The following is a 57,671-nucleotide window of genomic DNA, read 5'->3' as shown; positions in this document are numbered from 1 at the left end:
GCACGGCTGCCCGATCCAGTCGGCAACCCGGTCGGGGTGCTCGGTCTGCTGCCAGTGGCAGGTGTCGCAGCCGACCCCGGCCGTCACCGCGGATGCGTCGTCGAGCCGGGTCACCCTCAGGTGGCCGGGCATCAGCCCATACACCGTGTTGCCGTCCTCCGTGTCGCCCGCCGCGACCACGTCGGCGGCGGCGAGGGCCGGCAGCAGACGGCTGAGGAAGCCGGCGGCGTCACCGGGGTCGAGGCCGAGGCAGCGCGACGTCCAGTCTTGGTACCAGTTGCCCCGCGCGGTGATCACGTCGAACTCTGAGCGAGACTTCGGTGTCGCGAGCAGGAACGCGGGTGCGGACAGCCCTTTCGGGAACGCGGGCATCCCGGCGGGCCGGCCACCCCAGATCTGCCACCGGGTGCCCCCACGCTTCAGGTACGGCACCAGCCACTCGTGGAACACGGCGCCGCGGACCCGCAGCCGTTCCAGCAGGCCGCGCAGGAAGGCGAGGTAGCGGGCGTCGTCCGGCGGTGCTACCGCGAGATGGCCGGGGCCGGTGAGGTGCACGTCCCGGCAGATCGCGGCGGCTCGCGCAGGATCGTCGAGGGCCACCTCGACGGCGACGCTGCGGGTCAACTCCAGGGTGCGGCCCTGGCGGGAGCGCAGCCCGGTCTCCATCACGGTGGCGAAGACGAGTCGCTCGCTGATCAGCTCCCAGGTCTCCCGGCTGCCGCTGTGCTCACCGCCGAGCAGGCTGTCGACACCGGGCTGGTCGTGCAGGTCCGGTGGTACGACGGTGGAGAGGATCTCCGGCTTGGCCGCCTCTCCGATCATCCTGACGAAGAGGTCGTCGAGCCCGATCGACTCCCCAGCCTTCAAGCGACCGGCGAGCAGGGAGCGCAGAGAGAACGAGTAGGACCTGTTGGCAACGAAACCGGCGCGGTGCGCGGCGTCCTGGACCGAGTCGTTGAAGAGCAGCGTCTTCTTCTCAGCCTCGTCGAGTTCCCCACCGGTGAAGAGCTGCGTGATCGCCACCGAGGCGAGAGTGGCCAGGCCGGCGCCGAGGAAGCGGATGCCGTGGTCCAGCTCGCAGGACGGGCAGCGGTCCTTCTCGGCACCGTCGATGTCGAGGACGTCACCGAGCACGACGATCGCGTCGTCGGTGGGCTCGCGGTCGCGTTGCTCGTCGAAGGGTCGCACCCGACGGCCGTACTCCAGGACCAGCAGGCCACGGGTGCGCTGGCGTACCTCGTCTCCGGTCGCGGCGATCAGCGCGCGGACCCGGCGCTTGTCCCGGCCGACGCTGGCCCGGTAGATCTTGTCCGGGTCGGTTTCCAGCTCCTGCGGATCCCTCTCCGGCGACAACGCCATCCAGCCCGAACGACCGCAGTGCCGACAGTAGATGGCCGGTAACCGTGGGTAGCGGTTGTCGGCCACGACCACGTCTGCGTCAGTGGCGTACGGGTCCAGCTCGCGCGGCGCTTCGCCGTACCAGCCGAAGGCGGCCTGGTGGGAGGTGCCCCGCAGCAGGCGGGAGACGGCGCGTACCCAGAGGTGGGTTTCGATGTTGAGCAGCGGGCGGCCGGGAACATCCGGGTTCTGCGCGATGGAGAGCAGGCCGACGAACCGGGCGAGAGCCTTCGCCGTGATCTCGGGTGGGGTCTTCATCACGCTGCCCCAACCGGTCGCGTTCTTGCGGGGCAACACGTCGATGATCTCGTCGAGGGTGCACGGCCGCGCCTGGAGCGAGTCGAGCACCGCCTTCGTCAACGGATGCTGACGAAGCAGCCCACCCAGGCGCGTTGGGTTGTCGAGACAACGTTCGTCGACGACCAGCTCAGCGACCTCGGTCATCATCAGCTCGGGATCGCGGTCGTCGACGGCCGCGAGCTGCTCCGGGCTGGGCAGCGGCAGGCTGAAGTCTTGGCTCGCGACGAACTCGCCGGCCTCGTACCGGTCCTCCCCCACCAGCGACCCGGCGTCGAAGGCGACGCCGAAGACCTGCTCGGCGACCTCACGGATCGCGGTACGACCGTCCCGGCCGCCGCCTTCGCCGAGGGTCGCGGAGGTGGCCACAGGGCAGATCGGCCCGAGGGGCCGCTCCGGCTCGTCGAGGTCGAGCGCGACGGCGAGCCGGCGCAGCAGCATCGCCACGTCGGTGCCCTGCGCGCCGTCGTAGGTGTGGAACTCGTCCAGCACCACGTAGGCCGGTTCCGCGCCCTCCCAGAGCGGCAGATCGTCGGCGCGCTGGAGCAGCAGGTCGAGCATCTTGTAGTTGGTGATCAAGATGTCCGGCGGCGTGCGTCGCATCTCCGAGCGCTTGGTGAAGACGTGCGCGTACTCGATGGCCGCGACGTCGCCGATGTAGAGACCGGCAGTCACCTGGCTGAGCGCCGGGTCGGAGAGCACCTCGTTGATGCGCTGCGTCTGGTCCGTCGCGAGGGCGTTCATCGGGTAGAGCAGAATCGCCTTGACGCCAGCCCTGCCCAGCTGCTTCTGCCGTCGGCAGTGGTCGAGCACCGGGATAAGGAAAGACTCCGTCTTACCCGAGCCGGTGCCGGTGGTGATCAGCGTCGGCTCGGCCGCCTTGCCCTTCGTCGACAACCGGGCGAACGCATTCGCCTGGTGCAGGTAAGGGGTGAAATCGGCCGGCGCCCAGTCGAGGTACGCCCGCCAGTCACCTTCCGCCGGGCGGAAGGGAGTGCGGATCCGCAGGTACGGGCCACGGAAGATGCCCTGCTCCGGGTGGGAGAGAAAACCCTCCAGGCCCTGGCGTACGCCGTCCTCGGTCAGGCCGAAGGTGGTGGTCAGGTACTGGGTGAGGGTCCGACGCAGGGTGTCGGCGGCGATGGTCGGCCTCATGAGCGGATCACTGCCGCATGCTACTGCACCCCTTACCGGGGTTGACCTGCCCCGACAGCCCGATCAGTGAGCGAGTCGGATTCGCGACAAACACGCGCAGGGAACGCGGCCGACGACGCCCCACCATGACTGGGGCCATAGGTCAGACCGGTGAGATACGCGCACGAGTTCGGAGGCGGTAGGCAGGCACATGCCACCTGTCATGACGCTCGATGACCCCACGGTAATGGGTGCGCAGCCCGGGCCCGTGACGGCCGGCATCGACGGGCCCATCCCCGATCTGGTCGTGTGGAGCGAGGCGCAGGCAGAGACGCTGTGTAGCTGCCGGTCGCCGATGTACTCCTCGTCTTCGAGATCGTTTCCCCGGCTCCGAGGGTGTCGACACGGTGACCAGCGCAGCGAATACGCTGCCGCTGGCCTTCCCAGTGCTGGGTGGTCGATCAGGATTCGACGCAGGCCGTCACCATGCACCACCTCGACGGCGAGCACTACATCGCCCGCGCCACCACGCCCCTCGCGTGGTTGCTCAACGCCGGCTTGTATGAGCACGACCTCGGGTGAGGGCACGCAAAACATTCTCGGTCTTCTATGATTTACTGCCGGCCATGACTGCTGAGATCGCCACCGGCCTTTTCGGCTTGCTGGGTGCCGTCCTCGGGGGTGCAGCAACCTTCGGCGTCGGATACCTCAGCACTCGCACCCAGCGCGCAGAGGCCGAGCGAGCTCGTAGCCATGAGACGGCGGACGCTGAGCGCATCAGAAGCGACCAGCTCGCCGACGCACGGAGCGCGGCGTACGTGGTGTATCTGACCCGGGTGGACATGTTCCTCGATCAGGCCCGAGAGCTCAGCGACCTAATGGACCTGCATCCTGAGGGTGAACAACCGAGGGACCAGCACCAGCAATACGCTGCTGACTGGCACCAACTCGTCGCCGCGAACGCAACGGTGCAGGTGGCTGGACCTGACTTGCTAGCGCAACGCGCCCAGCGTCTGCGCGACACGATCGGCGCACTCGCAGAGATCATCGACAAGCGATACCGGAGTCGGCGATGGCCACCCGGGCTTGGGGCCGGCTGGGAACGTGTCTGGAGCGAACGGCTCGACTTTCTAGAGGCTGCTCGCCAGACGTACGCCGAGGGTTTTGTGAAAGCCGCGCCCACCTCAGTCCGCCCAAGCTGACCCCCAACTGGAGCCGGCGGCACCGTTACAGCCTGCCGTCTTTACGGTGGACGTCGAACAACACTTAGACGCCGGGCCTGCGGTATGCCCGGCGCAGCTAGTGCTGTGACCGGAAACGTTGGCCGGGTTGGGTGACACGCCGGTCAATGGTCGTGGTGGTGGCTGGTGGAGGGTTCAGGCTGTCGGGATGGCAGAACCTGTCCGGGCTCGTCGGCTCAGTGATGACGAGGGCCGGCGACTACAGCAGATCGTGCGGCGTGGGACCGGGTCTCCGATCCGGTTGCGTCGGGCGATGGTGATCATGGCTTCGGCCAGTGGGAACACCGTCGCGGCAATCGCCCGCCTGGTCCAGGGGGACGAGGACGCGGTCCGTGAGGTGATCCACCGGTTCAACGACATGGGCCTGGCCTGCCTGGACCCTCGGTGGGCGGGTGGCCGTCCCCGCCGAATCAGTGAAGACGACGAAGCGTTCATCGTCGCGACGGCCAAGACCAGACCGCAAGCGCTCAGTCAGCCGTTCACCCGGTGGAGCCTGCGCAAACTCGCGGACTACCTGGCTCACAACCACGGCCCGCGTCGGGTGCTCGTGGGCCGGGAACGGCTGCGGGAGTTCCTGCACCGCCACGACATCACCTTCCAGCGCACGAAGACGTGGAAGGAGACCAATGACCCGAACGCTGAGGCGAAACTCGCCCGGATCGAGGCGGTGACCACGGCGTTCCCGGACCGGGTCTTCGCCTTCGACGAGTTCGGGCCGCTGACGATCCGGCCACACGCTGGCGCGTCCTGGACTCGGGCCGGGCATCCGGACCGGCTCCCCGGCAACTACCACAAGCTGCACGGGGTCCGGCAGTTCCACGCCTGCTACAGCGTCGGCGACGACACCCTCTGGGGTGTCGTGCGCCGGCAAAGTCCGCGGCGAACACCCTGGCAGCGCTCAAGAGCATCCGAGCCGCCCGCCCTGACGGCGCGCCGGTCTACGTCATCCTGGACAACCTCTCCGCGCATCGCGGCGTCAAGATCCGGCAGTGGGCGGCCCGGAACCGTGTCGAGTTGTGCTTCACCCCGACGTACTCGTCGTGGGCGAACCCGATCGAGGCGCACTTCGGACCGCTGCGGATGTTCGTCGTGGCCGGGGCGAACCATCCCAACCATCCCGCCGCGACCCAAGCCCTGCACAACTACCTGCGCTGGCGCAACGCCAACGCCCGTCACCCCGATGTCCTCGCCGCCCAACGCCGCGAACGAGCCCGGATCCGCTCCGAACGACAACGACGCTGGGGTCAGACCTCCGCCAAAACGGCGGCCTGAAACCGGCCAACGTTTCCGGTCACAGCACTAGTACGGCAGCCGCCGTTCGGGATCAGGGTCTGTGGATCTAACGGTGTTTCCGGCCTGACCCATCGGGCGTTGTGCCTGGTGAGGAGGGTGCCGTGATGACCGCGACACTGAACGACCAGACCGAGACCGGGCGTAAGAAGCGGGCGGAGCCGTCGGCGGAGGCGAAGGCCGCTGCGGAGCTGGTCCGGGCCGCGAAGGAGCAAGGGCTGTCGTTGACCGGCCCGGACGGGTTGCTCAAGCAGTTGACCAAGACGGTCCTGGAGACCGCGTTGAACGAGGAGATGACCGAGCACCTCGGCTATGAGAAACATGAGTCGGCTGGGGTGGAGTCGGGCAACGTCCGCAACGGCACCAGGGCGAAGACGGTGTTGACCGACGCGTCGGGGCCGGTGCAGATCGACGTGCCGCGGGACCGGGCCGGCACGTTCGAGCCGCAGATCGTCCGGAAGAGGCAGCGGCGCCTGTCCGGGGTCGACGAAGTCGTGTTGTCGTTGTATGCCAAGGGTTTGACCACGGGGGAGATCTCGGCGCATTTCGCGGAGATCTACGGGGCTTCGGTGTCGAAGGAGACGATCTCGCGGATCACCGACAAGGTGATCGAGGAGATGACCGACTGGTCGCACCGGCCCCTGGATGAGATCTACGCCGCCGTGTTCATCGACGCGATCGTGGTCAAGGTCCGCGACGGGCAGGTCGCCAACCGGCCCTTCTACGCCGCGATCGGGGTCACGCTCGACGGGGAGAAGGACATCCTCGGGTTGTGGGCCGGCTCGGGTGGTGAGGGTGCGAAGTTCTGGATGAGTGTGCTGACCGACCTGCGTAACCGGGGCGTGAAGGACGTGTTCTTCCTCGTCTGCGACGGCCTGAAGGGCCTGCCGGAGGTGGTGACGAACGTGTGGCCGGCTACGATCGTGCAGACGTGCATCATCCATCTGATCCGTAACACGTTCCGGCTCACGTCCCGCAAGTACTGGGACGCGCTCAAGCACGACATCAAGCCGATCTACACCGCTGTCAACGCCACCGCGGCCCGGGCGGCGTTCGAGGACCTGGCCGAGAAGTGGGGCGGCCGGTATCCGGCGGTGATCCGCTTGTGGGACAACGCGTGGGCGGAGTTCATCCCGTTCCTCGACTACGACGTCGAAATCCGGCGGGTGATCTGCTCGACCAACGCGATCGAGTCGCTCAACGCCCGCTACCGCCGGGCCGTGAAAGCCCGCGGCCACTTCCCCAACGAACAGGCCGCGTTGAAGTGTCTGTACCTGGTGACCCGATCGTTGGACCCCACCGGAGCAGGCAGAACCCGATGGACGATGCGCTGGAAACCCGCCCTGAACGCCTTCGCCATCACCTTCAGCGACCGCTTCCCAGCCGCTGAAACCTACTAACCAAGATCGCCGGAAACACCCTTAGCGAGACAGGCCCCGGGATCATGGTTGAAGTTCGAGGTTGAGGCGGCGTGTGTAGTGGGCTTGTCGGGCTCGGGCTTGATGCCGGCGTCGCCAGGCTGACCAGTGCAAACGGTGGGCGAGGTCGGTGATCGGGCGGATGAGGCAGGCGTTGATCAGGCGGCGGATCTCGTTGACGGTCAGCTTGATCAGCCGGCTGTCGGTTGAATCGTCGGTGGCGTCGGCGGCGCTGATCGCCAAGACGGCAAGGGCGGCCAGGGCGAGGGTGGTGAAGCGATGCCAGGAGTCCCAGCGGCGGACCTGGTGCTGGTCTAGGCCGACCTGGCTCTTGGCGGCCTGGAAGGCTTCTTCGACGCTCCAACGGATGCCGGCGATTCGCACGAGTTGGGCGAGGGTGGCCGCCCTGGGAGCCCAGCAGCGGTAGAAGGCCAGCTCACCGGTGGCGGTGTTCTTCCTGATCAGTAGGCTGTGTCGGCCGCCATCGTCGGGGTCAGCATCGGTGCACACGTCATCGAGCCAGGCCCAGTCGTAGAAGCGTGGGCCCTTGGATCCGGCGCCAGCGCTGCGGCGCTGCCACACTGTAACCGGTAGGTCAGCGGCGATCCGGTCGGCGCGGACGCGGGTTTTACCGCCGTCGAGCGGGACCAAGTGGCTGCGGGACACCGCCAGGACGTAGCCGATCTCGTGTTCGCGCAGGCCAGCGCGAAAGACACTGCTGTTGCCGTAGGCCTCGTCCGCGGTGGCCCAGCCCGCCGGCACTCCGGCGTCCAAGGCGGCGGTGATCATCTCGGCGGCAAGCTCCGGTTTGGTGGCGAACTCGATATCGTCGGGCACGCCGGCGGCTCGGCAGCGGTCCCGGTCGTCGGTCCACGCCGCCGGCAGATACACCCGCCGGTCGATCAGCGTGTGCCCATCGACGCCGGCGTAGCCCAGGAACACCCCGACCTGGCTGTTCTCGATCCGCCCCGCTGTCCCGGTGTACTGGCGCTGCACCCCGACCGTATGGGTGCCCTTCTTCAGGTCACCGGTGTCGTCGACGATCAGGACCGCGTCCGGGGCCCCGATCCGGGCGGTGATCAGCTGCCGCAGGTCATCGCGGACAGCGTCGGCGTCCCACACCGCCCGGTACAACAGCCGCTGCATCGCATCCGGCCGGGCGTGTCCAGCCTGCTCGGCCAACTGCCAGCACGTCTTCACCTCGATGTCGGCCAACAGCCCCGTCACGAACTGCCCCGCCGCACGACGCGGCTCCACCCAAGCGAACCGACCCGCGAAGCAGCCCAGCACCTCGGCCAGCACCCGCTCCCACCGACCAACGGCTACGCTGTGGCACGCGGCCACCGCCAGATCTGATGATGTGTCCACAACGCACAGACGATCACGCGGTGGCCGTCTCGCGTCCACCCCAGTTCACCAGCAAGATCTCAAACGGCGGCTGCCGTACTAGACCCGCCAATTGAGCCATTTTCATCCTGCGTAGCGGTTGGCTTCGATGTGGTGCAGGACGAGGATGGCCTGCACGATCGCGGTGGCGCGGCGCGGGCAGCAGCGCAGCTTGGTCAGGATCTTCCAGGTCTTGAGCGTGGCGATGGCTCGTTCACCACGGGCACGGATTCTCGCGTTGGCGCGGTTGACCGTCTTCTGTCGGCGTGACAGCTTCGGCCGGAAGCGGCGCCGTTTGAACGGCGTGCGCACGCTGCCCCGGGCGCCTTGGTAGCCCTTGTCGGCGAAGGTCATCACGTCCGTGGTGGTCAGCGCGTCGATGATGCCGTGGACGCGGGCGGCGGTGAGGTCGTGCGTCGAGCCTGGCAGTGCCGGTGAGGCCCATACGAGCCGGCCGGCGGCGTCGGCTACGACCTGCACGTTCACGCCATGCTTCTTGTGCTTGCCGGAGTAGTACGGCTTCTGGTCTGCCACGCGGTCGATCGGGATCAGCGTGCCGTCCAGGATCGCGTAGGCCAGTTGCCGGATGCGCCGCATCGCCGTGGCCAGGTTCTCGGCGGCCGCGGCGAGCAGCACGATCGCTTCCTGCACGTAGCGCCAGGCGGTGGCGACACCGATCTCGAACCCGGCGGCGAGCCGGGTGTAGGTGTCGCCGTTGCGCAGGTGGGCCAGGGCGAGCAGTGCCTGTCGGCCCGGCGCGAGACGACGCCACCGGAATCGACGCTGGTTACGGTGCGCTCGGATGCGGTCGGCGAGGTGGTTCAGGGTTCGGCTGGACAGCGGGATCGTGGAGGGGTAAGACAGCACAGGCGAGGCTCCCGGTCGGGGCATCGGATCTTGGTCGACTGCTGTCTTACCTGGAGCCTCGCCCTCATCGATCTCCGGGCTCGCCGCACCCACCCTGAGCTGCAAGGTCAGCTTGGAAAAGGCTCATTGATTACCAGTCGTGGGCCCAGTCCGGTGGTAGGACGACAGCGAGTTGCGGCTCCCCGCTGATCGGCTCGAGAGCACGCACGAGCCGCAAGTCCCCGTCGGCCGCGGCACCCTCGCCGGTGAGGACCCGGCCACTACTGCCGTCGGCGCTGATCAGCAGGCACCGGTCGGGGCGAAGGTACGAGGTCGGACGAGTGTGGGATCGATTCGTCTTCCAGGCAATATCGACAACCACCGGGACGACTTTAGGCTTGGCTCTCTTCTTCCCTGTCGTCGCTAGTGTCCAGGCCGACCTCTCGCGCTAATTCGCTGGCCGTCATTCGTTGGTCCGCTGCCGCGCGCCCCGCATGGTCGAAGCGCACGCCTTCGGCCTCCAAGACGATTCGTGGATCGTCGCGGCGTTGGGGATCGGTCCAGCGGAAATCGACCGAGACGGCGCCGTCAATCTTCAGCACACGGTGAGCGTTCGGCACCTGGACGCTGGCAAGTCGACCGGCGACGGCGCGATGAAACACGCCCACGACCTCGGCAATGTCCGAGTAACTGGTCCAACGGCCCGCGGGAATGCTGGCGAGCGCCTGGTTCATCAGTGACCAGCGCGGGCTGGGCGGCGTGGCTGCGGCTGATTCGTCAGGCCCCGGCCAGATGACGAGGATCCGGTCGGCAAGGGCTCGGCCACGTGCGAGGATTTCTGCGCGACCCCAACGTGGAGCATCAGCGATCTCACGGTTCATCGCCAGCCCACTGTCACGAAGAATTTTCTTCTTTGCCTCGAAGTTGTCGTTGGCCAGCTTCGGGTTGTACGCGGTCAGGCTGAGATTCCCGAGAGTGTGCACCAGGGAGCTGTGCAGCTCGTCAACCGTCTCGTCGTTTTCCAGGTCGGGGTGAAGCATCTCCCGCCAGTCGTCCGTTAGGGACTGGGGCAGTACGTGCTCGATGGTGACCTTGGCGGTGTCGAAGTTGATGGGTTCCTTGTGTTCGAAGTCCTCCTCGATACAGCGCAGCACGTAGCTGCGCTGCGGGCCACGACCCGACCAGTAGAAGCTGTTAACCAACACCGCCTCCCGGATGTACTGATCGGTGGGGAACTTCTTCCTCACCCCGGAAAGCGCTCGGGTGATCGCCTTGGCCGAGGGGACCTGCTCGCCCAGATCCTTGACAAGTGACATCAGGATCCGGTTCGTGTTAGCGCTGGCGATGCCTGTGATCATCCGACGGACGAGGTAGCTCTCAACGACACGTAATGCATCAGCCGCCTCAGTGGAGCTGAGGCGACCGGCTTCATGTGCCAGGAGGACGTGGAGTGCGATGGGGTGGACTACTGCCGCGCCCCAGCGGTCAAGTCGGTCCAACGCTCGTCGCAGGATCGGGTCGGTCACCTCGCTCGGCGTCAGAATCTTGCGGAGCAGTCGAGCCTTGTGGTGGAGGTTGATGATCCACTCTTCGATGGCAGCCTCGCTGGACAGTTGGCTGAGTCGCTGCTGCTGAGACTGGTAGATCGCCTCCTGGGTGGCGCGGTCGTCGCCCAGGAGCACCAGATCCAACCAAACCAGGTCTTCAAGCTGCTTGTCCGTTAGGAGTTCCTGAAGCGGCAGCCAGTGCCGCTCGTAAACGTGATCGCCGCGAGCAGGCAGTCTCATGAATAGGTAGTTGCGCAGCAGGTCCGCCTGGGTGAGCGGCTGGCCGGTGTAGTTGAGAGACTCGAAAATACGGTGGACGTTGTCGTCTGGATGCGCGGCGATCTCCACCAGGCTCAGCCGTGCCGCTACCGCCTGCTCGATCCGGATAAGGTCATGGTCGTCGTCTGGATCATCGGCTTGAACAAGCGCGGCTCGGAAAAAGCGATACGCCTCTCCGATGCGGTCTTCGCCACCAGCACCAGGGTCCTGTTCCACAAGCGCCAGCCAGGCCGCCCGGTCGGCCTTGGTGGGCAGCAGTGTGTACCGTTCCATTCCCGACGCGTACTTGTTGAACAGATACATATCGTCGATCTTGGCGGCTAGCTGCGTATCGGACTCCTGGACGTGATCGCGAATCGCGCACAGCAGGATACTCAAGGTAGTTAGCCGCTGCTGGCCGTCCACGACAAGCCAACTTTGCACGCCGGTTGGTGTGTTGGCCGGACTGGGCGCCAGGACCACCGAGCCGAGGAAGTGCGTGGTGTTGTCGCCCACCTCCGTCACCCTCATCACATCAGCCCACACCTGCGCGAGGTCTCGGCGCTTCCAGCTGTAACGGCGTTGGTAGAGGGGAACGACGTACTGCTTCTCGCCCTGCAGCAAGTTACGGACGGTCGTCTCATTCGCCTTCAAGTAATCTCCCCAGGGACGGCGCGGCGATGCAGCTCAACCACGCGGGCGCGGAAGCCGTGTCCATACTGCTACCGGCCCATGGCGAACGAAGTCAACCGATCGAACAGACGTGTCCACACCTTCCGCTGTATGGGCTGTACGAGACCGAGCCTGCTATATCGGCCGGCGCTCGCGCCAGCGCTGGATGGTCAGCTTGTAGGGCTCGGGCATGTGCAGATGTGGCACCTCGTCGTACGTGAACACGCCGAGCTCCTTGTGCTCGGCTGAGTAGACGAGTTCTTCATCCCCGAGGTACGTCGCGCCGAAGCTCACGATGAACACGTGCCGGACCGGCGTGATCTCGTAGACCCAGGAGTCGATGATGTCGACCTCGGTGATGGTCAGGCCGAGCTCTTCGGCAACTTCCCGGCAGACGCCGTCCTCGGGCGTCTCACCCACTTCGAGCTTGCCGCCAGGCAACTCCCACTCGTCGCGTTCATTGCGCAACAGCGGCACCCGGCCATGGTGGTCGACTACCAGCTTGACCGAAATCGGCAACTGGTACTCGAAATACCCCGGGTTCCGCTCGACCAGGTACGGCGGTCGCTCCGTCACGCGAAAGGTCCTTCCGTGGTGCGGCATCAGCCAGCGGTCAGCAGGAGAGCGGCGATGTCGTCGGCCCGCTTGAACCGACCACCGCTACCACCGGGTTCGCTTTCCGCGTCTCGGATCAACTTCTCCAGGTAGTGCAGCCCTCGATCACGCGCATCGGGAATCACTTGAGCCCACGAGCGGTAGATTTCGTAGTCGGTGATCAGCCGGGCAAAACCGTCGGTGCACAGCAGTATGCAGTCGACGTGCGCCCATTCGCCGGCAGCGGTGTGGGGCCGAAGCTGGCGATTCGGGTGCCCGGAAAAGATCGATTCGACATCACCGGAGATCATCGTGTGCAGCCGGCGCTGGTGCATGGCCGCGATGACCCGGTCCGCCTCGGCCTCATTCGTCGCCACCGCCGCGGCTTCGCGTCGGTCGAAGTAGCCGGTCGACACCACCACAGGCCGAACGCCCTGGACCACGGCGGTGGCGTCGCCGATTCGGGCGAGGTCGTAGCCGATGCCCTGGTCGACACAGAGCGCGATTGAGCAGGCCGGTGGCACCCGGCTCACGGGGAACGACAGTGCTGCCTGCTCGCGGGCCACATCGTCGGCGAGCGACGTCAGGAGCGCGGCGGCCGCACCCTGATAGTTGTCCGCACCGGCCTGAGTCAACCGCTCGGCGAGGTGGTCGACAAGCCACTGCACATCGCTGTCGGCAGGCAGCGCGGTGTCGTCGTACAGATCGGTGGCGCCATCGATGACCCAGGCGAGGGTGCCGCGGTGGCCGACGCGGTCTTCATTCGCCCGCGTGCCACCGGCCGAGGTGATCGCTTCTCCTACCTTCATGGCCTGTCCAAACTCTCATGGCATCCACGAGGCTGGCACGAACATGCCGGCCCCGATCATGGCGCACCCGATGACGACCGCTGCGATCACCCGGAGAACGCGGCTGTTGTTGACGAGAGAGAACGTACCGAAAACGACAGCGATCGCGCCGGATGCCACGAGCATGAGACGGAGGCCCTCGACGCCTGTGCTCTGGCTGGCGATGTTGCTGGCTGTGGCGATGAAGGCCACCACGGCCGCCAGCAGGCCCAGGAGTTGCAGTTGCTGGCCCTTGAACTCGGTCAACTCAGTGCGGAAGCGGGCGTGGGCCTGGGCCCACCGGGCGCGCTCCTGCATCAGATCGACCCGGATCCGGCTCGACTGGTACTGGGTGAGCCGACGCAGGTGGTCCCGGGAATCGCGCGGCTCCAGTTCGATGGCCTGCGCGATGGCGGCCCTGGCCGCCTCGAACTCCCCGCGCAGTGCCAGCACCCGGCCTTTCGTCTCGTAGTAGTGGGCGACTCGCCCCTGGGTGAGGGTTATCGCCCGGTCGATGTGCCGCTCCACCTCGTCGAGGTCACGTGTCGGGCCTGGATCCTCCAGGCGTTCGAGGTACTCGACCCAGAACGCCGCCAGCTGATGGATCACCGCCGCGACGTCAGGCATGGAGGCGACGGCCTGCCGAGAGTATTCGACCGAGCTGCGAAGTGAGGCAAGGTCGCCCTTGGCGCGGGCCACGATCGCGCGGAAGGTGTGGAAGTAGGGCTCTGCCCCAAACTCGTCCTCGTGGTCTCGGACGACCGAGGCGTACTCAGCGTGGCGCTCCTCGCGCCGTAACCGCAGCAGGAGAGCGTAGAGCGCCGCGAACCGGGACCGGCTGCGAATGGCGTGATCGTCGAGAACGGCGCGCAGCAGCGGCTCGGGGTCGGGGTACGCCTCGACGACGGCCCGGATTGCCTGCGGGAAGGCCGCGTCGGACGGTGGCGGCACCTTCGACAGCGCGGCGACGAGGCGCGCGCGGTTTTGCGGTGAGGCCACTGCAACGCGAGGTCTAGGAACTCGCAATCGAAAACCCCCGGTTCAACCAGGTGTACGGATGGTCGCTGTTGACTCTCGCCAGGAAACGCACCAGGCTCCGGTCGCCGGTGAAGGCCGTGCGCCCGTGCAGGAAGCGGTGGTTGTGTACGAGGTAACCGTCGCCCTCGCCCAGGTGCAAGGATCGGACCGTCTCGGTTATCAGCCGACGAAGATCGGCCACGAGATCTGTGTGACGGTCGGTGCTGTGGGGGTGGGCGATCCGGTCGTCGCGGTACCGGATGCGGGCGTGGCCGGACGTGAATTCGACGACCGGGGGGCCGAGTTGGCCGGCTGTCGTCTTCAGCCGTAGACGAGCGATCGCAGCGTCCTCGGCCCGACGGCGGAGGATCATCAACACTTGAGCGGCGTCCACCAGTGTCGCGCTTCCCCCAGCCCTCGCCGGGGCGAGCATCAACGTGGCGAGCACACTGGGCGGCTGTTTGTGCAAGCTGCGGTCGGTGTGCGGTGACAGGGGCAGATCGGTGAAACCCGCCTCATTATCGGCAGCGCCCGAATGGATACGAGGTGTGATGACGGTGAGTCCGTCGGCCACCTGGTGAGGGTGGTCTACGGGGACCGTCCACCCGTCGAGCAGTTCCGCGACCTCGGCAACGGACCCCTGCTGGATGAGGACGACGCCATCGCGGGCGAGGGTGGCGGGCACCGATTCCGGGCGTACCTCGACCTCGTGTCTCGCCTCTACCAACAGCATTCGCCCGCCGCCTACCAGCAGTCAGCCCTCAGGTTCGTCCAGCCCAACAGCCGCCAGTTGCCGCGACGGCCGTCGATATCGTGCATTCCCTGCTGACCAACGTATCGACAGTGCCAATCTGTCGCCTCAGCCATATGTCCACTGGAGGTCTTGCACGCCATTCTCGCGCCTGGGAATCGTGCATTGACGCCCTCCACTCGGCGCGCACCGGCCTCGTCAACGGGTCAGGGCGTCCACCGCCGAGTCGGCGCATCCGGCCCGCCCCATCCGCGACCCTCGGGTGACGGAAGGTACACCGTTTGGTCCATAGACTCTGCCGGCCTGTGCTGGCAGGGTCCGATCGTGACGTTCCGGCCCCCTGAAGCGCTCCAGAAATCCGATGACGCCGACGCCATCGCCCTATTGAAGCGTTACTACGGTGACCCGTACCTCGGCATCGGCTGCGCCGACGGCGCACACTTCGATACCTGGGCGACCGATAGCGACCCTATGCGCTTCACGGCCGACGACCTGATCGCGATCAAGTTCCTCTCCGTCGAGGCGCCGAAGACCGCGGTACGGGCACTGCTGCGTGACCGCTCGGGGGAGTTCTCGCAGTTGCTAGTAGACCTCGGCCCCGACCGTGACCTGGCCAACGAGGACAAACCTTTCGGCCACACCTGGGCTGGCTGGCGGATCATGGATGAGCTGCGCACCATCCCAGGTGTTGGTACGACCACCGCGTCGAAGCTGCTGGCGCGCAAGCGGCCACGCCTGCGGCCCATCTGGGACACGGTGGTCGCGGCCGTGACAGACACGGTGCCAGCCCAGTGGGAACCGGTGCGCACGGCATTGCGCGCCGACGATTGCGCGTTGCACCGACGGCTGCTCCGCCTGCGCGACGTGGTCGGCCTTCCGGCGGAGGTCAGCGCGTTGCGCATCCTCGACGTGATCGCGTGGCGCGAGGGTAAGGATCGCGACCTGTAGGACGGAGATGCATGCCGGTCATTCACTGGATCTACCCGACGAACGAGAAGAGCAACTACTACCTCGACACCAGGAACGGGGACACCGAGGTATCGCCGCAGCAGTTGCTCGACGACATCCGGCAGAGCCGCAACGAGGTCGATCGGTGGGTCCTGGGAACGGGCTTCCGTCAGATGCGTCCTGGTGACGCCATCTGGGTATACGCATCGACCCCGTACCAGTACGTCTGTGCACTTGCTCAGACCGTCGACATCGATTTCGACGGTGACTTCTGGCATGCATCGCTGGTCTGGAACATCGACGCCACGGAGCGTCTGATGCAGAACCCGATCCCACGGTCGTTGTTCGGTCAGATCGCCCAGAGGGCAGCTGTCCGAGCGAACCAGCACGCCGCAGAGGTGCTTGACGATTGGCTGACGACCCAACGCTTGATGCTTTCCGACCTGGACTCCGAGCCGAGCCCTGAGGAAGACACCCGGCTCCGCACCCTGCGGACCATCGTTCAACGACAGGGGCAGCACACCTTCCGACAAGGTCTGCTCGGTGCCTACGGCGGGCAGTGCGCCGTCACCGGCGAGCGAGCCGTGGAGGTCCTGGAAGCGGCGCACATCGACGGGTACCGCGGAGCGCACAGCAATCAGCTCACCAACGGGCTGCTTCTTCGCGCGGACCTGCACACGCTGTTCGATCTACACCTCATCGGAGTCGACCCGGAAGGCAGACTCGTCGTCTCCGAACGTCTCGCCGGCTCGTCCTATGCAAAGCTGCGCGGCAAGCGCCTCAGCCTGCCCTCTCGGGCTCAACACCAACCCTCGAAGCGCCGCCTCGCCGCCCACCTGAACCAGCTGACAAAGCTTGCCCGGTAGTTGCGTCGACGGCTGGCCTGGCAGACACGGCAGTGCGAGCTGGCGCAATCGAACGGCATTGACACTATGAGATTAATCGATCACTCTGGGTGCCTGGCTCATGCAGTGCGTCAGCACCGGGGGTGGCCATGGAAATTGAATCGCTTGTGCGGTCTCTGAGCCACCAGTCGCTACTGGCGCTCAACTCCTCCGACCAACTCGTCGACGATGTGCTCCGGTACGCCGAGACACATGCCAAGACCCGCGAGGCGTACTGGCATCACAAGAGGTTGACCCCGGTGGACGTCGGCACGGGCGGCATGCGGACCACGCCCGCGCAGGTGTTACACGAGCTGGGGGTGGCCACCACCCTCCTCACCGCCTCCCCGCTGTCGCAGGTGGCCCGGCACTGGGCCGCCGTCCGCTACTGCGCCACGCTGACCAAGAACGGTGGGCGTCTCGCACTGACGCCGGATGCCAACGAGGTCGTCTACCACCACAAGGTGACCCAGTCTGAGCAGTTGGGCGTCGGCTTGGCCCTCGTCGTCGCGAAGAACCTGCTGCGCCGACAGTATCGGGGGTGGACGTTCCACGCGGTCGACGCGGAGGTGGCGCTGAAGGCTGGTTTCGTGGATGGCGGCGGCGCGGTGGAGTCCGTCTCGCGCACCAAGAAGCGGCCGGACTACATCCTGCTCGGTCACCACGCCACGAAGACCCGCCGGCGGATGAAGATCGTGATCCTGGAGTGCAAGGGCACCCACGGGCCGCCGAGCTTCATCCACGGGCAGCTCGCCCGGGCCGCCGTACAGGTAGAGGCTCTGTCGGTGGGCGGAAGTCATCCCCCGTCGCTGATGGTCGCCTCGCACCTCGCCCAGAGCGGGATCACCGCCTACGTGCTTGACCCGCCCGGGGACGACGAGTTGTGGTCCGGTGACGACGACGAGCTGGACGGCCTGTTGAGCACTACCCCTGAGGACCAGTTCTGGCGCCCGCGGACTGCCATCGCGCAAGAACCCGCGGCGAGACAGACACCCACCGGCGCGCTCTCCCCTGCCAGTGAGGCTGCCACCGAGCCGGACCTGCCCGACGAGCTGCCGCCGGGAGCGCCCCAGGTCTTCGACATACCCGAGCAGCAGCGTGGCTGGTTCACCCAGATCCTGGCCCGCGCCGTCGCGGCCACCGCTCTGCTCTTCGCCGGCAACAACGCCGCCGCCAGCGACTATGCCACCCCGCGTCAGCGCGGGATGGAAGATGGCAACCTCCAGCCAGCGCTGTTCAATCTGGACCCGGCATGGGCCACGAGCAGCGCCGCGACGTTCCCGCTACCCAACGGGCTCTCCGCCGAAGGCACTCGGCACCGCGCACCCCTGGGCCGAGGCAGGGTGTTGGAGGTGTTCCGGGGCGTCGAAAGCCGCCTCTACCGTGAGCTGGCCGAGGGTCAGGTCGGCGCCTATCTGACGGGTGCACCAAGCCTCTTTCGTCGACGACTCGAGCTGCCGGACGACGGCAAAAACGTGTACTCGTTCGGCCGAGATGGGACGGTCCTGGTCGTCCGCGTCCTTGATGGTGGCGCTTGACCCTGCCTCCTAAGCTGGCGGCACCGTTGAGAGCGGCACGCTTCGCCATGAATACGGGGTGATGAAGTGGCAGGCGGTTTTCAGGTGGATCCCGGCTCACTGACTGGAGCGGCCGCGACCCTGCATGACCTGGCCCGGCAACTGCAGACCGGCCAAATTGATCTTTTCGTGCTCGACTGGGCCGACGACCCCGCCAGCCACCCGGACCTGGCACAGGCGATGCGCCGGTTTGCCGAGTTCGCTCACGATCAACACCAGGACGTTGTCGCGCTGCTGGCTGCCCTGTCCCTGCGGGTCGCGGCCTCAGCCGACAACTACGAGCAGACCGAGGCGACTATGGCGGCGGACATGAACACGTTCCTCACCCAGTCCACATATCAACCCGCCGACCAGCGCAGCTCTTGACGCCGTGGCTTACCGAGATGCGGCGCGCTATATCGAGGCGATGAAGCCGGGCTTTGTCAACGCGGTGGCCGATGAGTGCCTACGGGCGAAGAGAGTCATCAGTGCGGTGTCGCCCACGCTGGATGGTCTGCGCGGCACCGTGGAGTGGGCTTCCGATCTCGCCGACATCTACGAACAGCGCCTCAGGGAGGCCGTCGACCTCATCGACGGTCTGCACGACGGGTTCGACAAGGCCGGCGTGGCCATCGACGATTACGCGGAGGCGCAGGCTCGGGCTCAAGCTCTGGTAGCCGAGGGAATCACCGCCGAGGGGCAACTCCGCGCTCTTATCGCGCCGATCGTGGCCACTCAGTCGCCGGTGGTTCGCGCGTCGGACGCGTTGCGGGCCTGGAACGACCTGCGGACCAGCACCGGGGCCATGGACTGGCTCATCGAGTTCAGCGTCCACGATGAGATCGACAGAGTTCGGGGCGACGCCGAGCGACTCTGGCAAACCGCCACTGACGCGTACGAGGAAGCGGTCCGTATCGAGACCGACGCCCGCACTGCAGCAATCGCCCTACTCGCTGCGGCCTACCGCCTGTTGCCCGATTTCCTGGCAGACTCCGCGCTAAGCGCCAAAATCGTCGATGGAACGCCAGGGTTGCGCGACCTCCGGGGCGAGTACCAGATCGGCCCGCCGACCGTTCCGGCGTTGACGTTCGACGACGACTTTCCGTACGACCCCAACGCCACGCCCACCCCTGGTGACTACGCGAGTTGGAACAAGTGGCAGGCCATGCTTCGTGCTGGCCAGACGGCGCGGCCCGACCTGGATGACGCCCTCGACCTGTATGCCCATTACCGGGACGGCACCGGCACCGACCGGCGGGTCGATTTCGAGGAAGGCTACCGGGAGGACCCCAACATCCGGGGCGCAGTGGACAGAGAGATTTCGGTCGCTCAGCGTGAAGCCGAGCGGCTCTACCAGGAAACTGGGCAGGTCGCCTTTCAGATGACCGGTGATCCGGCGACGGTCGACAGCATGGGCCTCTACCCGACCACAGAGAACTGGCAGAAGAGCCTCGGCGACTTCTCCATGTACGGCACGTCCGATGTGGTGGTCGACGGCGACCAGATCACGATGAAGATCAAGGTCCACGCCGAGGACATGTACAACTTCAACAAGGACGCCGCCGACATCGCGACCGGCGAGCCCGACGACGCCAACGGCCGGTTCTCGACCTTAGGGTGGGCCAAGGAGTTCCGCACCTACGGCGACTTGGAGCGCACAGTGACCTGGACCATCGGCGAGTCACCGAATGTCAGCGGCGGTGACGGCTCGCAGCGGCAAGCCCCCGGCGAAGACCGGGCGGATGGACGTTCCGATGGTTGATCTTCGCGCCGGGCTGCTGGCGACGGCGCTCGTCGTCACCCTCGCCGGATGCTCCGACAGCACCGGCAATGACGAGCCGACAGGGAGGGCCACCAGCGTGAGCCCGGCACCGGTACGAACCGACCGAGACCCGATCGTCAAACGGTTCCCACGCCTCGGCGACTTCGTTGAAGCCCACTGGCAAGCAGCATCGGCCGGCGGTGGCAGCCGCAGCAGCGTGCCAGGCCCGACCGACACACGCATCGAGGCCTTGGTCGTGCTGCGACCCGACACCTTGGCCACAACCCTCAAAGAGTACGAGTGGCAGCCAGCACCGCCCGACTGGGACGCGCCACTGAGCGCCGAGCTGCGCCCGTTCCTGCCCAACGGCGGCACCTGGCAGGTCAGTGAGCAGTTCACCAAGGACGTGCGGACGGCACAGTACAACGGCACCGCCTATCTCGACGCCGGCAGCGGCACCGTGTTCCTCCGGGTAATCGACAGTTGACTCGACAGACATCACATCCGGCAGGAAGCGCTCTGCTGCGGTGGAAGCTCGCTACGCCGTTGATCGGGCTCAGCCTGCTGATGGTGGTGCCTGCGGTGTTCGGCACCGTGACCTGGTGGTCCTTCTTCGGGGTCGGCTACCGGGTGCTCAGTGTCGTCATCTGCCTCATCCTCACCGCGCAACTGGCGGTGGCGGTCTCGATCGGCGTCCGACCGAGCAGGGACGTGCCCTGGACGAGGGTTGGGCTGGTCATTCTCGGCATGCTGGTTGCCTGCGGCCTGGCCCGGATCCGCTACGAATTCTAAACCTCACACCACACCATTCCACCCCCGACAGTACGCCGATTAAGCACGCATGGGAATTGCGCGCTCATGGCTACTGTCGGGGGTGTCTTGTATGGTCAGAGGCGTAGTGGCTCGGCGTGACAGCAACCAATGGAATTGATTCCCGGGCGCAACGGTCACACGTTTCACCGATGGCATCCGGATGTAACAAAATGCAACACGGAGAGGGCGGGAGCCGATGGCCGACGACATGGGATCGACAGTGCCGCGACGGCAGCTCGGGCGAGCGCTGCGCGACCTACGCACCGAGGCGCGGATGACGCTGGACGGCGCGTCGGAGGCAATGCAGTTCAGCCGACAGAAGCTGTGGCGCATCGAGACCGGCCTCGGCCCGGTCCGCACTGTGGACGCCAAGGCCCTGTGCGAGCTTTACAGGGCGACTCCCGACCTGACCGGCGCCCTCATCGCCCTGGCAAACGAGACCAAGGCCAAGGGCTGGTGGCACTCGTACGGCGACGCCATCCCTGAGTGGTTCGAGCTGTACGTCGGCCTGGAATCCGCAGCGTCTCGGCTGCGAGAGCACGATGACACTCTGGTGCCCGGGCTGCTACAGACTCCGGGCTACACCCGGGGCGTCTACCAGAACCGCCCCAACATTCCGATGGACGAGTTGGAGGAAGTCCTGGACGTCCGCCGTCGCAGGCAAGAGATCCTCGTTCGCCGGCTCCCAAAAGCACCGACCGTGGAATGGGTTCTGTCGGAAGCGGTCTTGCTTCGACGGGTCGGCGGCTCGGCGGTCATGGCTGAGCAGCTCGACCGCCTTCTTGAACGGTCCGGGCTACCCAACGTGTCGATCCGCGTATTGCCACTGTCGGCCGGTGCGCACTACGGCGCACTCGCCGGAGCGTTCGTCATGCTCGACTTCCCGCTCGTCAACCGAGTGGTTCCCGATGCATCCGTGGTCTACAGCGAGTCGGTGACCGGAGCGCTCTACCTCGACCGGCCCGAGGAGTTCGCGGTCTACGAGAAGGTCTGGGTGAGCCTCCTCGACCTCGCGCTTGATGAGGAACAATCGAGGAGGATGATCAGCAAGATCAAGGAAGAGGTCCATCATGGCTGACGACCTGCGCGGCGCTCAGTGGCGTAAGAGCACCCGAAGCGGCGACAACAACGGCAACTGCGTCGAGGTCGCCGACAACCTGCCCGGCCTCGTCGCCGTACGCGACAGCAAGGACCCGGTCGGACAGGTACTCACCTTCTCCCCCGCCGCCTGGACCGCCTTCGTAGGGTCCACCAAGTCTGGTTGCTGAGCCATACATCAGACGGAAGCGCCGCCGCTATCTGCTGGACGCGCTACCGTCGCATGCCGATCAGGCGGCCGGGTCTTCACTCACGAAGTCGGCCGGCTGGTCGAGCAGCGACCACCGATTCCGCCACGCCTCCAGATGCGCTGGATAGATCGCCGTGTGCCGGAGGCCATGCAACAGGGCCTCGGACACTGCGAGGCGCCGCCGAGCCCGGTGACTTCTGACGGCTACTCCGAACCATCTATTCTCCTTGATTGGAAGGCAGTTAGCGGCTACGAAGAGCGCCAGCCTGCATCGATAGCGGCCTGAAGCCGCTTACTAAACACGGCATGCGCTGCCCGGTACTCATTTTCCCGATCCGCCTTGTAGAACGGCGCAGTGTAGCCAATAGGCGCTGGCTCCCGCTCCGGATCTCCCAGATGAGCGAGCAACTGAGAAAAATCATTTTTTTCTTGACCAGCACCCTGTGCATCGAAATCGCCAGCAATACGCCGACCCTTGGCATCGAAGTACATCCGGCTCTCATAACCTGATAATTGAGGGAACCTCGACTGGTATATGGCGATCAGGCTTGATGCTTCCATCCCCAACCAGACCGCGACCAAGGCATCAATCTCCACCAGCGCAGCCCTCCGGCTCCGCTCATCACGCAGGGGAGTTGAATGAGACCATCCTGGCTCCACGTCCGATATAGGACGCAAACCCTGCCAATCCGCCGCCCAATAATCCTGCAGCCAGTTGGGCTGAAAGACCTCCGACCACAGCTCCCCATAGGCGGCGGTCAAGCAGTTAAGGCGAAGCCCGCGGAGAAGCAGGGCCTCGGCAAGGGGATGATCAGGCAAGGGCGCTGGCATGCTCATGGCATGAACGACATCCAAGTGACCCTTTCCAGCGACGCGAACGAAGTAGTCGATTGGCAGCGACGCCCAGTATGCGGCAACCAGAGCCGTCTCACGATTGTTCCGTAGAATCATGCTGCGAACCGCATGAATGTGAACGGGGCCCGGAGGAATGAGCGAGGGAAAGAGGCTACGCTCGGTAGACGCTGGAGTCATCTCGCGCCATACGACGCGATAGAAGTCAGTATAGGGCCTCCGCCTGTCATGGGTGCCGCCCTTGACACTTCCGTATGCAGCATTGGTTGGTTGATTACCGGAGTTTTTGCATGCCAAATCGGCTGCGGAAGTAGGGTCGATCCACATATCACGTCGACCGTCAAAGACATCCCGATCCGCCACTCGCCGGTACTCGGAGCGCGGCACCGCGGCGCCTGGCAGTTGAGTCAGGTCTACCGGCCGACCTCCTCGCTTCGGAATGGGGGGACTCTTCGCGAAGGGCGTTGCAATACCGAATTGCGGGCCCTTAAGGATCACATCGTTCCACCTCGAAGAGTCCGCCACCTCCTTAATGAATAGCCCAGCATCTTTGCCCCCTTTTTCGTCAATACCGCGGCTAATCTGCGGACCGAACTCAACCAAACGAGGCTTGACGTCGACAAGCAGGTCGATCGCGTCCTGCTCTGCGGAGCTGACAGGGTACAGCAACTTAGTCTCAAGCACATCGACGCTGGCGTCCTCACTAAAGCGCCGCCATTCCGCAAGGAGATGCTCATCGACGCGTAGAAGTCGTTGAACATGCGGACGGACGTCCCAGTTGCCTTGGAACTTTACTGCCGGAACCTCGCCGCCGCCTTTGTGTTCGACAGAATCCCTCAAGGTCTCGGGCGCAAATATCCAACTCGCATGCAGGAAGTTGACCGACCGATGAGCACCGTATACATGCAAACCGAACTGCTTGTTAGTATCCACATCCGCGAAGATCTTGCGGCGATTCTGAAAATGCGCATGCAGCCGGAGGCGCAGGTATGATTGCCTACGAAGCCTCCCCTCTTTTGAACCTGCGAAGTGACTGTCCGGATGAATCAGGGCAGCGATACCAAACCTGCTCGTCAGCAACCATACCCGGATCATGAAACCTCGGTATAGATCCGTCTGCGTACCCCCCAACTCCGGATATGTCGCGACCGCTCCCAAGAAGGCGTCGACACCACAGTTGTTCGTCAACTCGTCGGCGAGGAAATGCACACCACTCCCGGCGAGCGCAACCCGCTTCCGAGAGATCCAATCATCAAGAATAGGGTCTTCAATAAGTTGGAACCACGGGTCCAACTCAGCCAGAACCATGTCTTGATTCCATCTTGGACGGAACCACGGGGGATTACCTACAAGCAGGTCGAACCCGCCCTTTGTGAACGCCTGGGCAAACGAGAGCTCCCAGTGGAGGAAGCCCTGTTGCTCGGCGATTTGATCAGCAGCAAGCAGCCAAGGAAACCGGTCGGAGAGCGTCCACGGCGAGTCCACGCCGATCACGCCGTCGAGCTTCCCTTCGAACTCGCTCATCTCGCTTAGGCTCGTGAACTTTTGATCGTAGAACCGCGCGGCTTCCTCGTCCAGGTCACGCCGCCCGACGAGTGCTTCGGCGAAGGTCAGCCAATCGTCCAGGTTGGACAGCGGCACCTGCTGGCGGAGCTGTTCCGCCACCGTCATCCGTCGGGTGCCGGTCGCCTTCGTCGGCATCTTCATCTGCTGCGGCTGCACGTTGCCGAAGATGTCCGCCGTCTCGTAGACCAACGGTTCCTCGTACGCCGGCTCGTCCTTGACGTGGGAGACCTGGACGGGCGCGACCGGATACACCGGGTCGGAGCCGTCGAGCAGCCCAACCTTGTCCAGCGGCCAGAACCACAGCGCGCACCACACGTCCATCAGCGTCTTGAGCCGCCAGTACGGCGTCCCCGGCGCGGTCAGGTCGGCGAGGATCTCGTCCCGGGGCACCGCCTGGTTGACCGGAGGCAAGTCGTCAGCACCCCAGACCGCGATGCCACGGCGGATCTCCCGCTCGGAGATGTCGAGGCGCTGCTGCACCAGCCCCCACAGGAACTCGACCCGCCGAGCCAGCGCCTGCAAGCGCTGTACCTGCGAGTTCTTCCCCTTGGCCGACGGCGTGCGCTTCATCGCCGTACGCCACGCCTTTAATCTCGCGGTCTCAGCCGGCGCCAGCTCGCGGGCCTCCTTCTCGCCCGCGACCGCGCCCCAGCCGTCGGCGGGGAGCAGGAAGTGGTGGATGGTGCCCTCGTCGATCGGCCCGTCCCGGAAGGGCTGCTCCTTCGGTGCGGCAGTGAGCCACGATTTGTCGGCGAGCTGCTTTGCGGTGTAGGTCTTGCGGCCGGCGCCGATGAGGGAGTTGCCGCGTTGCAGGTGCAGGCCGAACCAGGGGGCCTGGAGGCCGGCGTGCATGACGTTGAGCCAGAGTGACACCTCGGCCAGCTCGACGGCGGTGCGGTTGAGGTCGACGCCGTAGCTGTTGTGCAGGGCGATGTACGCCTTCACCCGCTGGAGTTCGAGGTGGTACTGCTCCGGGTCGAGGGTGATCTCGCGTTCTTTCTGGCGGCGGCGCAGGTATTCGGCGGCTACCTGGTTGATGGCCTCGTTGAGGAACGCGCCGGAGCCGAGCGCCGGCTCGCAGATCGTCCAGTCCAGCAGCTCGCGGGCCGGGGTGATGGTGTCGTCCTGGTCGAGCCGATACTTCAGGGCAAGCTGGACGGTGACCTCGGTGAGCGACTGCGGGGTGTAGTAGGAGGCGCTGGTCTGTCGGTCGCGGCCGGCGAGCCGGTAGACGAACTGTCCCGCTTCGTAGCAGACCCGGCTGCGGACGCCGGTGTAGGCGTTCTCCTTGTAGACGAAGACGTTGTCGTCGTACTCGTCGGTCTTGGAGGCCGGGATCATCCACGAGCCGTCCTTCGGGTCGCCGTTCTTGGCGACCTCGTAGAGCTGCTCGGTGGCGACGAAACCGGTGTACGACATCAGGCCCTCGTAGACCGCGCCGAGCTGGTTGATGCCGAGTTGGGCGTACGAGATGAAGCCGCCGCGGCGCTTCTTGCCGCCCTTGGTGAGCATGAGCCGGCGCAGCACCTCGTAGAGCACCTTGTTGCGCAGCCGGGTGTCGATCTTCGGGCCGTGCTCGTCGTCCGGGTCGCTGCCCGGTACGGCGATCAGCCGGCCGATGAGCTTGGTCTTCTCCGGCAGGAACAGGTCGGAGCGCATCGGCTCGAAGCGCAGCCCTTCGCCCTCGCTGGCCTTGTCGTCGACGTCCCCGCCGCCGCGCGGCCGGTGCCCCTCGTTGACCATGCGGAAGAGCAGGTCCAGCGACTCGTACAGGTGGGTGCCGTCCTCTGCTGAGGGGGCGAGACGGCGGGAGACGAGGTCACCGAGGCGGGCGAGGCTGTAGCCCTCGACATACTGGGGGTCGTTGACCGGCAGTACGCCCAGTTCGGGGCGGGCCTCTGCGTAGAGCAGGAACAGGATCCGGTACAGGTAGCGCAGCGACTCCCGGCCCAGTTCCTTGGCCAGCTCGTCGAGGTCCATCACGTCCTGCGGCTGGTAGCCGGCGCGCCGGATCTGGTCGAGGACCTCGTTGGCGATGAGTTCAACCGAGACCTTCAGGCCCTCGCGGAGCTCGCTGGAGACACCGACGGCGTGCTGGCGGGAGCCGGCGACCAGGTCGGCGAGGGGTTCCGTGCCGCCCTCGGCGGGCGGGCGCAGCGAGTCGGCGCCGAAGAGCGCGGCGACGACGTCGAGTTCCTTGTCGTCGTTGCGGGCGTACGCGGTGTCGAGGCTGACCGCCAGGTAGCGGCCCTCACCCCAGACCGTGCGGTCGGCGAGGGTGACCACGCCGCCGCTGAGAATCAGCACGTAGCGGGGCTTCGGGCTGTCGGCGGCGAACAGCAGGGAGGCGAGCTTGGCGCCCGTCTCGATGGTCTCGGTGCTCGACAGGGTGAGCGGGTCGAGCAGGCGGCCGGCGTCGTCCGGGTCCTGGGCGGCCTCGGTGTCGACCGCCCAGCCGCAGTCCAGCGCGACGATGCCGTGCGCGGTGCCCAGCTCGGCGTGGGCGACGTGGACCTCGTACTCCTGGGCGTTGCGCTCGACGGTGATGGTCTGCGGCCGCGGGTCGAACCCGAGCGCCCGCAGCACGTCCTGGTGCTGTTTGCGCAGCCGCTCCGGGTCGAAGAAGTCGACGTCGGTCAGCTCGGTCTTCGCGTCGAAGTACGACCGGCGCATGCCGCGCAGCCCGGCGCGCGGCGTGACTCGACCGGACTTCTCGTCCTCGGCCCACTGCTTGAGCAGGCCACCCTTGAGGGTGGTGGGCAGGATCTCGGCCAGGTAGTGCGCGGAGAGGTACTCGCCACGGTTGGTCAGCGACTCGAAGCTCATGCGGCGTTCTCCTGCGACGGTACGAGGACGGCGAGCACCCGCAGCAGCGGGTCGCCGGTGGTTTCCAAGCGGTCGAGCAGGTCGTGCTGCTCCTGGACGGTCGTGTCGACGCGTTGGCGTCGCTTCTCCCGATGCGCACCGGGCAGCTCATCGACGAGGCTCGCCTGCTGGAAGGCGCTCAGCTGCTCGCGGTGCTTGCGCAACGGCTCGGCGTTCGCCTCGGCCCACTCGTCGCGCTTGCCCTCCAGGTGCTGCCGGGCCACCTGGACGGCCTCGGGCAGCAGCTCCTTCAGTGGGCCGATGGCGATGTGCTCGGCGCGGTTGACCATCGTGGGGCCGACGTTCGCCTCCCGCAGCACCTCGTCCATCGGCCGGATCGTCGGCGACGCAGGCAGGTCGGAGACGGCCATCCACTGGACCACGGTGGGCTGGCCGAGGCGGTTGGCATAGACGCCCTGGATCAGGAACGTCGGCGCGGCCACGTCGGCGGTGAGCACCGGGGCCTGCTGGCGGCCCAGCCGAATCAGGACCTTGTCGACCAGCCAGTCGACCATCGGGTGCACGTCGCTGAGGAAGGCGATGTCCGGCCACATCGGGGTCTTGCTCTGCCGGGCCTGATCGAGCTTGCGCTGGGCGAGTGGACGGTCGAAGGTGACCTTGAGCCGCAGGTTCTCGCCCTCCCGGTGTGCCCGCAGGTAGGAGCGGGGCAGGTCGGTGAGCCGGTGCACCAGGTCCTCGGGGGCGAGGAAGCTCATCAGTTCGTCCTCGCGGCGCAGGTCGATGTGGTCCTCGGGCCGGTCCTCGTAGATCTCGTAGAGGGCCGTGTCGACGAAATCCTGGGTGGAGTCGAAGAGTTTCGGCACCCGGGCCTGCAACACGTCCGCCGTCACGGGCGCGGTGCCGACCTCACCGAAGAGGTCGGCCATCACGTCGACCTCGGCGTGGGCGGCCTCGTAGGACTCGTCCACCGACTTGCCGGCGAGCAGGTCGCGGACCAGCCGGTCCTCCTCGGCCTTGGCGTCGAACTGACCGGTCAGGGCCTCGACGCTGCCGAGGCTGCGGTGCGCGGTCTCCTCACGGTTGAGCAGCTTCTCGGCGACCGTCCGGTCGTCCTTCGCGTCGTCACGGTCAGAGGTGAGGATCAGCGCGCGGAACTGCGGTTGGTGCTTCTGCCCGTACCGGTCGATACGGCCGTTGCGCTGCTCGATCCGGATCAGGCTCCACGGAATGTCGTAGTGGATCAGGTGGTGGCACTGCTGGTGCAGGTTCACACCCTCGGAGGCGACATCACCGGTGAACAGCAACCGGACGTCACTGCCGGCCAGCTCGAACTCCTGCAGGATCGTCTGCTCGTCCTTGTCGGCCACGCCGCCGTGCAGCACCCGGATCGCGTTCGGCTTGAGGCCGAGCATTCCGGGGACGACCTCGGCGAGCCACTTGATGGTCGGCACCCGCTCGGAGAAGACCACGGCCCGGGTGCTGCTGTTCTTGCCGACGCCGATCTTCCGCAGCTCGTCGACCAGCCCCTTGAGCTTGCTGGAATCCTGGTCGGTCATCGCGGACGTCAGCTCCGCGAGCCGGTCCAGCGCCGCCCGCTCGGTGCCGGTCGCCTTCTTACGCCGGTTGGTCACCGTCTCGTGCAACGCCCGGTGCGAGGACAGAAACGACTTCAACAAGGTGTACGGGAAGAGCCGGTGCTGCCCGGTGATCGCCTCGTCGGTCCACTTGCCGGCCAGCCACACGTCGGTCAGCTCGTCGAAGATCTCCTCCTCGATCGGCGTCGCCGCGCAGTGCAGCGCCTGCGACGGGCCGCGGTCGGCCCAGCGGTCGCCGATCTGGTCGCGTACCTCCGGGCTGATCTTCGTGCGGCGCAGGTAGAGGTGCGCGATGTCGCTGGCCTGGTAGTCCTTCTCGTTGGCAATCGCCGCCGGGTCGAGCAGCGAGATCAGCTGCGCGAACGACTCCTTGTCGCCGTTGTGCGGGGTGGCGCTGGCCAACAGCAGCGCCTCGGTCTTCGCGGCCAGCCGGCGGGCCAGCTCGTTGCGCTGGGTGCCCTTGTTGATGAGGTTGTGCGACTCGTCGATGACGACGGCGTCCCAGGTCGTGGCGTCGAGGTGGTGGCCGAACTGGCCGGCATCCTTCAGGGTGTCGACCGAGATGATGGCCCGCTTGAAATAGGTGAACGGGTTGCGCCCGGCCGGGATCTCCTGCTGGATGCGCTGGATGCCGGTCGAGTCGAGCCGCACCAGCGGAATGGCGAACCGGGTCCACAGCTCGCGCTGGAACTGCTCAAGCACCTGCTGCGGCGAGACCACCAGAATGCGCTCACCCCGGCCCCGGCGGATCAGCTCGGCGAGGATCAGCCCGATCTCCAGCGTCTTGCCCAGGCCGACAACGTCGGCGAGCAGGATCCTCGGCCGCAGGCCGGAGAGCGCCAGCTCCACCGGTCGCTGCTGGTAGGTCAGCGGATCCAGCAGGAACCGGTCGGCGAGGGCCAACCCGCGCTCGGTACGCGGCAGTGGCGTACGCCGCAGCACAGCCTCCAGGAAGAGGCGGCTCTGCCGGAACCGCGATGAGGTGTCCTGGATGAGGTCCGTCTCCTCGGGCACCAGCGGCGTGATGTGCTCAAGCTCGGTGAAGAAGGTCGCCTCGACGTCCTGCACGAACTCGGAGACGCCGACCGCCTTCACCATCGTGCCGTCCGCGGTGCCGGTCTTGACGCTACGGATCAGCCACTCCTCGTCGCGGACGACGATGCGGGAGCCCGGGGCGAAGATCGCGGCCTGGGTGGTGGTCATCGGTGGTGCCTTCCTACAGGGTCGAGCGGCGGGCGTACTGGCGGCGCACCTTGTCAACAAGCCACGTCACGTCGGTGGACGCCGTGGTGGCTGGCTGAGGGTCGCGCCTGTCGGGCTTGACCGGATCAGGTGGTGTCACATCCACGATGGCCGGCGTACCCTCCGGGTCCTGTCGCGGATCATCCAGGTCCGGCGGGACCAGCAACTCCGTGCCACCGTCGTAGGTGAGGTCGGCGACTTCCTGACGGAGGGCATGGACGCTCTTGCCGCTGGTAGCGGTGGCGACCGCGAGCAGCCGGGCGCGTACGTCGGTGAGGCCGGGCCGAGCGGTGGGATCGTAGGCGAGCATCGCGCCGAGTAACTGCACCAGCTCGGCCGGCACCCCGGAGAGGTCGGGAAGATCGCTCGGCTCGCTGATGCGCAGCAGCAGATTCCACGAGTTGGTCGGCGGGTAGAGCCCACGACCGGTCAGCGCGAAGACCAGCGTCGCCGCAAGCGCATAGACGTCCACCGCCGCAGTGAGGTCCCGCTCACCCTTGACCTGCTCGGGCGACATGTACGCGGGAGTGCCGACCAGCGCGCCAGGCTCGGTCAAGTAGTCGTTCCGGTCGATCAGCACCGCCAACCCGAAGTCGATCAGCTTGGGACCGTCGGGGCCGAGGATGATGTTCTGCGGCTTGAGGTCACGGTGCAGCAGCTTGACCTCGTGCACCTTGGCGAGCCCTTCGGCGAGCATCGCGCCGGCCATCGCGGCCAGCGGCAGGGAGAGCGGCCCTCGGGCGTCGACGTGCTGACGCAACGTGGCCCCGGGCACATACTCGACAGCGAGCCAGGCCGGGTCCGCGTACGCGTCGGCGCCCTCCAGGCGGGCCACCCGGGAACCGAAGACCAGCTTGAGGCTGTCGACCTCGGCGGCGAACCGTTCACGCACTGTCGGCGCCTCGATCAGGTGCTGCTTGATCACCTTGATGGCGACCCGCTCGGCGGTCGGCGACACCGCGAAGAACACGTCGCCCATCCCACCTGAGCCCAGCGGTCGGACCAGCTCATAGCCGCCGATTCTGCCCAGCGTCATTCGTCCCCCTCACGATGACACCCACCGAAACTGCCGGTCTGCCCTGTCAGCTCAACGCCTCGGCGGACGTATGACCGTACAACTTTGCACATTCAACGAGGAAGCGTCCGAACGGCGGTTCCTCCTGGGCCAGGAATTCATAATTTGTTAGGGTCCGGTGTATGAGTCGGCGTGTGACGATCTCCGTTCCCGATGACGTAGCCGAGCAGCTGGATGCACTCCCGGCTCGTCAGGTTTCCGCGTATGTCACCGAAGCGCTGCGCCGCCGTCGGAAATCCGACGACATGCGCGCGGCCCTTCGGGCCGCCGGGCACGGCGAATATCCGTACGACCCGGAGGGTGCGGTGCGACGCCTCGCCTCCCGCCAGGTGACACCGGAAATGCGCGAGGCGGCAATTGCCCGGGTGGCAGAGCTGCTGGAGCGTCCCGTTGACGACGTCCGCGCCGGCTTCGACCGGCCGAGTGCGGCGTGAGCGCACCGGTCTACGTGCTCGACACCGGTGCCCTTATGGCCTACGCCCAGGGTGTCGACGCTGTCGGTGAAGCGATGGTGGAGGCCGCCGACGCCGACGCAACGATCGCCGTCCCGCTCGTCTGCCTGCTTGAGGCATACAGCCTGCTTGACCACACCGAGCACGAATACCTGTCCATGCTGCGTCGCAACCCGGCCGTACAGATCGTCACACCGGCCCTGCACGTCGATCGGGCCGATGACTGTCCGATGATCGGGGGCATGGCCCGGCAGACCGGCCGTCTCGGTGCCGGCAGCGCGGCCTTCCTCGCGATCAGCAACGCCGCTGGTGTGATCACCTCTCGGGCCGATCAGCTGCGAAAGGTGCTCGGCGACGACTGGCCCATCGTCGAGGTCTGACCTCACCACCGGGACGCTTGCGAGTCAGCTCTTCCGTGCGTGTGACCAAGCAGTTGTCAGCTGTACCAGAACATCAGGTCGCGTGCCTGTCGCGAACAAGCCGTCAACTCCGGCACGCTCCGGGACGGGACGACGTAGTCACGCTCGCGGATGAGCGCGAGGAAGTCCTCCGGCAACGCAACGCGGTGACGCCGTACGTAGTAGGCGAGGTCCTTGCGCCAAAGCCAATCGCCGTCGGTGATGACGGTCGAGCCGTTCATCACCTGCCGGGTCGAGTCGAAGGCGTCGTCGGCGACGTCCATCACGTCGATGAGGACGTGTCCCGAGTTCAGGTAGGCGACCACCCGGGTGACGTCGGGCAGTTCCTCAGTGGCGACGCTGTCGAAGATGCTCTCCTGCGGCTCGGCGGAGCGGACCGGCCCGAACTCACGGAACATTCCCGCCGCCTTCAACTGACCGCCGTCCATCAACGCCCACCGTTCGGATAGAAGGTCTTCCACTCTCCGTCGCCCCGGATCATCGGGGTTTGCCCCACGGGACCATACCGGTCGACACCGACAGCGTCGGTTGGTGCCAGCACAGGCACCCCGAGGGCGTCGGCGACCTGTTGAGCCGCTGGTGGCACACCGGCCTCGGGGGCAACTGCGCCGGTGTGACAGGACACCAGTCGCACCGGGCCACCGTCGTAGTGCGGGTTGCCGCGAATGGCATCGGCGATCTGCTGTGGGTGGGTGAAGTTCGCGGGGTGGTCGGCACCGTCAGCGCCTACGAGGCCAGGTCGGAACAGACCGGTACGTTCGCCGTGCACGATCACATCGTGATGCCCGGGGATCGGCGCCACCGCGTCGAAGTTGCGCATCGTAGCGCTGTCGTAGCCAACGGCCGTGCTGTTCGGCCTGTGGTAGACCGGGTCCCCGGCCGGGAGGTTCGCATCCGGCGGTGGCGGCGCCTGCGGATGCGTGGAAGGGTCCTCCCAGTCCGACCGACGCCCCATCGAGTCAAGATCCGGCTCTCCCCATGGCCCAGTGCGTCCACTGGGTGCGCCTCCATGCGCCGGGTTGACCGGGTCTGTGCGGGCAGCTCGCCGCAGGAGGGTATTGAGATCGTCCATCAGGTCGCCCAAGCGACTGAGCAGCGGGGTCAGCCGACGCATGCTGCTGATCAGCGCGCTGATCAGCCTGGCGATCCGCGCAGCCCACTTGGCCACCAGGCTGCTCACCTGGGAGATCACCAACGGAGTCGCGATGCCGAGCGTCACACCGGCCTCGGCCAGCCAGAGCGGCAGCCTGACCGCCAGCACCGAGACGAAATCCGCGATCAGGTCCCGAACCAGCTCGCGGACCAACGCCACCAACAGTCCGGCACCCTCCACGAGCGAAGCGATGCCGTCGGCGGCCCGAGCGAGGCCCTCCATTGCCCGGATCTGACCCGACATGTGTGCCCGGTAGGCCCACGCCGAGGCGCCCTGCCACTCGGCGAGCTGCGTGGAGAGCGCCGCTTGCAGATCGGCCACCGTATCGGTGCTCTGCTTCGCGACGTTACGCCACGTGTTCGCGTACGCGCTGATCTGGTCCGGGTCGCCGGCCAGCCAGTCCAGCGCGTCCGACAGCGGCTTGACATGTTCGAGCAGCCAACCGACGCCCCAACTGACCAGCGACCCGAGCGGGTCGAGCACGGTGGCCAGAGCATCCATCGACGTGGCGACACCACCGATCGTCGAGTCGATCCAGCTTCCCGACTCGATGCCTGACACGGTGTCAGCGACGTCCTCGACCAGCCCGAGCCCGGTGTACCACTGGGTCGAGTCGTGGCGCTGCACCACCAGCGGGTTGGCCGCCATGTCGGTCACAGCGGCAGTTCCAACCGGCCGGCACTTTCGGCAAGTCGTCGTGCGTTCTCCACGTCGGTGGCTTCGGTCGAGGCAGCAACCGCTCGCAGGTTGGCTGCCGCCTCACGCAGTGTTGTAGCGGACCCTCCCAGCGCGGTCACCGCCCTGTCCGCCACGGGATCGATCAGACGAGGCAGGAACCCACAGATCTGCCCGTACGCCGCTGCGCCCATCTGCACGTACGCCGCTGCGCCGCGAGCGGTCTCCATCTTGTCGGCGGCGTCGTCGACCGTTGCGGCATGCCGAATGACCGCCGCCACCGACATGAGCATCTCGGTGTCACCAGCCACTTCTGGTGTCCCGTTCCCACCGTTCGGGCTGCTCGTCAGCGGGCTTGGGGAAGCGCCTGGCAAAGGTGTCGGTGATCGCCCGTCCGGTCTCCGAATCGGTGCCCACGGTGTCGTGCACCGCGACCATCACCTGATCGGTCAACCCGGCCTGCGCACGGGCGACCGTTGCCATGATGATGCTGGCAAGTTCAGAGCCGCGCATCCGCTGAACGCGGTCGTCCAACCGAAGGTCCGTAAGCGCCCCCGAGGCGGCGACCGTCACGCGGACTACGCCGTCCGCGCTAGTTGCCGACGCCGCCAGAACCGCAACCCGCTCCGACAGGTCGGCGGCCGCCTGAGCGCGTGCCGACAGCTCGGCTGTCCAGGAATTCAGCATTTCCTGGGCCGCGTCCGGATCCTGACCAAGCACTCCGTAACCTCCCCGCTACGCACCCTCAGCGCCCCGCTCAGCCCTCCACTGTGCCCCAAGATCGCGCTGGGCGATGTCCCCAGCCGTCACGTACAGGACCAACAGAGGGGTCGAGCAGAGTCGCCGAACAGCGATTCAGTGCTGGGGATGACCCATGGCCACCTGACAGGGCCTCGCCCTATCGAATGTCGGCGTCTGGCCGCAGGACCCCCCGCGCCAACCCGTCAGCGGTCAGTTGCGCCAGCTCGGCCCCGAGTGTGGCAGCCTGCCGGATCGCTGACTCGAAAGCCACCAGGCGCTGAAACGCGTCCCCATGAATCCGCTGCCCGTCGAGCGACAGCCGCCGCACCTGCGCCCGCCGAATGTCGAACCGCATCGTGCCCGACAGACTCGACGACTGCTTCTCGTTTGCTGACGTCCGCAGCTGACCAGCGAGGAACCACGGATCCAACGCCGCCGGACTGGGCCGCAGCAGGTAGAGGTTGCGCCCCAACAACGCCCCTTCCTCGGTGACCACCCGTGGGACGATCTGCCGCGCGATCATCGGCACCACAACGTCCCCCACCGCGAGGGGGATCTCCTGCCCGAACCGGTCATCGACCCGTCCGGACGCCTCCAATCCGGCGAGCACGTCCTGAACCGTGAGCACAAGCGGCCCGTCGGGTGCTGGTGTGGACGTGCCAGCCCGGACCGGCCCGATCAGTTGAAGGGCCCCGGTCTTCGCCAGCTCCCCCACCGTGAGGAAGAGGCCGTCCGGCCCGTCAGGTGCCGGTGTGACCTGCGGCATCAGGCCCGGCAGCTCCCTCACGACGGCGGCCAGCCGTTCTCTGGTGCGTACCAGATGCTCGCCCGACGCCTCGCCCACGACGGCGGGTTGCCGGCGTGCGGGGGTGAGGTCGACCTCCTCGTCGAGTAGCTCGATGACCGGGACCGCGCGGGCGAACCCGGCCTCCTCGACATCGCCGTCCGGGGCGGCGGCGAAGGCCCGCCACACGGCCAGCACGCGCGGCCCGGTGTCGGCCAGGTCGCCAACTGCGGCGTCGATCAGCAGCGCCCGCGCCGGTGGCGGCGCGTCGGTCGCGGCGCGTCGCAACACCCACAGGTGCAGGGGTACGCCGTGCGGTGCCGCCACCCCTGGCGGGAGCGCGATGACGGCACGTAGGTGACCTCGGCGGAGCAGTTCGCCGCGGATGCGTTTGCCGGCGCGGCGGCTGGCGACGGTGGGTGGCATCAGCAGGACCGAGTGCCCGCCGACCCGCAGGTGGGCGAGGGCGTGTTGCACCCAGGCCAGCTCGGGTTCGGTGCGGGGTGTGGTGCCGACGATCCAGCGGGGGTCGTGGCCGAGTTCGTCGTCGCCCCAGTTGCTGGCGCCGAAGGGTGGGTGGCAGACGACGGCGTCGACGGCGCGGCCGGCGAAGGCGTCGGCGCGCAGTGAGTCACCGGTGCTGACCTCCCCGGGTACGTCGTGCAGGGCCAGCCACAGGCCGGCGAGCCGGGCGAGGTCGTCGTCGAGTTCCTGCCCGTAGACGGAGGTGCTGCCGGCGCGGACGGCGGCCCGCAGGATGGCGCCGGAGCCGGCGGCCGGGTCGAGGACCGAGCCGCCGCCGACGTTGGCGAGCCCGATCATCAGGTCGGCGAGGGCGTCGGGGGTGGCGAAGGGGCGGCCGGGCCCGGGTGCGGAGAACCGCTGCCACAGCTCGTCGAACGCGCCCTGCGGGCCCAACTCGTCGGCGAGGGCGTCGACGTCGGGCAGCAACGGCGCGAGTTGGGCGTCGACGCTGACGCTGCGGGAGCCGCGTTGACGGGCCAGCAGCAGGGCGCCGACGGCGGCGAGGCCTGCGGCCGGGGAGTCGCTGGCCGCGGCGAGGTGTCGCCAGAGCCGGTCGGCGGTGGCCAGCTCGGGGAGCTTGCCCTGGGTGCGTAACCACTGCTCGACCTGGATCAGGTCGAACTCGGGGCTCGCCGTCGTCCCGCCAACCGGGGCAGGGAAGTCGGGGTGCCGCTTACGCCAGTTGCTGACCGCAGCGCGACCGACGCCGGCGAGCCGGGCGATCGACGCTGCCGTGATGGTCGGGTTCTCCTGCACGTCGAAAGTCTCGCACAACTGTCAAGCACGAGATTGTCTGTTGACAGTGTTGTCGGACGATGCTCTTATTGACCTCGCAACGTTCACATCAGGAGGACAACGATGCGCAAGACCACCACTCTCGCTCTGATCGCCACCTGCCTCATCGCGCTCGGCTGCGGTGCCGGCAGCACCGATGACGCGACCAGCAAGGCCGACGCCGGCGGCGCCAAGGGCGACGACAAGCCGAAGACCGCCAAGGTCGGTGAGCCGGCCCGGGACGGGAAGTTCGAGTTCACGGTCAAGTCGTCCAAGTGCGGCGTGGCCAAGGTCGGCAGTGCCCCGCTCGAGCAGAAGGCGCAGGGCCAGTTCTGCCTGGTCACGGTCAACGTGAAGAACATCGGCAAGGAAGCGCAGATGTTCGACGGCAGCAGCCAGAAGGCGTACGCGGCCGACGGCACCGAGTACTCCGCCGACTCCGGCGCGGCGATCTACGCGAACAAGAACGCCGAGACGTTCCTCAACGACATCAACCCCGGAAACCAGGTCACCGGCGTCGTGGTCTTCGACATTCCGAAGAACGTGAAGCTCACCAAGCTCGAGCTGCACGACTCGCCGTTCTCCGGCGGCGTCGACGTCACCCTGTGAGCTGACCGCCCGCGCCGAGGGCGGGACCCGCGAAGCCCGTCCTCGGCGTACCCCTCCCCCCGCACCACCGCCACCCCGATTCTCAACGCGAGGAGATCGACGTGCGCCGTGCGAGCCAGCCGACCACGATCCGAGCCACCACGACCCGACCGACCATCCGCCGTGTCGTCCGCAAGGACGTCACCCATCCGCCGTACGACGCACCCACCCTCTTCGACCTCGACCTGCCCGAGCGACCGGAGGGCACCTACCTGACGTCGGTCTACCAGCTCGAACGGGTGACGCCGACCATCGAGGGCCTGCATGAGGCGGTGAACCACCGCTACGTGCGACAGCACGACTTCCTGGTCGAGGAGCGCTCGGTCGCCGGTGCGCCGGCGCTGCTGGTGCACGGGACGGTGCCGCGCCAGCGGGCCGACTGGTGCGATGTACTCGCCCGGCTGACCGGGGAGGAGACCGAACTCGGGTTCAGCAGTGGCGGTGCCGCGTTGCTCGTCGCGGTCGACGACAACGTCTACGCCCTCACCTACGGCACGGTCGGCCGTCACATGGTCGATCTGGACCTCGCCAACTCGGGCTTCGGAATCGGCTTCGCGGTCCGCTCGCTCGCCCCCGACGAGATCAAGCAGGTACGCCGGCGGGTGTTCGGCACCTCCGGCCGGGTCGACCGCAACATGGTCCCGGGCGGTCAGCACATCCGGATGTACGGCATCGACAAGTGGGGCGAGATCGTCGGCCAGGTCTGCGGGCGGACGTTCAACCCGACCCTCACCGTCTGCCGGTCTACGGGTAGGGCCACCCCGGTCGAGGGCAGCGACACCCTGCGCATCCATCTCGGTGTCGAGCCCGCGAGCCTGCTCGCCGACCTGCGGGAGATCGACCGGGTCTGCAAGCAGGAGGCGCCCTTCGCCGACCTGGAGTTCATCACCCAGATCCGACCGGTGCCGGCCCGGGATCCCCGGCTGTCGCAGGTGGAGGAGCAACTGGACCGGCTGCTGAGGTTGCCGGATCCGGCGGACGTCGGACTGGCCGTGCCGGGCCGGGTCTTCAGTGAGATCGAGCGGATCCAGTCGTACAAGCTGCGAGTGCCGAAGTCCGGCCTCCGCCCGGTGCACCTCACCGAGCTCACGCTGGCAGACGTGCTCGCGCAGACCGAGGGCGTCCCGGACGGCGAGCGGTGGACGTCGCTCTGCACCGGACGCGTCAACCTCTACACCGACGCGGCTGGCGACGAGGAGATCGGTTCGACGTCCGCGTCACGGTGGATCACTGCACAGCTCGCCCACGGTGCGAGTCAGCTCCTGCTGCACGAGGGCGGCTGGTACGAGATCGGCGACCGCCACCGCGCGTTCCTCCGCGACGAGATCGAGCAGATCCTGGCCAGGCCGGCCAGCATCGCACTCCCGGCCTGGACCACGGAGCAGACGGACGAGGAGCAGTACAACGTCCACGCTGCACGGGTCTGCGGTCTGACCCTGCTGGACCGGCGGCTGCTGCGGACGAGCCAGCACCACCGCGGTATCGAGGCCTGTGACCTGCTCGGTCCCGACGACGAGCTGATCCATGTCAAGCGTGCCAAGGGGAGCTCGGCGTTGAGCCACCTCTTCGCGCAGGGCGAGGTGTCGGTCGACGCCCTGCGGTACGAGGCCGACGCCCGCACCGCGCTGGCCGAGATGGTCCGTCGGCAGCCGTCGGCGCGCGTCATCGACCCCGGCTTCCAGCCTCGCAAGGTCGTCTACGCGATCGCCCTCGGCTCCGGCAAGCCGCTCACCGTGGACTCGCTCTTCACCTTCGCCCAGGTCGCGCTCTACCGGGCGATGAAGTCCCTGCGCAACGAGGGCGTCGAGGTCGAGGTCGTCGGCATTCCGTCCGCCTGATCCGTTCACGGCATCAGCTCCACAGCATCCCGCTCGACACAGGAGAGAACCATGACCGAGTCTCAGCACCAACCGGACCCGCAGGCCGAACCCACGGCGCAGCCCGAAACCGCGAGCCCCACCAGCCCGGAGCCCGTCACTCGGAAGAAGTCCCAGGTTCGGTGGATCATCGCCGGTGCCGCCGTCCTGGTGCTGCTGCTCTGCTTCGGCGGCTGCGGTGTACTGCTGGCCACGACGAACGGTGCGGAGTCGCCCGATCAGGGCAAGGCCCCCTCCGCCACCGCTTCCCAGTCGCGCTCCAGCACGTCCGGCCCGACCAGTGCCGCCGCGCCGACGACCGCGCCCGCGACGACGGCGCCGCCCGCCCCCGTCTACGACACCCCGACGAAGGGCGACTTCACGCTCAAGGTCAAGACGCTGCGGAAGCAGTGCTTCGGCAGTGCCGGCTGCAACATCACCTACCGCATCGACGTCACCTACACCGGCGACGGCCTCGACCCATCCAGCACCTACGAGGTGACGTACGAGGTGAAGGGCGCCGAGGACCCCATCATCAACACCTTCGAGGTGACCGGCGACTCCGCCTCCGTTCAGCAGGAGGAGACGGCCAGCACGAAACGCTCCGGCGACAAGCTGACCGCCGTCGTGACCGACGTGTCGGAGCTGTGAGAACCCAGTGAGCGACTGGCACAGGAACGTCACACTCTGGCCGCTCGTCAAGGTGCCCCGAAGTCGCGGCAGCCGACGCTGAGCCGCTGATTCGTCTACGACATCAGCTCTACAGCGTCCGACGACCATCACCGCCCGCCTGAGCCGGGCCGACAGCAACCCCTCACTTCCACCGCTAACCCGGGCGGGCCGACGAGCCGTCGGCCCGCGGACACCACACGCCTGGAGCCGACAATGACCCAGCCTCCGCAGTCCACCGCGCCCCTGATCGAGCTGATCTTCGACCAGCTCGCCGCCGCTGACGATGTCCCGACCGAGACCGCCGAGCTGGTTCTCGCCGCGCTGACCAGCGACGACGACCTGACCACGGCCCTCGCCGGCACTCCCACCCGGCTCGACCCCCGCTCCCCCACCGGTGACGGGCCGCCGGAGCGGATTTGGTTAAAGTCGGTGACCGTCGCCGGGTTCCGGGGCGTCGGCCCGGAGCGGACCCTCCAGGTCGACCCCGGTCCGGGCCTCACCCTGGTCGTCGGCCGCAACGGCTCCGGCAAGTCCAGCTTTGCCGAGGCCGTCGAGCTCGCCCTGACCGGTGACAGCGCCCGGTGGGCCGACAAGACCAGCGTCTGGCGTACGGGGTGGCGCAACCTGCACAACCCGGACCCGTGCTGGGTGGACGTGGAGCTGCGCGTCGACGGGGTGGCCACGCCGACCCGGGTGCACCGAGCCTGGCCGGTCGGGGCCGAGCTGGCCGATGCCGAGGTGACGGTCACCAGCGCCCGGGGTCGGCACACCGGCCTCTCCGAGCTGGGTCTGGCCCGCCCGCTGGAGCTGTACCGGCCGTTCCTCACCGCCGCCGAGCTGGGCAAGCTCGCCGGCGGCACGCAGAGCCAGCTCTTCGACGCGCTCTTCGCGATCCTTGGGCTGGACGCGCTCACCGACGCCGACCAGCGTCTGCTGCGCGCCGCCCGGCCGCACGACACGACCATCAAGGAGGTACGCGGACAGCGTGCCGCCCTGGTCAACGCGCTCACCGACATCGCCGACGACCGGGCTCGACGGACCACCGCACTGCTGCGCGGGCGGGGCGGCGTCGACCTCAGCGCGGTGACGGCGATCCTCGACGAGCCGGACGAGGCGACCACCGACCGGGAGGTGCTGCTCTGCCGGGAACTCGCCGACCTCGCCCCGCCGCCGGTCGACGAGGTGACCCGGCTGGCCGTTCAGCTGCGGGAGGCGGCGAACGAGGCCCTGCGGTACGACGGTGGCCGGTCCCGGGCCGCGTTGCGCAGCGCCGAACTCCTCCGCCTCGCCCTCGAACATCACGAGGACGAGGGCGACGGGTCGTGTCCGGTCTGCGCCACCGGCACCCTCGACGGTGGGTGGCGTGTCGCCGCCGCGCAGTCGCTCACCGAGCTGCGGCAGCGCAGCGTCGCCGCCCAGACGGCGACGACTCGGCTCACCGCTCTGCTGCGGCAGGCGCACCATCTGATCGACGACCTCGCGGTCCCTGAGAGCCCGGGGTCGGAGACGTCGGTCGGCGCGCTGCACGACGCCGTTGCCGCGCTGCGGCGCGTACCCGGAAAGCCCGCTGACCTGGCCGACCACCTGGCCGCGCGGTACCCGGCGGTGGTGGCGGCGGCGGACGCGGCCCGCGCGTACGCCGAGGGGTTCCTGCGGCAGCGCGACACCGGCTGGCGGGCCGCGGCGGCCGACGTGCGCAAATGGGTGGCCGCCGCCGACGGGCTTGCGGCGCGGGAGGCGACAGTGGCCCGGTTGAAGGCCGCGCGCGCCTGGTTGAAGGGCGTCGGTGCGGAGATCCGCAACGAGCGGGTAGCGCCGTTCGCCGGGCATTCGCAGCGGATCTGGGCGCAGCTGCGGCAGGAGAGCAACGTCGAGCTGGGTGCGATGACGCTCGAAGGGGTGAACACCCGACGGCGGGTCGTGTTCCCGGTCAGCGTGGACGGCGCCGACAACGGCACGGCGCTGGGTGTGATGAGTCAGGGTGAGATGCAGGCGCTCGGGTTGGCCACGTTCCTGCCGCGCAGCTGCGCCCCGGAGAGTCCGTTCCGGTTCATCGTGGTCGACGATCCCGTGCAGAGCATGGATCCGTCGAAGGTGGACGGTCTCGCCCGGGTACTCGCCGAGCTAGCCGAGGACCGGCAGGTGGTGGTCTTCACCCACGACACCCGCCTGCCCGACGCGGTCACCCGGCTCGGCCTCGGCGACGCCCGCATCATCGAGGTGACCCGGGCGGAGAAGTCGGTGGTGACGTTGCGGCCCGGCTCCGACCCGGTCACCCGCTACCTGGACGACGCGTCCGCGTTGGCGCGCAACGAGGAGATCCCCGCCGAGGTACGCGGGCCGGTGGTCGCCGAGCTGTGCCGCTCCGCGATTGAGGCGGCCTGCCACCGGGCGGTCTGGCGGACCCGGGTGGCGCGGGGCGTTCCGCACGCCGATGTCGAGGCGGCCATCGAGGACGCGTCCCGGCGGGTCGCCACCATCGTCGCCCTGGCGGCGTTCGACGACGCCGAGAAGGGCGGCGACGTGCTCGGCTGGCTCCTCCGCCGGCACGGACGACGGGCGGTGAACGCCTATCAGGCGTGTCGGGAGGGCGTCCACGGGGCGTACCTGACGGACCTGCCCGGACTGGTCGCGGACGCCCGCCTCCTCGCGGGGGCGCTGTCGTGACCGCGCCGACGCCACAGCGCTGGCTGGCGGCGGCCGACCAGTTGCTGCGGGGGTCCGGTGTGCTCGGTGCCGCGGCGGTGAGCGCCGGTTGGTGGCCCCGGGCCTGCGCCTGCCTGATCCGGCTCGCTCTCGAAGGCGGCATCGACGCCTACTGGCGGCGGGTGAAGCCCTCGGTGGCGGCGTGCCGGCAGGGTCGCGCGAAGCAGCTCATGCTGCGCGGTCGGCTCGGCCCGGGCACCGAGACCGCCCGCCGGGCGGCTTTCGCCTGGGCGAGCCTGTCCGCCGCCACCCACCACCACTGCTACGAACTGGCCCCCACGGCTGCGGAACTGCGTCGCCTCCATACCGAGGTGAGCGCCCTGCTCGCGCAACTTGAGCCGACTGGCTAGATCTGTTCAGTCACTCGCGTGTGGACACTACGCGGGATGAATTGCCGCTCCGGTTGAGCCGGGGTGATCGCCCTGACACGTACCGTGATGCCCCTGTTGTCGATCATGGAGGATGTGGGATGGCGCCCGAGGCCGAAGGATCCGCGAACGAACTTTCCGTACCTTCTGCCAACGTCACCGACGTCACCGATCCTCCTGGCGATGAGCCGAGCGTCAGTCTGGTGGAGATCGGGCCGGGGCTGGCCGTACTCTTCGCGGACCAGCCGCCCGTCGGCTTCGACGTGATCCCCTTCGAGATGATGAGCGCTGAAGCAGGCCGAGGCCTGGCCGACAAGCTCGCGATAGCCTCGGGCATCGGCAATCTCGCGGCGCAGGGCGCACAGGCTGCGACCACCGTGCAGGGGCTGGTACGTCTGGCGCCCGAGACTTTGCAGGCGCTCAAGACGGCGCAACCAATGACGTCGGGCGGCTGGAACCTGGGTTCGCTCGTCGCCGGCAACGGAAAGATCGCCGCCTCGGTGCGGTGGGCACCCGTGACAGGCGCGCAGACCGCGTCCATCCTCTCCGCTCTCGGGCCGGCCGCCGCGCTCCTGGCGCTGCAGGTGCAGTTGGCGTCGATCTCACGTCGCATCGACGAGAACGTCAAACTCACCCGTGACGTCCTTCGGGCGCTGCACGAGGACCAGTGGGCGATGCTGCTCGGCCTGCACGAGACGACGATGCGCGCCGTGCGCGAGGCCCAGGCGGTCGGCACCGTCAACGACCACATCTACGCGGCCATCGCGACCAGGGACCCGGACCTGCGCAAGCAACGGCTGCTCTTCAGGTCGTTCGTCCGCAGTCACATCAAGGCGCTCGATACCGACGGACAAAGCCGGCGTGCCCACATCCAGAAGAACGTCGAGCAGATTCTCGCGGACGCTCACGGCATGCTGATGGCGGAGTGGTCCTGGTATCGCTTCCAGGTATTGCGTGCCAGTCACATCAGCCGCGACGAAGCGAATGCCGCCGAGAATGAGCGGCTTCTGGCCGAGTTGGTCGCCGACACTCAGCGCGAGCACACACGAGCCATGGACGAGGTGGCGGGTCTCCTCACCGACCTTGAACGTCAGTGCCGTCTGATCGCCGAACTCCCGTCCGAGTGGAGTCTGCCGTTCACCACGAAGCGTCAGAACATCCAGGAGATCGTAGCCATGGCCGAGGCGTTGGCCGAGCGAGTGGCGACCCTTCGCAACCGTACGCACACGCAACCAGCTCCGCTGGACCCGCCTCTCACCGTCTTCGCTGAGACGGGGCCACATGAGGTGCTGCGGATCCTCCGATGGGCCGTGCCCGGCGAGGAACCTCTGCTGGCCCTGGCCGATGTCAATCTCGATCGCCTCGTCGGTGAGGACGCCTATCTCGGCGTAACACCTGATCGCTTCTTCATCTCGGCGCAGAGCGCGGTGCGTAAACAGGGCACGATCGAGCGCGAGTTTCTCCTCTCGGAGATTCGCTACGTGCGATTCCGCGAACGCGACAAGCGCGGCCCCGTTCTGGACGTCATCACCGCTGACGAGAACATCCGGCTCACGTTCGACGACTGGGCCGGCAAGGGGAAAGGGCTGAACGACGCCTGCCGTCTCGGTAATCTCCTGGCCGCAGCGATGGACCTGCCCGAGAGCGAACGGCGCACCGATCCGCTGCTGAGCGGCGAGTCTTCGAGGAATCGGGCGATAACCCGGTAACCGCAAGGCGTGGCGCACTGAGCCTCCGTCAACGCGCAGCTCCTGCGGGTAGGGTTCCGATCATGACGATTCCCCATCTGACGGCTGCCGACGGCACCGCCCTGCCGGCGATCGGGCTCGGCACGTACCAGCTGAACGGTTCGGCGGGCGTCGACGCGATCGGGCACGCGATCCGGGCCGGTTACCGGTTGCTCGATTCGGCGGTGAACTACGAGAACGAGGGCGCGGTCGGCCGGGCCGCCCGTTCGGCGGGCGACGTGCGGGACGAGTTGATCGTCACGTCGAAGCTGCCGGGGCGGCACCACGACTACGACGCGGCACTGACCACCATCGAGGAGAGTGTGTTCCGCACCGGCCTCGACCGGGTCGACCTGTACCTGATCCACTGGCCGAACCCCAAGGAAGACAAGTACGTGCAGGCGTGGCGGGCGCTGATCGAGGCGCGCGAGCGTGGTCTGGTGCGGCACATCGGGCTCTCCAACTTCCTGCCGGAGCACATCGAGCGGTTGGTGGCCGAGACCGGGGTGGCCCCGGTGGTCAACCAGATCGAGGTGCACCCGTACTTCCCGCAGCAGGAGGCGCTCGACTACCACCGGGAGCAGGGGATCCTGGTGCAGGGGTGGAGCCCGCTCGGCCACGGCAACGACCTGATGCGGCACCCCGTGATCGTGGAGATCGCGAACGCCCTCGGCGTCAGCCCGGCGCAGACCATCCTCGCCTGGCACGTGGCCCGCCAGGTGATCCCGCTGCCCAAGGCCGCGTCGCCGCAGCGGCAGGCCGAGAACCTCGACGTCTTCGGCATCACGCTCACCGACGCACAGGTCGAGGTCATCACCGCGCTGGGCCGCCCGGACGGTCGGCTCTCCGATCAAGACCCAGCGGTGTACGAGGAGTTCTGACCGACCCACCCCTCAGAACGGTCAGGGGGTCGGGACAGCATGGGGCGTGCTCGACGGACTCGACGACATCGACTGGGCGCGGCTGGGCCATGCGTACGGGGCGGCCGACGACGTGCCCGGCCAACTGCGTGCCCTGCTCTCCCCCGCTTCCGCCACCCGGGACGAGGCGCTGGGCGACCTTTACACCAACGTCTTCCACCAGGGCAACCGGTTCGAGGCGAGCGCGTACGCGGTGCCGTTCCTGCTGGAGATGCTCGGCGATCCGGTCACTCCGGATCCGGCGGCGGTGCTCGGGCTGTTGAGCGCCCTGGCCGTCGGGTACGACGAGGGTGTCCTACCGGAGGGTTTCCCGGTGGCCGAATATCGTCGGGCCGCCGAGGGCGGGCGCGCGCTGCTCGCGGCGAAGTCGCCGCCGTGGACCGGCACCGACGAGACCCAGAAGGAGTACGTCGAGTACCTCTACGTCGAGTCGCTGTCCGAGGCGGATCAGGGCCGACTGTGGGCGTACGTCGCGCTGGCGACGTACGACGCGGTGCGCGCCGGGGTTCCCACGATCCGCGCCCTACTGGGTCACGCCGATCCCGATGTGCGCCTGTTCGCGGCGTACCTCCTGGCCTGGTTTCCGGAGGAGGCCGACGACAGCGTGTCCGCGCTGGCCCGCGCGGTCGACACCGCCACCGGCGTCGCGGCGACGCCCGGCGAGGTGGCCACCGTGTTGGTGTCCACGGGGCTGCTCGGTGCCGCGCCGGACGTCCGGTGGTTGACCGATGCACGCCCGCTGGTCCGCTGGGCCGCCGCCGTCGGTCGGGCTCGGGTGCTCGGCGCGGCGGCCGACCCGGCGACCGTCGCCGAGGTGTTGGGCTGGGCGTCGGCGGCTTCCGGCGAGGCCCCGGCCGAGCCGCTGGAGGGTGAGTGGGTGCCGTTCCTGGGTGGCGACCTGGGCGGCTACGCGGCGCTCGCCCTGCGGCAGCTCGGTCCGCAGCACGCCGACCGCGCGTTCGACGCGCTGCTCGAACGGTTGCCGACCGTCAGCGGCGAGCGGTCGTTGACGGCGTTGGGGGTGGCGTTGCCGCTCGCGTTCCCGGACGGCCCGGCGACGGCGGGAACACCTGTCGACGCCCTCACGCCCCGACAACGTCGGCTCGCCGAGGCCCTGGGCCGGTCGACCGCGCCCTGGCTGCTCGGCGATCAGCAGTTCGGCAACGTCAGCGAACTGGTCGGCGGCTACGGCCTTCCGGGGGCCCGCGATGAGATGCGCGCCTACCTGGCCCTTGAGGAGGATGGGGGCGACGACTCGCGCCACGGGTGATCGTGGCCCGCTCGACGACATTGCGCAAAAGTCCTTGCCGAATGGCAAGATCACGGTGTGGACGAAGACTTTGACCGCACCCTCGACGCTGTCGGCCCGCGGCTGAAGCAGCTACGGCAGCGCCGCAACATCACCCTCGCCGACCTGGCCGAGGAGACCGGCATCTCCGCCAGCACACTCTCCCGACTCGAAGCCGGCCTACGGCGCCCCACGCTCGAACAACTGCTCCCGCTCGCCCGCGCCCACAACGTCACCATCGACGAACTCGTCGACGCCCCACTGACCGGCGATCCCCGCATCAACCTGCGCCCCATCGCCGTCGGCGACGGCTCCACCATCCTGCCGCTGACGCGTAGGCCCGGCGGCATCCAGGCCTACAAGTTCGTCCTGCCCACCGGCGACGACCATCGCGTTCCCGATCTGCGCACCCATGAGGGCTTCGACTGGGTCTACGTCCTCAACGGCACCCTGCGTCTGGTCCTCGGTGACGACGAGCTCACCCTGCAACCCGGGGAAGCCGCCGAGTTCGATACCCGCACCCCCCACTGGTTCGGTGCCACCAGCTCCGGGCCCGTCGAATTCCTCAGCCTCGTCGGCAGGCAGGGCGAACGCGCACACGTACGCACCAGCCCGAACCAGGTGCGCCCCACCCGCCCGCCGTCATGACGGCGACCGCGCCGGGCCGCCGGAATCCGTACCGTGCCACCCGGACCAGGATCGATCCGGGTGGCACGGCGTCGCTCAGACGAGCCCGCCGAGGGCCGGGTCGCTGATGCTGTCCTCGCCGTTCTCGACGTGGCCCGCGTACCGGTGGGCGAAGTCGGGATCGCCCGCGACGGTGACGGTCAGGTCGTACCAGCCGTGGGTGCGGGAGAGCTGCCAGCGCCCGCTCCGTGTGGCCCGGCCGCAGCGTGAGCGTGACCGGCCGGGAGTTGTACCGGTCGGTGACTGTCACCTCGGCCCGCTTCGACCCCGGTCACGCCGCCTGGTCGCCGCTCCGGGTGAGCCGGCGGTGTCCGCTCGGGCTCACCCCGTGGACCCGTTTGAAGGCCGCGCTGAAGCCGAAGGCGTCCGCGTACCCCAGTTGGTGTGCGACAGCGGCGACCGTCGCCGTCGATTCGGCCAGCACGTCGGCGGCCAGGGTCATCCGCCAGTCGGTGAGGTAGGTCAGCGGCGGCTCGCCGACGAGGTCGGTGAACCGTTTCGCCAGTGTGGACCGGGAGACTCCGGCCTGCGCGGCCAGGCTGGCGAGGGTCCACGGCCGACCCGGGGCGTCGTGCATGGCGCGCAGCACCGGGCCGACGGTGTCGTCGCTCAGCGCGCGGTACCAGCCGGGAGGCTCGGCGTCCGGTTGGTCGAACCAGTCCCGCACGGTGCACACCAACAACCAGTCCAACAGGCGGTCCAGCACGATCTGGCGGCCGGGCCTGCCGGCGTCGAGCTGTGCGTCCAGGTAGTCGCGCAGTGGGGCGCAGTCGTGCTCGTCCGGCACGACGAGCACCGGTGGCAGCGCGCCCAGCAGCCGTTGGGGCACCCGGCCTCGAACGTGGTACACCCCGACGAGCAGCACGAGACGTTCGGTCTGGTCCGCGCCCGTCGAGTCGATCGCCCCGGTCCGGCCGCGCCGGACGTCCCGGAGTTCCCCCGGCTGGAAGCTCGATCGCGGCTCGGCCGAGAACGTGAACGGTGCCGGGCCACGCGCGGCGGCGACCTCCCCGACCCGTACCAGGTGGGGCTTGTCGCTCTCCGGATGGGAGAGCCAACCCTCGCCGCGCAGCGGAACACAGAGCGTCAGCGGGGCACCGTCGGTGAACCGCAGCGCCGAGGGGGGTGTCAGGACGGAACGACCGAAGGCCGCGCCGTCCGCGTGCACGCTCCGCAGCAGACTGTCGAACGGGTCCATGACACCGACGATAGATCCCGGATGATGGCGCTCGGACGATCACACATGCCCGGCGTACGACAGCACATGGGCCGACCGTGACCGGTCGAGTTGACTCGTGGCATGACGACGAACGCCGAGTCGATTCTCGTGATGGCCGGAACCGGTAAGACGGGCCGCCGGTTGGTACCGACGCTCCGGGCGGCGGGCCACCACGCCCGGGCGGCCTCCCGCTCGGGCGAGGTGCGCTTCGACTGGTCGCGGCAGGACACCTGGGAGCCGGCTCTGGCCGGTGCCTCGGCGGTCTATCTGCTGGCCCCGGAGGAGCCGACGCTGGCTGCCGACTTCGTGACGCGGGCGGCCGACTCGGGTGTGCGCCGGATCGTGGCGCTGTCCGGACGCGGGATCGACCAGGTTGGTGACTTCTCCCCCGGGATGGTCGCCGCGGAGACGGCCGTGCGGACGTCCGGTGTCCAGTGGTCGATCATCCGGGCGAACAACTTCAGCCAGAACTTCAGCGAGGACCTGTGGCGCCAACCGCTGCTCGACGGCCGACTGGCCCTGCCGATCGGCGTCACCCCGGAGAGCCCTTCGTCGACGCCCAGGACATCGCCGAGGTGGCCGCGACGCTCCTGACCACCCCCGACCACCACGAACAGGTGTACGACGTGTCGGGTCCTCGGGCGCTCACCTTCGCCACGGCGGTGGCGACGATCGCCAGGGTGACCGGTCGTTCCATCCGCTACGTGGAGTTGACCCCGGAGCAGTACCACGCCGAACTGCTCGCCGAGGGTTATCCGGAGGAGACGGCCTCGGCGCTCAACCTCCTGTTCGACGGGATGCGCGCGGGCCATCTCGCCGAACCGGCCGACGGTGTTCGTCGGGTGCTCGGCCGGGAGCCGCTCGACTTCGACAGCTACGCCGCCCGGGCTGCGGCGGCCGGAGCCTGGTCGTAGTCCGCCCGGCACGCCTGGTCACGGCTCCGGCGGGGTGAGAGCGGCGTAACAGGTGATCTGCCCGCATACCGCGCGCACCCCGACGTACCGTGAGATCGTGCCGACGAGAGACGTACTCACCAAGGCTGACCTCGCTGAACTGCGCCGCTCGGCGCTCGGGACGGCCAACCCGCTCGGCGTCGCCGCCGACCTCGCCGAGGCGGCGGAGCAGGGCCGGCTGGAGGATCCGGACGACGCCGGGGACGCCCTGACCCTGGCCGCCGAGATCGCCGAGATCCGGGCGCGGCCCGAGGCGGCCCTGCGGTACGCGGAGCAGGCCGTGGCGGCGTACCCGTCCGGGGACGACCCGCGGGCCGGATTCGCCCGGGCGCTGCGGGCGCGGGCGCTGTTCCGGGCCGGTGGTCAGGACGACGAGGCGATGGCGGAGTTGACCGCCCTGCGCCCGTTGCTGCTCACGCAGCCCGACGCCCCCGCCTACGTCAGCGCGGCGCTGGACGCCGGTGGCCGTTCGTCGACCGCCGAGACCTGGCTGAGCGAGGCGGTCGACTCCCTGCTCGGCGACCGCGCGACCGGCACCGGCGCGGCCACCGACGCCGCTGTCGACCTCGGTCCGCCGGACGCGCCCGGAGTGGCCTTCTTCCTGCTGCAACAACGGCATCGGGTACGACGGAATCTGAACCTGCCGCACGACCGGCAGGACGACCTGGCGGACCGGCTGGACACCCAGCTCGTGCGCCGGGCCGGCGAGCGCAGGGACGCCGAGTCCGACCTGCTCTTCTGGCCTCGGGCCGAGTTCGACACGTTGATCTCGGAGCATCCCGCCCTCGCCGAGGTCTACGGCCCGGACTGGGACGCACACCGGGGCCGGTTGGAGAAGGAGCTGGTCCGACTCAGGAGCGCCGGTCAGTCCGGCCTGGGCGTGTTCGGCGCGACGGTGGCCGGGCTGACCGCGTTCGCCGGGCGGCGTGACGGCGACCCGACCGACGCGGGCGTCCGGGCGGGGTACGCGGCCGAGGTCTCGGCGCGGCCCAGCGCGCGCATCCCGTGGCCGCCGGAGCGCAACGACGCCTGCTGGTGCGGCTCCGGCCTGAAGTACAAGAAGGACTGCCTGCCCCGGTCGCGGTAGTCGAGGGGCACCGGCGGCGCCCCGGCTGCGACATAATCCGCTCCGTGGCGATGGGGAGACGGCGAGTGGTTGTCGGCGCGGGCCTACTGCTGGCCGTGGCGCTGGCCGGGGGCGGTCTGTGGCACTACGTCGACGGCCCGGACGACCCGATCCACGACAGTGCCGTGGCCGACGCCGCGGAGAAGGTCGACCGGGTTCTCTTCCGGTTCGAGTACGACCACCTCTACCAGGCCGACAAGTACGTGCACTCGGCCAGCCAGGACCCCGACGTCGCGGTCCTCTCGGTCACCGGGGAGACACACTGGGGGACCGGCGTGACGTTGGTGTTGCGGGTGATGGGGCACGGGGTGGAGATCGGCGCGGACGGCTCGGTGATCGGCGAGCGGGACGAGCCGATCTGTTTCCGCCTTCAGCTCGGCCCGGAGGACGACAGCCGCGACGACGACATCGAGTGCCCGCCCGGTGATCCTTTCGAGGTCACCCAGGACCCGTCGCTCGACGGCGTCGACGAACAGCTCGAGAGCGCACTGCGGGGCGTCAGCCCGGACGAGACCGCCGTCCGCGCGGCGATCGACGACCTGAAACTGGACCCCGCCATCACCCAGGAGGTGACCGCGCAGGGCGGCAGGGTCGGGGTGGCCCTGCGGGCCGCGCAGTACGACTGCATCCTGGCCCGGGTCACCGCGAAGGGCGCCGAGCTCTGGCGACCGTCGCACACACAGTTGGCGCCGGGCGAGCTGCCGTGTGCTGCGCGGATCGCTCTGAGCAGCATGTTCGGCAGGAACCCGCGCTGAGCGCTGCCACCGTCGACGACTCAGGACCGTGGTGCCCGGCGCAGCGGCAGGGCCGACCGGGACGGGCGCCGGTGGCAATCTTGGGGCGTGACACGCCCGGCTGGTACCGATAGCGTCCATTCCCGGACGATCGACGTCCGACCGATGTGAGGAGACGCCGATGTTCGAGGAGTTCATGGGCCTCCCCGCCCACCCGCTGGTGCTGCACGCCGCTGTCGTGTTCGTGCCGCTGCTGGCGCTCCTGACGATCGGCTACGCGCTCGTGCCGCTGATCCGGCCGCACACCCGTTGGGTGCTGGGGCTGCTCGCGGTGGGCGCGCCGATCGCGGCCCTGCTGGCGAAGCTCTCCGGCGACGCCTTCTTCGAGCGCATGCGCGCCGGCAACCGGGTGACCCCCGAGTTCCTGCCGAAGTTGGAGGCGCACCAGGAGTTCGGTGACATCACGCTCTGGGCCGCGATCCTGTTGGGGATCGTGGCGCTGGCGCTGGTCTGGTTCGTCGCGCCGAGGGCCGCCGGGGCGGGTGCCGACGGACGCCCCTCTCGACCGCTGACTCTCGCGTTGCAGGTGCTGTCGGTGATCGCCGCCGGCATCGCCGTGTACTACGTGATCCGCACCGGCGACTCCGGCGCGAAGGCGGTCTGGGAGGGTCAGTGACCTGTCCCGCCGGCACCCACGATCAGGCGGCCTCATCGCGCGCCCGCCAGGAGAGCGCCACGAGCCACCCGGAGATGAGCACCGCTCCGACGGCGAAGCGGATGCTCGCACTCCCCTCGCTCCAGGGAAGAGCAGTGAGCACGAAGGCGGCGGCGGCGCTGACGGCGCTGTAGAGCGCCCAGGTCCGGTTGCCGTGGCCGGCGAACCGTCGAGCGAGCAGCAGGCCGGCCGCGATCAGCGACAGGAACGCCGCCGCGCCGCACACCGTGTGCAGGACACTTCCCGTGCTGGCCTGCTCCGGAAGGCCGGTCGGGGCGCCCGGCGGCCAACCGAGCCCGGGATCGGGGGCGAACATCCCACCGCCGACCATCGCCACCCCGTACACGCCGACCAGCACCGGAACCGTCGTGCCGCCCCGACCCGGTCGCAACGCCCGCCACAGGCCCACCGCGAAGGCGACGGCCAGCACGCCGGTGCCCACGAACGCGGTGACTTGCAACCAGCCGAGGCCACCGAGGGTGAGTGAGCTGACCGCGTGCCGCCGCAGGTCGAACCCGGATCGGGTGAACGCCTGGCCGAACGACAGGACGGGAAAGAGGAGGCCGGCCGCCGTGCCACAGCCCAGCAGGAGACGGGTTCGGCGCCGCGGTGTCTCGGCGGTTGGTGTCATGGAGGTGCCTCTCGTTGTCGGCGTCGCGGTTCACCGTCACGACGAACGAGGTGGGATCGGATCGACACCGTGACACAGCACGATGGTGCGGCCCAGCCGGAACCGGGCCGCACCACGTGTCGACTGTCACCCGGCGCGGTACGCCCGGATGATGGTCTGGTCGATCCCGCTACCGCCGTTGCCGGTGGCCTTCACCCGCAGGGAGACGGCCTGCCCGGCGGTGGCCTTCGGCAGCGCGACGCGGTAGGTGTCGCCGCTCCGGGTGACCCGGGCGGTCTTCCAGGTGCCGCCGTCGTCGGTCGAGGTCCAGACCTGGAACGAGGTCACCTTCTGCGTCTTCACACCGTGCGCCTGCCGGACGGCCAGCTCGGCCGTTCCGTCGACCGGGTGGTTGTCGTGGTCCATCGGCAGGGCGTAGTCGACGGCGAGCAGCGGCACCGGCACGCTCCCGGTCCCGTCTGGACCGGCCGACCGGAACGTCCACGAGGTGTTGACCCTGGTGGAGATCGGCAGGATCAGACTGGTGTCGACGTCGAGCGTCGCCCGGTAGTCGGCCATCGATTGCGGAACGGTGAAATCGCCGACCGGGCCTGACCGCTCGTCGACCAGCTTGCCGTTGCGGTACAGCGACAGCTTGCGCTTCACGCCGATCGCCTCGCCCTGCAGGCAGTCGGCCCGCTGGTGCTGGTCGGTGAGCGTCACCATGTCCAGGTGCAGGTTGCCCCGGGTCCGCGACGGCGGGGTGGCGCAGCTCCAGCCGTCACCGGCCGGGTCGTCGTACCAGTCGGAGTGCAGCGGCTGCCGCGCCCAGACCTTCGACTGCCGGCTGCCCGGCCGGTACTGGCGCGGCGCCTCCATGGCCCCCAGTCCGCCGTAGACACCCTGGTCGGCCCAGACGATCTCCGGTGAGAGGTACGACGTCCGGCTCGGCGGCATGATCCCCTCGAAGGTCTGGGTCACCGGCACCCCGTCGGGAGTCTCGCCGAAGCGGACGAACGTGGTGTACATCTCCGGCGAGTCGGTCTGGTGGAACCGCTCGTCGATGCGGGCCAGCCGGGCCTGCTCCGCCCTGGTCACCCGGAACGACGGGTCGGCCGGCACGCCGTCGGCGTACTCGTGCACGATGTTGTAGCGGTACGGCTCCGCGGTGCCGGCCGGCGAGTCCATGTTGACGGCCGCCCAGGTGCGCCGCGATCCGATGGTGGGCTTCGGGATCGCCACGCTGCGGACCGCCGTCGCCGTCCCGAACCCGCTGATCTGGTGCCACCACGGCAGGCCGTTCACCGCGGTCTGGAAGGTGGTGACGTCGGTCCGGGTGGTCTTGGTGGGCATCCCGTCGACGGTCGCCGTGACCGGCCGGGCCTGCGCCGGGTCGAGGGTCACGCTCCGGGCGGCGTGCACGTCCAGGTCACCCGCCGCGGTGAGGGTGCTCTCCTGCACGTCGCTGTCGACGTAGTAGGCGATCGACGCGCCGAGCACCGAGTACCGCCCGGCCGGCACCCGCAGGGTGAAGGTGTCCCCGGGCGTGCCGCCGCCCCCGCCGTAGAACAGCAGGGGGTCGGTGAGGTTGGCGACCATGAGGTTGATCCAGGCGTCCGCGCCCTCCCGCAGGCCGGGCATCGGCTTGGTGTGGATCGTCAGGTCGTAGCTGGGCTGCTCGACGTAGAAGCTCACCGGCGTGGAGGCGACCACGGTGCGGCCGGTGCGGGCGGTGACGGTGGCCAGGTAGAGGCCCGGTCGGCTGGCCAGCGCCTTGCGGTCGATCCGCAGCGTCGCCGCCCCGGTGGCACCCCGCTTGAGGGTCACCCGGCTCGTCGACAACGACGCCGCGCCGCGCGGCACGCTCCGGCCGTCGTGGTTGACGATCGACACGTCGAGGTCGAGGACCGCCGTGGCCGGGGTGGACCCGCCGGTCCAGCTCAGCTTCGTCTCGCTGGTCCCGGACTGCGGGTACGCGAACGTGCCGAGGTTGACCACCGGCTGGTCGCTGGTCGGGCCGCCGAGGGCCCGGGCCGCGTTGAGCCGCCCGGCTCCGACGGCGTACGCGTCGACGCCGGTCAGCGGGTCGGCCGCGCCGACGAGTGCGGCCTTGAGCTGCTGGCCGGTCCAGTCCAGGTGGCGCTGGGCGAGCAGCGCGGCGGCGCCCGCCGCGTGCGGGCTGGCCATCGAGGTGCCGCTGATCGCCTCGTAGTGCTCGTCGATCGGGTCCTGCAGGTTCGTGCCGGCGGCCCGTGCGGCGACGATGTCGACGCCGGGCGCGACCAGCTCCGGCTTGGCCGCGTGGTTGTTGATCAGCGGTCCGCGGCTGGAGAAGTCGGCGAGCTTGTCGTCACGGTCGACGGCGCCGACGGTGAGCGCGGTGGCGGCCGACCCGGGCGAGGAGATCTGCGCGCCGTTGTTGCCGGCGGCGATGACGAAGAGTGCGCCGGTGGCCTTGCTCAGGCCGTCGACGGCGAGCGAGAGCGGGTCGTTGCCGTCGTCGGCGTCGCTGCCACCGAGGCTCATGTTGATGACGTCGGCTCGGGGGGCAGCCCATTCCATGGCCGCGATGATCCCGGAGTCGTCGCCGTAGCCGTGGTCGTCCAGGACCTTGCCGATCAGCAGCTTGGCGTCGGGCGCGACACCACGACGCCGGCCGTGTGCGGCGGCGCCGGTCCCGGCGATCGTCGACGCGACGTGCGTACCGTGGCCGTTGTGGTCGACGGCGTCGCCGCCCTCGACGGTGAAGTCGGCCCGGTCGGCGATCCGCCCGACCAGGTCCGGGTGGGTGAAGTCGGCGCCGGTGTCGAGTACCGCGACGGTGGTCCCCTTGCCGGTGTAGCCGGCCTTCCAGGCGTCCGGCGCGGCGATCTGGCCCAGGTTGCGGTCCAGGGCGGCGTGCTGTCCGCCGCCGGTCAGCGCGGTCGCGCGGACCTTGCGGTCGAGCCAGACCTTCTTCGCGCCGGCGAGCAGCGACGTGGTCGCCAGCTTCGCGGTGGCCGGGTTCTTCTTGGGTACGCGGCCGGCGACCGCGCCGATGCTGGGCAGCGGCAGCACGTCGCCGAGCGCGGCGACCCGGGCGGACGCCGTGGCGGGCTGCACGATGAGCGGCAACTCGGCGGAGTTGTCGTCGTCGTACCCGTCGGCGATCAGCGTGGTGACGTCGAACAGGTCGGGGTCGAGGACCGAGCCGACCTGGGACGCGACCCGGGCGGGGACGACGTGCAGGTGACCGTCCGGGCCGCAGCTCTGGCTGATCACCGCGTTCTGGTCGACCGGCCGGATCGTCGCCTGCGGGCACCCCGAGCCGGTGCTGCGGACAGTCACCACGTCGCCGGTCAGCAGGGTGACGGTGTGCGTCCTGCCGTCGGTCGAGGCGGCGGGTGCACCGGGCCGGTCGATGCCGCCGGCTGTGGCCGAGCCGCCCGGTAGGGCGGTCAGCGTCGTGGCCGTGACGGCAACCGCCATCAGCCACCGCGTTCTCCTGAGCATGGTGCTCCTCGTCTAATGTGGACGAAAGTGCCTCATCGGGCGACTTCCCGCAAGATCATAAGCACGAATAAACGATCTTTTGAGGCCCGTGACGAGGGGTTTTCACCGCCGTAACAAAGGGAGCAGAGGGCGAACAGGTCGAGCCGGTCACCTTCGACTCGCGCCTGGCGCACCTCTACCGCAATGCCGACGACGAACGCACCCACCTGATCATCGCGGTGACACCGCCGACCCCCTGACCGGCCACGGTGGACACCGGAGGGGATCGACGGAACGTCGGCACGGTCCTAGCATGTCGACGAATGGATCTTCGAGATCGGTCGGTGCCGACCCCGGCGACCGGCCCAACCGAAGGGAGACGCGCGTGCGTCGACCCCGTCATCTAGCGCTCCTGAGCGTCGGTGTGTCCGGCGCACTGGTGCTCAGCGCAGCCCCCACCGCGACGGCTGCACCGCCGACCGCCACCACGCCCACCGGCATCGTGGTCAGCGACGGCATGACCCAACCGGTGTTCTCACTCGCCGACGCGATCGAGGAGCGGGTGTTCGTCCAGACGCCGGTGGACACCGACCACGACGGCCGGCTCGACCGGGTCGCGATCGACATCTCCCGACCCCGGGAGACCGCGACCACCGGCTTCAAGGTGCCGGTCATCTTCGAGCACAGCCCGTACCGCAAGGGCACCTGGGGTGACGTGCCGTACCCGAGCGTGCTCGTTGACGAGCTGCCGCAGAACGGTCTGACCGATCGCACCGGACGCCGTGCGCTCGACGCGAGCGTCCAGCGGGCCCAGGCGAAGGCCAACCTGCCCGGCTCGCTGGACGACTACTACGTGCCCCGCGGGTACGCGGTGGTGCTGGGCCAGAGCGTCGGCACCGGCGACTCGGACGGCTGCCCGACCAGCGGCGACCAGGCCGAGACGCTCGGCACCAAGGCGGTCATCGACTGGCTCAACGGCCGGGCCAAGGGGTACGACGCCGACGGCGCCCCGGTCACCGCCGGCTGGACCACCGGCGCGGTCGGCATGACCGGCGTCTCCTACAACGGCACCCTGCCCAACCAGGTGGCCACCACCGGGGTCAAGGGGCTCAAGACCATCGTCCCGGTCTCGGCGATCAGCAGCTGGTACGACTACTACCGAGCCAACGGCCTGGTCGTCGCACCCGGCACGTACCAGGGCGAGGACCTCGACATCCTGGCCCAGTACACCGCCGGGCAGGCACGCGCCGAAGGGCAGTGCGCCGACGAACTCGCGACGATCACCGAGGAGCAGGACCGAATCACCGGCGACTACTCGACGTTCTGGCAGGACCGCGACTACCTCGACGCCCGCAACGTCAAGGC

The 57,671-nt window shown here is 68.3% G+C and carries 48 protein-coding genes and 2 pseudogenes (2 of these 50 cut by a window edge); 30 read left to right on the top strand and 20 right to left on the bottom strand.

What is annotated here, in order from left to right; all coding sequences use genetic code 11:
* Positions 1-2,850 carry the 5' end (the start) of a DEAD/DEAH box helicase gene (locus O7617_RS26375; protein ID WP_282258821.1) on the bottom strand. Its footprint begins 3,579 nt before the window's first position, so 2,850 of the gene's 6,429 nt are visible here — the first part of the coding sequence; it begins with the start codon at positions 2,848-2,850; the stop codon falls past the left edge of the window.
* Positions 2,851-3,282: 432 nt separating this feature from the next.
* On the opposite strand from O7617_RS26375, the gene O7617_RS26370 reads away from it, so the two are divergent.
* The 4 genes and pseudogenes from O7617_RS26370 to O7617_RS26355 all read left to right on the top strand — a co-directional run bounded on the left by O7617_RS26370 (position 3,283) and on the right by O7617_RS26355 (position 6,760).
* Entirely contained in the window at positions 3,283-3,411 is a 129-nt protein-coding gene (locus O7617_RS26370) for a hypothetical protein (RefSeq protein WP_282258819.1), read from the top strand.
* A 44-nt stretch (positions 3,412-3,455) separates the two neighbouring features.
* A complete protein-coding gene (locus O7617_RS26365; protein WP_282258818.1) occupies positions 3,456-4,031 on the top strand; it encodes a hypothetical protein in 576 nt (191 codons plus the stop codon).
* Between the two features lie 187 nt (positions 4,032-4,218).
* Positions 4,219-5,342 (top strand): annotated as a pseudogene (locus O7617_RS26360) (IS630 family transposase).
* Positions 5,343-5,467: 125 nt separating this feature from the next.
* Positions 5,468-6,760: an IS256 family transposase gene (locus tag O7617_RS26355; RefSeq protein WP_282258817.1), complete on the top strand. Its 1,293-nt coding sequence runs from the start codon at positions 5,468-5,470 to the stop codon at positions 6,758-6,760.
* Between the two features lie 42 nt (positions 6,761-6,802).
* Here O7617_RS26355 and O7617_RS26350 read toward each other — a convergent pair whose 3' ends face one another.
* The 7 genes from O7617_RS26350 to O7617_RS26320 form a co-directional block, all read right to left on the bottom strand.
* Positions 6,803-8,065 (bottom strand): IS701 family transposase, encoded by a 1,263-nt coding sequence (locus O7617_RS26350; protein ID WP_282264875.1) that lies wholly within the window; start codon positions 8,063-8,065, stop codon positions 6,803-6,805.
* A gap of 183 nt (positions 8,066-8,248) precedes the next feature.
* Positions 8,249-9,031, bottom strand: a complete 783-nt coding sequence (locus tag O7617_RS26345; protein ID WP_282258816.1) for a transposase family protein — start codon at positions 9,029-9,031, stop codon at positions 8,249-8,251.
* Positions 9,032-9,402: 371 nt separating this feature from the next.
* The gene (locus tag O7617_RS26340; RefSeq protein ID WP_282258815.1) at positions 9,403-11,469 is read right to left on the bottom strand and encodes a DUF262 domain-containing protein; all 2,067 of its coding nucleotides are present in this window, start codon (positions 11,467-11,469) and stop codon (positions 9,403-9,405) included.
* A 153-nt stretch (positions 11,470-11,622) separates the two neighbouring features.
* On the bottom strand, positions 11,623-12,063 hold the full coding sequence (locus tag O7617_RS26335; protein ID WP_282258814.1) for an NUDIX domain-containing protein: 441 nt from the start codon (positions 12,061-12,063) through the stop codon (positions 11,623-11,625).
* Positions 12,064-12,089: 26 nt separating this feature from the next.
* On the bottom strand, positions 12,090-12,890 hold the full coding sequence (locus tag O7617_RS26330) for a protein phosphatase 2C domain-containing protein (RefSeq protein WP_282258812.1): 801 nt from the start codon (positions 12,888-12,890) through the stop codon (positions 12,090-12,092).
* A 15-nt stretch (positions 12,891-12,905) separates the two neighbouring features.
* A complete protein-coding gene (locus O7617_RS26325; RefSeq protein ID WP_282258811.1) occupies positions 12,906-13,907 on the bottom strand; it encodes a hypothetical protein in 1,002 nt (333 codons plus the stop codon).
* Positions 13,908-13,920: 13 nt separating this feature from the next.
* The gene (locus O7617_RS26320) at positions 13,921-14,610 is read right to left on the bottom strand and encodes a TauD/TfdA family dioxygenase (protein ID WP_282258810.1); all 690 of its coding nucleotides are present in this window, start codon (positions 14,608-14,610) and stop codon (positions 13,921-13,923) included.
* A 390-nt stretch (positions 14,611-15,000) separates the two neighbouring features.
* Between O7617_RS26320 and O7617_RS26315 the strand changes: the two genes are divergently transcribed.
* From O7617_RS26315 to O7617_RS26275, 9 genes are all read left to right on the top strand, one after another.
* On the top strand, positions 15,001-15,624 hold the full coding sequence (locus tag O7617_RS26315) for a DUF6308 family protein (RefSeq protein WP_282258809.1): 624 nt from the start codon (positions 15,001-15,003) through the stop codon (positions 15,622-15,624).
* 11 nt (positions 15,625-15,635) lie between these two features.
* On the top strand, positions 15,636-16,490 hold the full coding sequence (locus tag O7617_RS26310; RefSeq protein WP_282258808.1) for an HNH endonuclease: 855 nt from the start codon (positions 15,636-15,638) through the stop codon (positions 16,488-16,490).
* Between the two features lie 146 nt (positions 16,491-16,636).
* Positions 16,637-18,046, top strand: coding sequence for a hypothetical protein (locus O7617_RS26305; RefSeq protein ID WP_282258807.1), 1,410 nt, complete (start codon positions 16,637-16,639; stop codon positions 18,044-18,046).
* Between the two features lie 66 nt (positions 18,047-18,112).
* On the top strand, positions 18,113-18,451 hold the full coding sequence (locus O7617_RS26300) for a hypothetical protein (RefSeq protein ID WP_282258806.1): 339 nt from the start codon (positions 18,113-18,115) through the stop codon (positions 18,449-18,451).
* 4 nt (positions 18,452-18,455) lie between these two features.
* Positions 18,456-19,826 (top strand): hypothetical protein, encoded by a 1,371-nt coding sequence (locus O7617_RS26295; RefSeq protein ID WP_282258805.1) that lies wholly within the window; start codon positions 18,456-18,458, stop codon positions 19,824-19,826.
* Positions 19,819-20,313 (top strand): hypothetical protein, encoded by a 495-nt coding sequence (locus O7617_RS26290; protein WP_282258804.1) that lies wholly within the window; start codon positions 19,819-19,821, stop codon positions 20,311-20,313. Before O7617_RS26295 ends, O7617_RS26290 begins: the two co-directional genes overlap by 8 nt.
* Positions 20,310-20,618: a hypothetical protein gene (locus O7617_RS26285; protein WP_282258803.1), complete on the top strand. Its 309-nt coding sequence runs from the start codon at positions 20,310-20,312 to the stop codon at positions 20,616-20,618. The genes O7617_RS26290 and O7617_RS26285 overlap by 4 nt, the downstream gene beginning before the upstream one ends.
* 217 nt (positions 20,619-20,835) lie before the next feature.
* The gene (locus tag O7617_RS26280) at positions 20,836-21,717 is read left to right on the top strand and encodes a helix-turn-helix transcriptional regulator (protein WP_282258802.1); all 882 of its coding nucleotides are present in this window, start codon (positions 20,836-20,838) and stop codon (positions 21,715-21,717) included.
* The gene (locus O7617_RS26275; protein ID WP_282258801.1) at positions 21,710-21,907 is read left to right on the top strand and encodes a DUF397 domain-containing protein; all 198 of its coding nucleotides are present in this window, start codon (positions 21,710-21,712) and stop codon (positions 21,905-21,907) included. Before O7617_RS26280 ends, O7617_RS26275 begins: the two co-directional genes overlap by 8 nt.
* Before the next feature lie 269 nt (positions 21,908-22,176).
* On the opposite strand, the gene O7617_RS26270 is transcribed toward O7617_RS26275, so the two are convergent.
* From O7617_RS26270 to O7617_RS26260, 3 genes are read right to left on the bottom strand one after another with little or no spacing between them, the layout of a single operon-like run.
* Entirely contained in the window at positions 22,177-27,171 is a 4,995-nt protein-coding gene (locus O7617_RS26270; RefSeq protein WP_282258800.1) for a class I SAM-dependent DNA methyltransferase, read from the bottom strand.
* The gene (locus O7617_RS26265; RefSeq protein ID WP_282258799.1) at positions 27,168-29,969 is read right to left on the bottom strand and encodes a helicase-related protein; all 2,802 of its coding nucleotides are present in this window, start codon (positions 29,967-29,969) and stop codon (positions 27,168-27,170) included. Before O7617_RS26265 ends, O7617_RS26270 begins: the two co-directional genes overlap by 4 nt.
* Positions 29,970-29,982: 13 nt before the next feature.
* Complete coding sequence (locus O7617_RS26260; protein WP_282258798.1) at positions 29,983-31,044, bottom strand: serine/threonine-protein kinase; 1,062 nt, start codon at positions 31,042-31,044, stop codon at positions 29,983-29,985.
* A 173-nt stretch (positions 31,045-31,217) separates the two neighbouring features.
* Between O7617_RS26260 and O7617_RS26255 the strand changes: the two genes are divergently transcribed.
* Entirely contained in the window at positions 31,218-31,517 is a 300-nt protein-coding gene (locus O7617_RS26255) for a hypothetical protein (protein ID WP_282258797.1), read from the top strand.
* A gap of 14 nt (positions 31,518-31,531) precedes the next feature.
* Positions 31,532-31,915 carry a hypothetical protein gene (locus tag O7617_RS26250; protein ID WP_282258796.1) on the top strand — a complete coding sequence of 128 codons (384 nt, stop codon included), beginning with the start codon at positions 31,532-31,534 and terminating at the stop codon, positions 31,913-31,915.
* Between the two features lie 56 nt (positions 31,916-31,971).
* Here the strand turns inward: O7617_RS26250 and O7617_RS26245 are convergent, their stop codons facing one another.
* The 5 genes from O7617_RS26245 to O7617_RS26225 all read right to left on the bottom strand — a co-directional run bounded on the left by O7617_RS26245 (position 31,972) and on the right by O7617_RS26225 (position 36,588).
* Positions 31,972-32,382 (bottom strand): hypothetical protein, encoded by a 411-nt coding sequence (locus tag O7617_RS26245; protein ID WP_282258795.1) that lies wholly within the window; start codon positions 32,380-32,382, stop codon positions 31,972-31,974.
* The gene (locus O7617_RS26240) at positions 32,382-33,764 is read right to left on the bottom strand and encodes a WXG100 family type VII secretion target (protein ID WP_282258794.1); all 1,383 of its coding nucleotides are present in this window, start codon (positions 33,762-33,764) and stop codon (positions 32,382-32,384) included. The genes O7617_RS26245 and O7617_RS26240 overlap by 1 nt, the downstream gene beginning before the upstream one ends.
* The gene (locus O7617_RS26235; protein ID WP_282258793.1) at positions 33,761-34,075 is read right to left on the bottom strand and encodes a hypothetical protein; all 315 of its coding nucleotides are present in this window, start codon (positions 34,073-34,075) and stop codon (positions 33,761-33,763) included. The genes O7617_RS26240 and O7617_RS26235 overlap by 4 nt, the downstream gene beginning before the upstream one ends.
* A gap of 7 nt (positions 34,076-34,082) precedes the next feature.
* Positions 34,083-34,502, bottom strand: a complete 420-nt coding sequence (locus O7617_RS26230) for a YbaB/EbfC family nucleoid-associated protein (RefSeq protein ID WP_282258792.1) — start codon at positions 34,500-34,502, stop codon at positions 34,083-34,085.
* A gap of 178 nt (positions 34,503-34,680) precedes the next feature.
* Complete coding sequence (locus tag O7617_RS26225) at positions 34,681-36,588, bottom strand: N-6 DNA methylase (RefSeq protein WP_282258791.1); 1,908 nt, start codon at positions 36,586-36,588, stop codon at positions 34,681-34,683.
* A 102-nt stretch (positions 36,589-36,690) separates the two neighbouring features.
* Here O7617_RS26225 and O7617_RS26220 point away from each other — a divergent pair, with 102 nt between their 5' ends.
* From O7617_RS26220 to O7617_RS26180, 9 genes are all read left to right on the top strand, one after another.
* Positions 36,691-37,215 (top strand): DUF4352 domain-containing protein, encoded by a 525-nt coding sequence (locus tag O7617_RS26220; RefSeq protein ID WP_282258790.1) that lies wholly within the window; start codon positions 36,691-36,693, stop codon positions 37,213-37,215.
* Between the two features lie 101 nt (positions 37,216-37,316).
* Complete coding sequence (locus O7617_RS26215) at positions 37,317-39,092, top strand: DUF6119 family protein (RefSeq protein WP_282258789.1); 1,776 nt, start codon at positions 37,317-37,319, stop codon at positions 39,090-39,092.
* 51 nt (positions 39,093-39,143) lie between these two features.
* Positions 39,144-39,761 carry a hypothetical protein gene (locus O7617_RS26210; protein WP_282258788.1) on the top strand — a complete coding sequence of 206 codons (618 nt, stop codon included), beginning with the start codon at positions 39,144-39,146 and terminating at the stop codon, positions 39,759-39,761.
* A 234-nt stretch (positions 39,762-39,995) separates the two neighbouring features.
* Positions 39,996-42,449: an AAA family ATPase gene (locus O7617_RS26205; protein WP_282258786.1), complete on the top strand. Its 2,454-nt coding sequence runs from the start codon at positions 39,996-39,998 to the stop codon at positions 42,447-42,449.
* A complete protein-coding gene (locus O7617_RS26200) occupies positions 42,446-42,838 on the top strand; it encodes a hypothetical protein (protein ID WP_282258785.1) in 393 nt (130 codons plus the stop codon). Before O7617_RS26205 ends, O7617_RS26200 begins: the two co-directional genes overlap by 4 nt.
* A gap of 119 nt (positions 42,839-42,957) precedes the next feature.
* Positions 42,958-44,565, top strand: coding sequence for a hypothetical protein (locus O7617_RS26195; RefSeq protein ID WP_282258784.1), 1,608 nt, complete (start codon positions 42,958-42,960; stop codon positions 44,563-44,565).
* Between the two features lie 62 nt (positions 44,566-44,627).
* Positions 44,628-45,464 carry an aldo/keto reductase gene (locus O7617_RS26190; RefSeq protein ID WP_282258783.1) on the top strand — a complete coding sequence of 279 codons (837 nt, stop codon included), beginning with the start codon at positions 44,628-44,630 and terminating at the stop codon, positions 45,462-45,464.
* A 46-nt stretch (positions 45,465-45,510) separates the two neighbouring features.
* Entirely contained in the window at positions 45,511-46,773 is a 1,263-nt protein-coding gene (locus O7617_RS26185) for a hypothetical protein (protein ID WP_282258782.1), read from the top strand.
* 57 nt (positions 46,774-46,830) lie between these two features.
* On the top strand, positions 46,831-47,439 hold the full coding sequence (locus O7617_RS26180; RefSeq protein ID WP_282258781.1) for an XRE family transcriptional regulator: 609 nt from the start codon (positions 46,831-46,833) through the stop codon (positions 47,437-47,439).
* Positions 47,440-47,514: 75 nt separating this feature from the next.
* Here O7617_RS26180 and O7617_RS26175 read toward each other — a convergent pair.
* Together O7617_RS26175 and O7617_RS26170 are read right to left on the bottom strand one after the other, a co-directional pair.
* Positions 47,515-47,625: pseudogene (locus O7617_RS26175) on the bottom strand (hypothetical protein); the annotation flags it as partial.
* 124 nt (positions 47,626-47,749) lie between these two features.
* A complete protein-coding gene (locus O7617_RS26170; protein WP_282258780.1) occupies positions 47,750-48,676 on the bottom strand; it encodes an AraC family transcriptional regulator in 927 nt (308 codons plus the stop codon).
* Positions 48,677-48,778: 102 nt separating this feature from the next.
* Between O7617_RS26170 and O7617_RS26165 the strand changes: the two genes are divergently transcribed.
* From O7617_RS26165 to O7617_RS26145, 5 genes are all read left to right on the top strand, one after another.
* Positions 48,779-49,291, top strand: a complete 513-nt coding sequence (locus tag O7617_RS26165) for an NAD(P)H-binding protein (protein WP_282258779.1) — start codon at positions 48,779-48,781, stop codon at positions 49,289-49,291.
* On the top strand, positions 49,273-49,611 hold the full coding sequence (locus tag O7617_RS26160; RefSeq protein ID WP_282258778.1) for a hypothetical protein: 339 nt from the start codon (positions 49,273-49,275) through the stop codon (positions 49,609-49,611). The genes O7617_RS26165 and O7617_RS26160 overlap by 19 nt, the downstream gene beginning before the upstream one ends.
* A gap of 97 nt (positions 49,612-49,708) precedes the next feature.
* The gene (locus O7617_RS26155) at positions 49,709-50,737 is read left to right on the top strand and encodes an SEC-C metal-binding domain-containing protein (RefSeq protein ID WP_282258777.1); all 1,029 of its coding nucleotides are present in this window, start codon (positions 49,709-49,711) and stop codon (positions 50,735-50,737) included.
* 65 nt (positions 50,738-50,802) lie between these two features.
* Positions 50,803-51,531 (top strand): hypothetical protein, encoded by a 729-nt coding sequence (locus O7617_RS26150; protein WP_282258776.1) that lies wholly within the window; start codon positions 50,803-50,805, stop codon positions 51,529-51,531.
* A gap of 160 nt (positions 51,532-51,691) precedes the next feature.
* The gene (locus tag O7617_RS26145) at positions 51,692-52,186 is read left to right on the top strand and encodes a DUF2231 domain-containing protein (protein WP_282258775.1); all 495 of its coding nucleotides are present in this window, start codon (positions 51,692-51,694) and stop codon (positions 52,184-52,186) included.
* A gap of 22 nt (positions 52,187-52,208) precedes the next feature.
* Here the strand turns inward: O7617_RS26145 and O7617_RS26140 are convergent, their stop codons facing one another.
* Together O7617_RS26140 and O7617_RS26135 are read right to left on the bottom strand one after the other, a co-directional pair.
* Entirely contained in the window at positions 52,209-52,856 is a 648-nt protein-coding gene (locus O7617_RS26140) for a DUF998 domain-containing protein (RefSeq protein ID WP_282258774.1), read from the bottom strand.
* Positions 52,857-52,982: 126 nt separating this feature from the next.
* Positions 52,983-56,327 carry a S8 family serine peptidase gene (locus O7617_RS26135; RefSeq protein WP_282258773.1) on the bottom strand — a complete coding sequence of 1,115 codons (3,345 nt, stop codon included), beginning with the start codon at positions 56,325-56,327 and terminating at the stop codon, positions 52,983-52,985.
* A gap of 364 nt (positions 56,328-56,691) precedes the next feature.
* Here O7617_RS26135 and O7617_RS26130 point away from each other — a divergent pair, with 364 nt between their 5' ends.
* Positions 56,692-57,671: the 5' portion of a Xaa-Pro dipeptidyl-peptidase gene (locus O7617_RS26130; protein ID WP_282258772.1), read on the top strand. Its footprint extends 904 nt past the window's final position; only the first 980 of its 1,884 coding nucleotides appear in the window; its start codon is at positions 56,692-56,694; the stop codon falls past the right edge of the window.

The organism is Micromonospora sp. WMMD1155 (assembly GCF_029581275.1).
Classification (GTDB): domain Bacteria; phylum Actinomycetota; class Actinomycetes; order Mycobacteriales; family Micromonosporaceae; genus Micromonospora.
Note: the sequence above shows the minus strand (reverse complement) of the source record. Positions and strands in the feature narration are given on the sequence as shown.

Excerpts from the sequence above, each read along its gene's own strand:
- O7617_RS26365 (WP_282258818.1), top strand. The coding sequence starts at position 3,456 with ATGACTGCTGAGATCGCCACCGGCCTTTTCGGCTTGCTGGGTGCCGTC.
- O7617_RS26355 (WP_282258817.1), top strand. The coding sequence starts at position 5,468 with ATGACCGCGACACTGAACGACCAGACCGAGACCGGGCGTAAGAAGCGG.
- O7617_RS26330 (WP_282258812.1), bottom strand. The coding sequence starts at position 12,890 with ATGAAGGTAGGAGAAGCGATCACCTCGGCCGGTGGCACGCGGGCGAAT.
- O7617_RS26310 (WP_282258808.1), top strand. The coding sequence starts at position 15,636 with ATGCCGGTCATTCACTGGATCTACCCGACGAACGAGAAGAGCAACTAC.
- O7617_RS26290 (WP_282258804.1), top strand. The coding sequence starts at position 19,819 with ATGGTTGATCTTCGCGCCGGGCTGCTGGCGACGGCGCTCGTCGTCACC.
- O7617_RS26280 (WP_282258802.1), top strand. The coding sequence starts at position 20,836 with ATGGCCGACGACATGGGATCGACAGTGCCGCGACGGCAGCTCGGGCGA.
- O7617_RS26275 (WP_282258801.1), top strand. The coding sequence starts at position 21,710 with ATGGCTGACGACCTGCGCGGCGCTCAGTGGCGTAAGAGCACCCGAAGC.
- O7617_RS26270 (WP_282258800.1), bottom strand. The coding sequence starts at position 27,171 with ATGAGCTTCGAGTCGCTGACCAACCGTGGCGAGTACCTCTCCGCGCAC.
- O7617_RS26265 (WP_282258799.1), bottom strand. The coding sequence starts at position 29,969 with ATGACCACCACCCAGGCCGCGATCTTCGCCCCGGGCTCCCGCATCGTC.
- O7617_RS26260 (WP_282258798.1), bottom strand. The coding sequence starts at position 31,044 with ATGACGCTGGGCAGAATCGGCGGCTATGAGCTGGTCCGACCGCTGGGC.
- O7617_RS26245 (WP_282258795.1), bottom strand. The coding sequence starts at position 32,382 with ATGGACGGCGGTCAGTTGAAGGCGGCGGGAATGTTCCGTGAGTTCGGG.
- O7617_RS26235 (WP_282258793.1), bottom strand. The coding sequence starts at position 34,075 with ATGCTCATGTCGGTGGCGGCGGTCATTCGGCATGCCGCAACGGTCGAC.
- O7617_RS26220 (WP_282258790.1), top strand. The coding sequence starts at position 36,691 with ATGCGCAAGACCACCACTCTCGCTCTGATCGCCACCTGCCTCATCGCG.
- O7617_RS26210 (WP_282258788.1), top strand. The coding sequence starts at position 39,144 with ATGACCGAGTCTCAGCACCAACCGGACCCGCAGGCCGAACCCACGGCG.
- O7617_RS26205 (WP_282258786.1), top strand. The coding sequence starts at position 39,996 with ATGACCCAGCCTCCGCAGTCCACCGCGCCCCTGATCGAGCTGATCTTC.
- O7617_RS26195 (WP_282258784.1), top strand. The coding sequence starts at position 42,958 with ATGGCGCCCGAGGCCGAAGGATCCGCGAACGAACTTTCCGTACCTTCT.
- O7617_RS26190 (WP_282258783.1), top strand. The coding sequence starts at position 44,628 with ATGACGATTCCCCATCTGACGGCTGCCGACGGCACCGCCCTGCCGGCG.
- O7617_RS26170 (WP_282258780.1), bottom strand. The coding sequence starts at position 48,676 with ATGGACCCGTTCGACAGTCTGCTGCGGAGCGTGCACGCGGACGGCGCG.
- O7617_RS26165 (WP_282258779.1), top strand. The coding sequence starts at position 48,779 with ATGACGACGAACGCCGAGTCGATTCTCGTGATGGCCGGAACCGGTAAG.
- O7617_RS26145 (WP_282258775.1), top strand. The coding sequence starts at position 51,692 with ATGTTCGAGGAGTTCATGGGCCTCCCCGCCCACCCGCTGGTGCTGCAC.
- O7617_RS26140 (WP_282258774.1), bottom strand. The coding sequence starts at position 52,856 with ATGACACCAACCGCCGAGACACCGCGGCGCCGAACCCGTCTCCTGCTG.
- O7617_RS26135 (WP_282258773.1), bottom strand. The coding sequence starts at position 56,327 with ATGCTCAGGAGAACGCGGTGGCTGATGGCGGTTGCCGTCACGGCCACG.